This is a genomic window from Corynebacterium xerosis NBRC 16721 = ATCC 373 (assembly GCF_001552415.1).
Classification (GTDB): Bacteria; Actinomycetota; Actinomycetes; order Mycobacteriales; family Mycobacteriaceae; genus Corynebacterium; species Corynebacterium xerosis.
Genome location: NZ_BCRD01000003.1, coordinates 341082 through 383758, shown reverse-complemented (window position 1 = coordinate 383758; position 42677 = coordinate 341082). Strand labels below are relative to the sequence as shown.

At 70.0% G+C, this 42677-nt stretch carries 39 protein-coding genes and 1 rRNA gene (1 of these 40 only partly in view); 20 read left to right on the top strand and 20 right to left on the bottom strand.

The genetic code is table 11. The annotated features are described in order from the left end of the window. The first annotated feature begins 60 nt into the window (after positions 1-60). Together rrf and CX1_RS07260 are read left to right on the top strand one after the other, a co-directional pair. A 5S ribosomal RNA gene (rrf, locus tag CX1_RS07265) occupies positions 61-177 on the top strand. A 176-nt stretch (positions 178-353) separates the two neighbouring features. Beyond that, positions 354-797 carry a DUF2871 domain-containing protein gene (locus CX1_RS07260; protein WP_046649669.1) on the top strand — a complete coding sequence of 148 codons (444 nt, stop codon included), beginning with the start codon at positions 354-356 and terminating at the stop codon, positions 795-797. A gap of 165 nt (positions 798-962) precedes the next feature. On the opposite strand, the gene CX1_RS07255 is transcribed toward CX1_RS07260, so the two are convergent. The 3 genes from CX1_RS07255 to CX1_RS07245 form a co-directional block, all read right to left on the bottom strand. Then, positions 963-3647 carry an ABC transporter permease gene (locus CX1_RS07255; protein WP_046649668.1) on the bottom strand — a complete coding sequence of 895 codons (2685 nt, stop codon included), beginning with the start codon at positions 3645-3647 and terminating at the stop codon, positions 963-965. Positions 3648-3664: 17 nt separating this feature from the next. Then, on the bottom strand, positions 3665-4438 hold the full coding sequence (locus CX1_RS07250; RefSeq protein WP_046649667.1) for an ABC transporter ATP-binding protein: 774 nt from the start codon (positions 4436-4438) through the stop codon (positions 3665-3667). A gap of 65 nt (positions 4439-4503) precedes the next feature. After that, positions 4504-5547: a pseudouridine synthase gene (locus CX1_RS07245; protein ID WP_046649666.1), complete on the bottom strand. Its 1044-nt coding sequence runs from the start codon at positions 5545-5547 to the stop codon at positions 4504-4506. Between CX1_RS07245 and CX1_RS07240 the strand changes: the two genes are divergently transcribed. From CX1_RS07240 to CX1_RS07225, 4 genes are all read left to right on the top strand, one after another. Then, entirely contained in the window at positions 5546-6565 is a 1020-nt protein-coding gene (locus CX1_RS07240; protein WP_046649665.1) for an LLM class flavin-dependent oxidoreductase, read from the top strand. The genes CX1_RS07245 and CX1_RS07240 overlap by 2 nt on opposite strands. 148 nt (positions 6566-6713) lie before the next feature. Continuing rightward, positions 6714-7616: a universal stress protein gene (locus tag CX1_RS07235; RefSeq protein ID WP_046649664.1), complete on the top strand. Its 903-nt coding sequence runs from the start codon at positions 6714-6716 to the stop codon at positions 7614-7616. Positions 7617-7926: 310 nt separating this feature from the next. Continuing rightward, positions 7927-8220, top strand: a complete 294-nt coding sequence (locus CX1_RS07230) for a GlsB/YeaQ/YmgE family stress response membrane protein (protein WP_046649663.1) — start codon at positions 7927-7929, stop codon at positions 8218-8220. Positions 8221-8485: 265 nt separating this feature from the next. Further along, on the top strand, positions 8486-9115 hold the full coding sequence (locus CX1_RS07225; protein ID WP_046649662.1) for a TetR/AcrR family transcriptional regulator: 630 nt from the start codon (positions 8486-8488) through the stop codon (positions 9113-9115). Between the two features lie 30 nt (positions 9116-9145). Here the strand turns inward: CX1_RS07225 and yidC are convergent, their stop codons facing one another. The 4 genes from yidC to CX1_RS07205 all read right to left on the bottom strand — a co-directional run bounded on the left by yidC (position 9146) and on the right by CX1_RS07205 (position 13924). Next, positions 9146-10474 (bottom strand): membrane protein insertase YidC, encoded by a 1329-nt coding sequence (gene yidC / locus CX1_RS07220; RefSeq protein ID WP_052753046.1) that lies wholly within the window; start codon positions 10472-10474, stop codon positions 9146-9148. A gap of 97 nt (positions 10475-10571) precedes the next feature. Beyond that, positions 10572-10925 carry a histone-like nucleoid-structuring protein Lsr2 gene (locus CX1_RS07215; protein WP_046649661.1) on the bottom strand — a complete coding sequence of 118 codons (354 nt, stop codon included), beginning with the start codon at positions 10923-10925 and terminating at the stop codon, positions 10572-10574. Between the two features lie 406 nt (positions 10926-11331). Then, positions 11332-13038, bottom strand: a complete 1707-nt coding sequence (locus CX1_RS07210) for an alkaline phosphatase D family protein (RefSeq protein ID WP_082719201.1) — start codon at positions 13036-13038, stop codon at positions 11332-11334. 133 nt (positions 13039-13171) lie between these two features. Then, complete coding sequence (locus CX1_RS07205) at positions 13172-13924, bottom strand: DUF6474 family protein (protein ID WP_046649660.1); 753 nt, start codon at positions 13922-13924, stop codon at positions 13172-13174. A 137-nt stretch (positions 13925-14061) separates the two neighbouring features. Between CX1_RS07205 and CX1_RS07200 the strand changes: the two genes are divergently transcribed. Further along, the gene (locus tag CX1_RS07200) at positions 14062-15807 is read left to right on the top strand and encodes a TM0106 family RecB-like putative nuclease (protein ID WP_060925466.1); all 1746 of its coding nucleotides are present in this window, start codon (positions 14062-14064) and stop codon (positions 15805-15807) included. A 95-nt stretch (positions 15808-15902) separates the two neighbouring features. Continuing rightward, on the top strand, positions 15903-16823 hold the full coding sequence (locus CX1_RS07195; RefSeq protein WP_082719200.1) for a Dyp-type peroxidase: 921 nt from the start codon (positions 15903-15905) through the stop codon (positions 16821-16823). Positions 16824-16843: 20 nt separating this feature from the next. On the opposite strand, the gene CX1_RS07190 is transcribed toward CX1_RS07195, so the two are convergent. The 5 genes from CX1_RS07190 to CX1_RS07170 form a co-directional block, all read right to left on the bottom strand. Continuing rightward, complete coding sequence (locus CX1_RS07190) at positions 16844-17323, bottom strand: gluconokinase (RefSeq protein WP_046649673.1); 480 nt, start codon at positions 17321-17323, stop codon at positions 16844-16846. Between the two features lie 165 nt (positions 17324-17488). Continuing rightward, on the bottom strand, positions 17489-18490 hold the full coding sequence (locus CX1_RS07185; RefSeq protein ID WP_046649659.1) for an enolase C-terminal domain-like protein: 1002 nt from the start codon (positions 18488-18490) through the stop codon (positions 17489-17491). Between the two features lie 300 nt (positions 18491-18790). After that, complete coding sequence (locus CX1_RS07180) at positions 18791-18940, bottom strand: hypothetical protein (RefSeq protein WP_155868494.1); 150 nt, start codon at positions 18938-18940, stop codon at positions 18791-18793. Positions 18941-19051: 111 nt separating this feature from the next. After that, a complete protein-coding gene (locus CX1_RS07175) occupies positions 19052-20002 on the bottom strand; it encodes a crotonase/enoyl-CoA hydratase family protein (RefSeq protein ID WP_082719199.1) in 951 nt (316 codons plus the stop codon). Between the two features lie 626 nt (positions 20003-20628). After that, positions 20629-21231, bottom strand: a complete 603-nt coding sequence (locus CX1_RS07170) for a superoxide dismutase (RefSeq protein WP_060925465.1) — start codon at positions 21229-21231, stop codon at positions 20629-20631. Between the two features lie 237 nt (positions 21232-21468). On the opposite strand from CX1_RS07170, the gene msrA reads away from it, so the two are divergent. Continuing rightward, positions 21469-22110: a peptide-methionine (S)-S-oxide reductase MsrA gene (gene msrA, locus CX1_RS07165; RefSeq protein ID WP_052753044.1), complete on the top strand. Its 642-nt coding sequence runs from the start codon at positions 21469-21471 to the stop codon at positions 22108-22110. Positions 22111-22116: 6 nt separating this feature from the next. Here msrA and CX1_RS07160 read toward each other — a convergent pair whose 3' ends face one another. From CX1_RS07160 to CX1_RS07150, 3 genes are all read right to left on the bottom strand, one after another. Next, complete coding sequence (locus CX1_RS07160; RefSeq protein WP_046649670.1) at positions 22117-22371, bottom strand: antitoxin; 255 nt, start codon at positions 22369-22371, stop codon at positions 22117-22119. 221 nt (positions 22372-22592) lie between these two features. Continuing rightward, the gene (locus CX1_RS07155) at positions 22593-22778 is read right to left on the bottom strand and encodes an antitoxin (RefSeq protein ID WP_046649657.1); all 186 of its coding nucleotides are present in this window, start codon (positions 22776-22778) and stop codon (positions 22593-22595) included. Between the two features lie 265 nt (positions 22779-23043). Next, a complete protein-coding gene (locus tag CX1_RS07150; protein ID WP_082719198.1) occupies positions 23044-24876 on the bottom strand; it encodes an alpha/beta-hydrolase family protein in 1833 nt (610 codons plus the stop codon). A gap of 281 nt (positions 24877-25157) precedes the next feature. Here CX1_RS07150 and CX1_RS07140 point away from each other — a divergent pair, with 281 nt between their 5' ends. Next, complete coding sequence (locus CX1_RS07140; protein WP_060925464.1) at positions 25158-26114, top strand: L-lactate dehydrogenase; 957 nt, start codon at positions 25158-25160, stop codon at positions 26112-26114. 75 nt (positions 26115-26189) lie between these two features. Here the strand turns inward: CX1_RS07140 and CX1_RS12825 are convergent, their stop codons facing one another. Continuing rightward, a complete protein-coding gene (locus CX1_RS12825) occupies positions 26190-27014 on the bottom strand; it encodes a 2'-5' RNA ligase family protein (RefSeq protein ID WP_060925463.1) in 825 nt (274 codons plus the stop codon). Positions 27015-27638: 624 nt separating this feature from the next. Between CX1_RS12825 and CX1_RS07130 the strand changes: the two genes are divergently transcribed. From CX1_RS07130 to CX1_RS07120, 3 genes are all read left to right on the top strand, one after another. After that, on the top strand, positions 27639-28016 hold the full coding sequence (locus tag CX1_RS07130) for a DUF485 domain-containing protein (RefSeq protein WP_046651000.1): 378 nt from the start codon (positions 27639-27641) through the stop codon (positions 28014-28016). A gap of 3 nt (positions 28017-28019) precedes the next feature. Then, on the top strand, positions 28020-29639 hold the full coding sequence (locus CX1_RS07125; protein WP_046650999.1) for a solute symporter family protein: 1620 nt from the start codon (positions 28020-28022) through the stop codon (positions 29637-29639). Positions 29640-30002: 363 nt separating this feature from the next. Continuing rightward, a complete protein-coding gene (locus CX1_RS07120) occupies positions 30003-31976 on the top strand; it encodes a pyruvate kinase (RefSeq protein ID WP_060925462.1) in 1974 nt (657 codons plus the stop codon). 16 nt (positions 31977-31992) lie between these two features. Here the strand turns inward: CX1_RS07120 and CX1_RS12400 are convergent, their stop codons facing one another. Further along, positions 31993-32175 (bottom strand): hypothetical protein, encoded by a 183-nt coding sequence (locus tag CX1_RS12400; RefSeq protein ID WP_146780727.1) that lies wholly within the window; start codon positions 32173-32175, stop codon positions 31993-31995. 100 nt (positions 32176-32275) lie between these two features. Between CX1_RS12400 and CX1_RS07115 the strand changes: the two genes are divergently transcribed. The 3 genes from CX1_RS07115 to CX1_RS07105 all read left to right on the top strand — a co-directional run bounded on the left by CX1_RS07115 (position 32276) and on the right by CX1_RS07105 (position 35043). Then, on the top strand, positions 32276-33043 hold the full coding sequence (locus tag CX1_RS07115) for a hypothetical protein (RefSeq protein WP_060925461.1): 768 nt from the start codon (positions 32276-32278) through the stop codon (positions 33041-33043). Next, complete coding sequence (locus CX1_RS07110; protein WP_052753281.1) at positions 33043-34047, top strand: glycerophosphodiester phosphodiesterase; 1005 nt, start codon at positions 33043-33045, stop codon at positions 34045-34047. Before CX1_RS07115 ends, CX1_RS07110 begins: the two co-directional genes overlap by 1 nt. Before the next feature lie 66 nt (positions 34048-34113). After that, complete coding sequence (locus tag CX1_RS07105) at positions 34114-35043, top strand: DUF5926 family protein (RefSeq protein WP_046651008.1); 930 nt, start codon at positions 34114-34116, stop codon at positions 35041-35043. Between the two features lie 56 nt (positions 35044-35099). On the opposite strand, the gene CX1_RS07100 is transcribed toward CX1_RS07105, so the two are convergent. Next, positions 35100-36782 (bottom strand): LCP family protein, encoded by a 1683-nt coding sequence (locus CX1_RS07100; RefSeq protein WP_244465516.1) that lies wholly within the window; start codon positions 36780-36782, stop codon positions 35100-35102. Positions 36783-36869: 87 nt separating this feature from the next. On the opposite strand from CX1_RS07100, the gene CX1_RS07090 reads away from it, so the two are divergent. The 3 genes from CX1_RS07090 to CX1_RS07080 all read left to right on the top strand — a co-directional run bounded on the left by CX1_RS07090 (position 36870) and on the right by CX1_RS07080 (position 40043). Continuing rightward, complete coding sequence (locus tag CX1_RS07090; RefSeq protein WP_082719195.1) at positions 36870-37700, top strand: fructosamine kinase family protein; 831 nt, start codon at positions 36870-36872, stop codon at positions 37698-37700. A gap of 65 nt (positions 37701-37765) precedes the next feature. Then, positions 37766-39133 carry a hypothetical protein gene (locus CX1_RS07085; RefSeq protein WP_060925460.1) on the top strand — a complete coding sequence of 456 codons (1368 nt, stop codon included), beginning with the start codon at positions 37766-37768 and terminating at the stop codon, positions 39131-39133. Positions 39134-39452: 319 nt separating this feature from the next. After that, the gene (locus CX1_RS07080) at positions 39453-40043 is read left to right on the top strand and encodes a M23 family metallopeptidase (protein WP_046650995.1); all 591 of its coding nucleotides are present in this window, start codon (positions 39453-39455) and stop codon (positions 40041-40043) included. A 156-nt stretch (positions 40044-40199) separates the two neighbouring features. Here the strand turns inward: CX1_RS07080 and CX1_RS07075 are convergent, their stop codons facing one another. Then, on the bottom strand, positions 40200-40994 hold the full coding sequence (locus CX1_RS07075) for a CPBP family intramembrane glutamic endopeptidase (protein WP_046650994.1): 795 nt from the start codon (positions 40992-40994) through the stop codon (positions 40200-40202). Next, complete coding sequence (locus tag CX1_RS07070; protein WP_082719194.1) at positions 40991-42487, bottom strand: amidase family protein; 1497 nt, start codon at positions 42485-42487, stop codon at positions 40991-40993. Before CX1_RS07070 ends, CX1_RS07075 begins: the two co-directional genes overlap by 4 nt. 37 nt (positions 42488-42524) lie before the next feature. Between CX1_RS07070 and pheA the strand changes: the two genes are divergently transcribed. Then, on the top strand, positions 42525-42677 hold the 5' end (the start) of the coding sequence (gene pheA / locus CX1_RS07065) for a prephenate dehydratase (protein ID WP_060925474.1). The gene runs 783 nt beyond the window's last position; the window shows 153 of its 936 coding nt (coding positions 1-153); it begins with the start codon at positions 42525-42527; its stop codon lies beyond the right edge, outside the window.

The following is a 42677-nucleotide window of genomic DNA, read 5'->3' as shown; positions in this document are numbered from 1 at the left end:
TATCCCCGCGCAGCCTTTGGTTGTGTGTGTGGTGGGTTGCGAAGTGTCCCGTGTATACGTGTCGGTGGTTATAGCGGTGGGGTCACGCCCGGTCCCATTCCGAACCCGGAAGCTAAGCCCACCTGCGCCGATGGTACTGCACCTGGGAGGGTGTGGGAGAGTAGGTCACCGCCGGCCAATAACATGGTTTGAATGATGAGACCGTTGTTCTGATGTGGTCCCCAGTGGGGGATCGTGTCGGGGCAACGGTCTTTTCGTCGTTTCCGGGCGCCCAACCTTCGATTGACCCGGCATCGGGGTGGAAAATGGCAGGTGAGTTCGCGTTTCGGCCTCCACGGCCTAGGGTCGAGCTCATGCGAAAGATCTACTATGCCGCCGCCACGTACCTCGGACTCGGCCTCGTCGCCGGCGTCTTCTACCGGGAGTGGACCCGCTTCTTCGATGCCGTCGAACGCTCGCAGCTGAACACGCTGCACACTCATCTGCTGGTGCTGGGCACGTTCTTTTTCCTCGTGGTCCTGGCGCTGGAGAAGCTGTTCCGCCTGTCGGCCCACAAGTCCTTCAACGCCTGGTTCATCGTCCACAACATCGCGCTGGTCTGGACGATCGGATTCATGGCGGCCAACGGCATCGTTCACACCATGGGCAATGGTGACGCTTGGGGTCCCATGTGGTCCGGCATGGCGGGCCTCGGCCACATCCTTCTGACCATCGCGTTCATCATGTTCTTCAGGATCCTGGGCAAGCGCATCCGCCGCGTCGAAATCGACGATGCGAAGGCCGCCGCCGCGGTCTGACGGCCACCCCCTCGAGCAAGCGAAACAGAAACACGCGTTACGGCCAGGTGCTCATGTACGAACACAAGCATCTGGCCGTAGCGCGTGTAACTGGAGCACGGAAGTCGAGCAGGGAGAGGGGCGGGGAAACCCGGAGCCGCCTCCACTCGTAGCCCCCGGCGTCGACTAGTCTTCGGCGATCGCCGCCAACGGCGGAGTCTGCGCCGCCCGCCGTGCCGGCCACAGTGCCGCCAGTACGCCAACGATCCCGGATCCGATCAGCATGGTCGCGATCAACGTCCAGGGCACGACGATGGTGCCTATGCCCTCGTCGGCAAGCACGGTCAGAAGCGCCCACCCGAGGCCAAGCCCCAAAAGCGCGCCGACGACGGCGCCGAAGATGGAGATCTGGACTGATTCGAGGCGGACCATCCGGCGGATGTCGGCCCTCTGCATGCCCACGGCGCGGAGCATGCCGATCTCCTGGCGGCGCTCGATGATCGACAGCGCGAGCGTGTTGATGATGCCCAGGATCGAAATCACCACCGAGAGCCCCAACAGCGCGTAGACGATGCCCAGCAACGCGTCGACGGACGAGGTGGCGACGCTGCCGAACTCTTCGCGGTCCTGCACCTGCACCACCAAATACGGGGCGACGGCCTCCTCCAGCGGGGCGCGGATCGCCTCGACGGATTCGGCGTCGATGTAGTCGTTGCGGTCCTCGGGGGCGGCGCCGTCGGCGATGGCCGCGGCACGCGCGTCGGCGGCGCCGCCCTCGACGCCGATGAACACCTGCATGGGCGTCAGCATCGCCCGCGAGGCGCCCGCGCGGTCGAGGATCGACGGCGACAGCGTGATTCCGGCGTCGTTGTCGCTGGCCTCGTGGATGCCGGTGACCTCCACGGGCAGGGGCCCCATAGGCGTGACCAGCAGCAGCGGGTGCCCGAGGGTCCAGCCGCGTTCCTCGGCCATCGTCTCGGAGACGACTGCGCCGGCGTCGGGCGAGGCCAGGTCGAGCGAACCGGCCACGGCATCGGCGGAGTACCATCGGCCGTAGTCGCCGTCGAGGAAGGATCCGCCGCCCGGGCCTCCGGGTCCGCCGGAACCGCCCGGGCCGGTCGCGCCGCCGCCCATGGCGGCTTCCGCTTCCGCCGCGGCTGCCGGGTCTTTCGCGTCGACCACGGTCACCGCCCCGAGGTACACGGTGGCGGTGTCGGTGACGCCGTCGACGTCGGCGACGGCCCCGCGCACGCCGTCGGGCATGGCCACGTGGGCCATCAGCGGCGGGCTGAGCACGTAGTCGGCGGAGAAGCTCTCGTCCATGAAGTCGTCGATCACGCCCTTCATCGTCGAGCCGAGCATGCCCACGCTGGCCACCAGCGCCAGGCCGAGCGTCAGCGCGAAGGCGGTGGCTGCGGTGCGGCGCGGGTTGCGGCGGGAGTTGGTGGACGCGAGCTTTCCGACGGACTTGAACGGCGCACCGATGATGGCGCCCAGACCACCGACCAGGGGGATCGACAGTGCGGGGCCAGCCATCCAGATGGCCGCGACCGCCGCGACCGCACCGTATCCGACCAGGCGCGCGCGGGCGCCGGTGCCGCCGTCGGTCCACTGCAGCGCCCAACCGATGAGCGCCACGGCCACCAGCGCCAGAATCGCGCCGACGATGGTGCGGCCCTTGAGCTTGGGATTCGAGGCCTGGTCGCCGGAGCGCATCGCCTCGACCGGGGGAATGGCGCCCGCGCGGGCGGCGGGGGCCCAGGCGGCGAGCACGGTGATCAGCAGGCCAGCGACCAGGGGCACGATGACCGCGGACGGGGTGGCCGTCAGGCCGCTGCCCGGCATGTCGAAGCCGAACGCGCCCATGGCCAGGTACAGCACCTGGGACAGGCCGAAGCCGGCGGCGACGCCGAGCAGCGAACCCACCAGCCCGACGATGACGGCCTCCATGACCACCGAACCGGTCAGCTGGCCGCGGGACGCGCCGAGCGCGCGCAGCAGCGCGAACTCCTTGGTCCGCTGGGCGACGAGCATGGAGAAGGTGTTGGAGATGATGAACGTGCCCACCAGCAGCCCGATCAACCCGAAGGCGACCAGGAAGTAGTTGACGAAGCCGAGCGCCTGCGAGATTTGTTCGGAGTCGCGTTCGGCGAGCTCGGCGCCGGTGTCGACCTCGAGGTCGGGGAATTCGGCGGCGACGCGGTCGCGCAGCGCCTCCGGCCCGACGCCGTCCTCGGCGGCAAGGGTGACGCGGCCGACGTGCTCGCCGTCGGTGTAGAGCTCCATCCACCGGTCGGCCGTGAACAGGACGCCCATCCAGCCGGCGACGTCGCCGTCGATCTCGTAGACGCCGGAGATGGTCACGTCGGCTCGGTCGGAGCCGGTGACCACGGTGACCCGATCGCCGACGCCGACGTTGCCGCGCTCGGCGGCGGTGGAATTGACGGCGACTTCATCGGGCCCGCGCGGGGGATTGCCCTCGGTGAAGGTGGCGGGCGGGCCGACGGCCTCCGGCTCCTCGTAGAACGGCAGGCCCTGGGCGGGCGCACCGCCGGTTTGGATGGGCTTGCCGTCGGAGCCGGTCATGATGACGCTCGAGGCCCGGGCGCTGACGTTGGCGGCCCGGGCGCCCTCGACGTCGCCGAGCTGCGCGACGACGTCCCGGTTCATCCCCGGCGTCCCCGACTCCGATTCGACGACGACGTCCATGCCGTCGTAGGCGGTGGCCAGCACGCCGTCGAACGCCTTGTTCAGCGAAGCGGTGAACACGAAGGCGCCGGAGATGAACGCGGTGCCCAGCACCACCGACAGGATGGTCAGCGCGAAGCGGATCTTGTGGGCGGCGAGGCTGCGCAGGGACACCCGCCGCATGGTCGAAGAAGAAGGTTTCACAGGTTTTCCATGCGTGCCATGCGGTTGAGGATGGAATCGGCGTCCGGGTCGCGGATCTCGTCGACGACGCGGCCGTCGGCGAGGAAGATGACGCGGTCGGCGTAGCTGGCGGCCTTCGCGTCATGCGTGACTATGACCACCGTCTGCCCCAGGTCGTCGACGGCGGTGCGCAGGATCTGCAGCACCTCGCGCGACGCGTTGGAGTCGAGGTTGCCGGTCGGTTCGTCGCCGAAGATGATCTCGGGCCTGCCGACGAGGGCGCGTGCGCAGGCGACGCGCTGCTGCTGCCCGCCGGACAGTTCGGACGGCCGGTGCGTCAGGCGCCCGGTGATGCCCAGGCGCGAGGTGATGGAGTCGAACCACTCGCGGTCGACCTTCCGCCCGGCGATGTCGACGGGCAGGGTGATGTTCTCCTCGGCGGTCAGCGTGGGCACGAGGTTGAAGGACTGGAACACGAAGCCCAACCGGTCGCGGCGCAGCGCCGTGATTTCCTTGTCGGACAGCCCGGACAGGTCGGTGTCGCCGATGCGGGCGTTGCCGGACGTCGCGGAGTCGAGGCCGGCCATGCAGTGCATCAGCGTCGACTTGCCGGAGCCGGAGGGCCCCATGATGGCGGTGAACTCGCCGCGGCCGAATTCCACGTCGACCGCGTCGAGGGCGGTCACGGCGGTGTCGCCTTCGCCGTATCGCTTGGTCAGGCCGGTCGCCCGGGCTGCTGGTTCGGGGCTTCGCGGGGTGTTCGCGGCTCCGCGGTCGTCGGGTTCGGGCATCGTGGGCCTTCCGTGCGTTCGTCCGTGCCGGCGGTCGGTGGTGGGCCGCGGCTGCGTTCACCCCATTATGTCTGGTGTGGGGGCGGCGTGTCCGTCGTGCCGTCGGCGGCGGGGTCGAGCACGGATCGGCGGCTGCGGAACACGCGCCGCGCCCCCGTGACGGGATCGTCGAACGCAAGCTCGCGGCACAGCAGGTGCATGGGGTGCGCGGGGTCCTCGGCGTCGGCGGGCAGCACGTCGGGATAGAGGGGGTCGCCGAGGATGGGGAAGCCCAGTTCGTGCAGGTGCAGCCGCAGTTGGTGGGTGCGCCCCGTCAGCGGCGTGAGCTTCCACAGGGCGGCTTCGGCGGGGAGGTGGGCGTCGTCGGGCACGATGCGGTCGATTCCCTCGACGATCGTTCTCGCGTTCGGCTCGCCGGGGATGGTGCGGGCCTGCAGGATCCCGCGGATCTTCTCCTGGCGCGTGGCCAGGGTGAACGGGGGCCCGGGCAGGTCGGAGGGTTGCGGAGGGCGGGTCAGTGCCTCGTAGCGCTTGACGACGGCCCCCGGTTCGGCGAACAGATTCTGGTACGCCCCGCGCGCTTCGGGCCGCGCCACGAAAACGAGGACGCCGGCGGTCAGGCGGTCGAGTCGGTGGGCGGGGATCAGGTCGCCGTCGCGGAGCTCGCGGCGCAGGCGGACCACGGCGGTTTCGGTGATGTGGCGGCCGCGGGGCGTGGTGGCCAGGAACGGCGGCTTGTCCACGACCACGATGTTCTCGTCGCGGTGGAGGATCGGCATCGCGCCGGCGATGGCCGGTTCCGGGGCGGGGTGGCGGTAGAACCAGACGTCCGCGCCGGGCTTCAGCCGCGCATCCGGGGCCAGCGGGCGGCCGGCGGCGTCGACGACCAGGCCGGCGGCGAAACGGGCGTCGATCGCCGCGGCGCCATCGTCGGGGTGGCGGTGGGTCTGGCCCTCGACGGCGGCGACGAGCAGCTCCAGCGCGGTCACCGAGGCGTTTCCGGGCGCGGCCGGGCCCCGGACGCGGGAGGGGTTCAGGCCGTCGCGGATGGGCAGCGGGACGGGGCGGCGACGGCGGGACACGGACTGGATCGTATACAACGAAGGCATGAGCAACGCCCGCGTGCCCCTGTCCGTCCTCGACTTGGTCCCCGTGTCCTCGGGGTCGAACGCGAGGGAGGCGATCGCCGCCAGCGTCGACGCCGCCCGCGCCGCCGAAGCCTCCGGGTACCGGCGGTTCTGGGTCGCCGAGCACCACAACACCCTCAACATCGCATCCTCGGCGACGACCGTGCTGATGGGCCACCTCGCCGGGGCGACGTCGACCATCCGCATCGGCTCCGGCGGCATCATGCTGCCCAACCACGCGCCGCTGCGGGTCGCCGAGGACGTGGGCACCCTGGCGACGATCTATCCGGACCGCATCGACCTCGGGCTCGGCCGCGCGCCGGGCACCGACCCGTCGACCGCCCGAGAGCTGCGGCGCGGGGCATCCGACGTCGTCGACTTCGCCGCCGACATCCGTGACCTGATCCGCTACCTCGGGCCCGTGCGCCCGGAAGCGCGGATCGTCGCCTACCCCGGGCAGGCCACCAACGTGCCCATGTACGTCCTCGGCTCGTCGACGGCCGGCGCCTCCGTCGCCGCGATGCTGGGCATGCCCTTCGCCGCGGCCTCCCACTTCGCCCCGTTCCAGCTGGCCGAGGCCCTCGAGGTCTACCGTGACTCGTTCCGCCCCGACGCCCCGACCGCCACGATCTCCGAGCCCCACGTCATGGTCGCCGCCAACGTCCTCGTCGCCGACACCGCTGACGCCGCGCGCCGGGAGTTCTCCGTGGTTCAGCAGATGTTCCTGAACATCGGCCGCGGAGGCACCCGCCGGCCCCTGCCCGAACCCGTCGACCACCCCGAAGCCGGTGCCAGCATGATCGAGTGGCAGCGGGTGCAGGCCACCCTGCGCTGCTCGTTCCACGGCACCGCCGACGACGTCGTCGCCGGTTTGGAGAGCTTCGCCGCCGAAACCGGGGCCGATGAAATCATCACCGTCACGTACTCCCATGATCCGCGGGTGCGCATCGACTCCATTCGCGCGCTCGGCGACGCATGGAACGCGAGCGGGGTGATGTAGGGGCGGTCGGCCCGTCGTAAAGCAACCGCCCCGCGAAGCGGAAAAATCGCACGGGACTCATTCGCGTTACGGGGGTACCGTGGTAGGTGGATGTTCACAACCGGCGGCGCCCCGCAATCCGGGAGCCGCCCGAGGAGGAGGGGGCGTCATGCCCAAGCAAGACATCATCGTCTGCGCAGTAGATGGATCCGATGCGTCCAAGACCGCAGCCAAGTGGGCGGCTAACACCGCCGTCAAGCGCGGCATCCCGCTGCGGCTGGTCAGCAGCTACTCCATGCCGCAGTTCCTCTACGCGGAGGGCATGGTCCCCCCGCAGGAACTGTACGAGGACCTCGAGGCCGAGACCCTGGAGAAGATCGAGGAGGCCAAGAAGGTCGCCGTCGACTTCGTGCCCGACGTCGACGTCTCCCACCAGATCGAAGAGGGCAGCCCCATCGACATGCTGCTCGACCTGTCCGAGCAGTGCACCATGATCGTCATGGGCTCGCGCGGGCTCGGCGGGCTCTCCGGCATGGTGATGGGTTCCGTGTCCGCCGCGGTCGTGTCGCACGCGTCGTGCCCGGTCGTCGTGGTCCGCGAGGACAACCACGTCACCGAGGAGACGAAGTACGGCCCGGTCGTCGTCGGCGTCGACGGCTCCGGAGTGTCGCAGAAGGCCATCGAGAACGCCTTCAAGGAGGCCGATGCCCGCGGTGCCGAGCTGATCGCCGTGCACACCTGGATGGACATGCAGGTCCAGGCGTCGCTGGCCGGGCTGTCGGCCGCGCAGCAGCAGTGGCAGGTCGTGGAGGAGGAGCAGAATGCGCTGCTCGGACACCGCCTGGCCGGCTGGCAGGAGCGTTTCCCGGACGTGAAGGTGACCAAGGTCGTCACCCGCGACCGCCCCGTGCGCGCGCTGGCCGACGCGTCCGAGGGCGCGCAGCTGCTGGTCGTCGGCTCGCATGGCCGCGGCGGCTTCAAGGGCATGCTGCTCGGCTCGACGTCGCGTGCGCTGCTGCAGGCCGCGCCGTGCCCGATGATGGTCGTCCGCCCGGACGAGCTGCCGAAGTAGGACCTGGATAGAAGCAGACCCCGGGGTGGGGTCGGGATCGTCGGGTTTCGCGCCTGATCCCGGCCTCGCCCCGTCGTGCTCTGGGGCGCGTTTCCGGCACCGACCGTCGAACGTGAAGCCTTTTGATCGGGGGTCGGCGAAAATTTTTCCGAAAAATTCCGCGGCGCCGGAAACCAAGCGTGACCTGAGATTTTGAGTAAACGAAGTTCATAAAACGTTCCCCAAACGTTAGCGTCGTGTTGCCGTCGAGCAACCAAGTTCACCTACAATGGTGAACAACGCTTTCTTCCCCAGCGAAAGGATCTCTTTCATGACTGACACCCTGCTTCTCGCCGCCTCCTCCCCGAACCTCGGCTGGATCGGTTGGATCATCATCGGTGGTCTGGCCGGCTGGATCGGTTCGAAGATCATGGGCACCGACGCTTCGATGGGCATTCTGCTCAACATCATCGTCGGCATCATCGGCGGCTTCCTCGGTGGCTGGCTGCTCGGCATGCTCGGCTTCGACGTCGAGGGTGGCGGAATGATCTTCAGCTTCCTCACCTGCCTCCTGGGCGCCGTGATCCTTCTGTGGATCGTCGGCCTGGTGACCAAGCGCCGCTAAGCGGTAACTCACCGACTCCGGGTCGTTCCTCCTTCGGGAGGGGCGGCCCGGTTTCTTTTTGCTTTGCGATGCCCACGCGAAAGCCGTTCGCCCCGAAGTCCGAAATGGGCCGGCGACCGGAAAACGGGCGGGCCACCCCTCCCCGCCGCCGCCGTGACTGTAAACTCGGGGGAAAGCGCGATATGCACTGACCAGTCTGACCAGTCGGTGCGGTGCCGGCGCGGAATCTCGCCGGGCAGGTACGACGAAGGGACGGGAGCACGACGTGGCGGATGCGACGACCGGCAAGACGGCGCGGGGCGGCAAGGCCGCGTCGCGGCGCCGCAACCGGCCGAGTCCCCGCGACCGGCTGCTGACCTCGGCGACGGAGCTGTTCACCAACGAAGGCATCCGCGTCATCGGCATCGACCGCGTGCTCCGCGAGGCCGACGTGGCCAAGGCCAGCCTGTACTCGCTGTTCGGATCGAAGGACAAGCTGGTCATCGCGTACCTCGAGGACCTCGACGAGAAGTGGCGCGCCGCGTGGCAGGCCCGCGCCGAGGCCCTGGATACGCCGGAGGAGAAGATCCTGGCGTTCTTCGACCAGTGCATCGCCGAGCAGCCGGGCATGGATTTCCGCGGCTCGCACTTCCAGAACGCCGCCTCCGAGTACCCGAACCCGGCCACGGAGTCGGAGGAGGAGATCCGCGCGGCGGTGGTCAGCCACCGCGCCTGGGTGTGGGACCGCCTGCGCGAGCTGCTCGCCGAGAAAGAGTGCAACCAGGCGTCGCTGCACGCCAACATGCTGATGCTCTACCTCGACGGCGGCCTGGCGGGGGCGAAGATGTCCAAGGACCTCACGCCGCTGCAGACCGCCCGCGACCTCGCGCGCGACCTGGTGTACGCGCGGCACTGAGGCGAAGGGGCCCCGGCTGCTTCGGGCGCGTCAGTACCTGGGGCGCCGGAGCTTCTTCAGCCGCCTCGCCGTGGCGTTCTCGCGCTGCCGTTCCTGTCGTGCATGGGCCATGTGCACGCCGATCTGGCCGAGCTTGCCGACGAACTGGCCTTTGTCGCCGATCCCCGCGGCGTCGTCGGCGGGGGACCGTCGCCACGCTTCGTTGACGTGCGTCGTGCCGCCCAAACTGGGCAGGTCTCCTTGCGAATCGGCTCGCAGGAGCCGGGCCAGCTGCCGGACCTGGAGGACCTTCGCCCGTTTCTGCAGCTGCGCGTCGCGCACGGCCTTCGCGGCGGCTTCCCGCTCGGCGAGCATCGTCCGGTGCGCGTCCCACAGGTCGGCGCGGCGCGAGGGGTTGCGGATGGTGCCGGCCACGGCGCGCCACCGGGAAGCTCGTGCTTCACGACGATCCCGCGCACGCTTCGCACGGTCATCCCGTCGGGCATCCCGTGTCCGGTCGCGCAGCGCGCGGAACTCCGGCGTCAGGGGATGGCGCCGTTCGAGGATGATGGTGATGATGGCGTTCTGGCTCATCGTCCACAGGTTGTTGCAGACCCAGTAGACGATGATCGCCAACGGGGCGGGGCCGAGGAAGCCGAAGAACAACGGGAAGGCGACCGCGAAAAAGGTGGCCCCCACCAGGTACTTGTAGGTGCCGCGCATGAACCGTGACCCATGGTCGAGGGTGCGGCGGAGGCGATTGATGGAAATCGCCATGTTGATGCCCGTGAACGTCGCGGCCGCGAAAATCAGTGGCGCGCACACCGAGATGACTGCGGCGAAAGTCGTGCCCAGCTCGGCGAATTGGGCCTCCGGCATCGCCGGATAGGCCGGCAGCGGAACGCCCGAAAACGTGGCGGACGCGAACTCCCGCACTTCCGCGCCGCTGAGGAAACCGACCCCTTCGGCCACCTGATCGGAACCGTGGGCGCCGGCGTTGGCCATTCGCCGGAGCATCCGGAAAAGACCGATGAACACCGGTATTTGCACCAGAGGCGGCACCAGGCCCGCCCAAAAACTGATCCCGTGCTTCTCCCGCAGCTCCTGCATGGCCCACCGCTGGTATTTGGGCGCATTCGGATCGACGCTGCGGGAATACTTCGCGCGGATCGCGGCGAACTGCGGGCGCAGATTCACCGTCTTGCGGCCCATGGACAATTGCCGGTACGAAAACGGCAGCAATGCCATTCGAACGGTGATCAACAGCAAAATCACCGATGCGGTCCACGCCGCGGACACGGAAACGCCCGGCACCGCCGCAACGGCGAGGTGCCAGGCCTTCAAGATCCCCGAAATGACGAAGACCAGGGGTTCCAGCATCGAGCCCCATCCCTTTCCGGGTTCAGGGGACCCGCGAAACCGGCCTGGAAGGATCCGGGCCGGTCACGTGGGTCGAGAAGAGGTCACACCGTGACGATCAGGAGTGAGTGGCCTCGTATTCGTCGATGATGGTCTTCGGCAGCGCGCCGCGGTCCGCGACGTCCATGCCGCGGTCCTTCGCCCACTGGCGGATGATGCGGTTGCGCTCCCGCTGCTTGGTGGAATTCGGGTTGGTGCCGCGACGGGTGCGCGCGGCCGGGGCGGAGTCGTCGGCATGCGCCTTCTCCACGTAGGGGCGCAGCACCTCGTCGAACTTCGCCGCATTGTCGGCGGAAAGATCGAGGTAGTAGTTGCGGCCCTGATATCCGAAACGGACGACCTTCACGTCGTCTTCGTTCAGGGGGCTCCCATCGAGATCGTCGATGTACTGGATAACTTCCTTGCGCGCCATGGTGTGCACCTTAATCTTCGTTGACGGCGCCGGGGATCACCGGCAACCGTGGTCTGGTCGACGTCTTTGGTTCTGGCGCCCGATTTTATACCACTTCAATTGCTTAGCGGCAATTCACTTTCGAAACTTCGGCAATTCTTAGGATCTCGTTTGTTCATTCGCCCGCCATGCCGTGGTGAAAACAATTCCCGCGGCAAAATAATGCAAACACCCTCGGCGCGCGTCATGCATCCCTGGCGCAAAAAACCGCCGGTTGCGGGCATGATCCGCGATGATCCGGCCATTTCGCCCGGCCGTCGTCAAGCGAACGCGCGGACATTCGGCATGGGGCCGTGAATGGCGGAAACGAAGGAGCCCCGCAAGCGACATCGCTTGCGGGGCTTGGCATATGCGCCGAATAACGCATTTACGCAGGTGAAACGCCTTCACCTCGGCGCACGCGGTACCGCATGGCGGAGTGAAGCGGCTGGGCCGGAACGGTCTTGTCCTCGACGAAGCGGTACTCCGCCAGGATCTCGTCGGCGCGGACCTGCACGCTGACGTAACCGTGGTGGTCGAACTCGATCCACTTCAGGTGCCGGTTGGCCGCCATCAGAGCCTGCTCCGCCGTCTGCGAGATGGCGTTGCGCTGCGGCAGCTTCACGATGTCGTCAATGTTCGACGCATTGACCGAGGCGCACACGATTTCCGCGGCGGCCACGCCATCGCCCGGGTAGCGCCCCGGCGTCACTGGCACGTCGCACGCCCACGAGGAGTGGATGTCGCCGGTGAGGAACACGACGTTGTCCAGGCCCTCGTCCGCCATCATGCGGATCAGGCGGCGGCGCTCGGCGGCGTACCCGTCCCACTGGTCCGAGTTGTACGGGATGCCGTCCTGCGGCAGCCCCATCAGCTCGGCGATCGCGCCGGAGGTCTGCGGGTCCAGCGGCGGGATGAGCACCGGGGTGAACATCACCGAGTTGCCCACCAGGTTCCAGTTCGCGCTCGACGTGCTCCACCGCGAATGCAGGTAGTTCATCTGCTCCGAGCCGAGCATGGTGCGGCCCTGGTCGTCGGTGTCGCCGATGTTGACGAACTCGGGCGCCTGGTCGCGGTAGGTGCGCAGGTCCAGCATGACGATCTCGGCCAGCGTGCCGTAGCTGAACGAACGGTACAGGTGGCCGCCCTGCGAGAGCGGGGTGGCGCGGACCGGCAGCCACTCCAGGTACGCCTGGATGGCGGCGTCGCGGCGGGTTACGTAGTCGCCCTCGGTGGCGGGGTCGTGGTTCTCGGCGCCGGTGGCGTTGTTGTCGTTGGTCACCTCGTGGTCGTCCCAGGTCACCAGCCACGGTTTGGCGGCGTGGGCGGCCTGCAGGTCGGCGTCGGTGCGGTAGTGGCCGTAGCGGCGGCGGTAGTCGGCCAGCGAGATGATCTCGTGCGCCGGCTCATGGTCGCGGATGGCGCCGCTCTTTCCGGTGTATTCGCCGCGCGGGTATTCGTAGATGTAGTCGCCGACGCACATGATCACGTCGACGTCGGCGTTGTCCGCCATGTCGCGGTAGGCGGAGAAGTAGCCGGCTTCCCAGTTGGCGCAGGAGGTCAGGGCGATGCCGAGCTTGTCGGGCGCGGCTCCCGCGGTCGGGGTGGTGCGGGTGCGGCCGATCGGGGAGACCTGGCCGGCGAATTCGCCCTCGGCGACGGTGAAGCGGTAGCTGTACCAGGTGTCGGGGGCCAGGCCGGTCGCGTCGAGCTTGACGGTGTTGTCTGCGGCGGGGTCGGCGATGGCCTCGCCCGACAGGACGATGGTGCCGAAGGAATCGTCCGTGGCCACCTCGCACAGGAGCTTGACGACGGTGCCGGCGCCCGCGCCGGGAACGTCTCCCGGATGGGAGGTGGCGCGGGTCCACAAGAGGACGGAATCCGGCAGCGGGTCGCCCGAGGCGACGCCATGCTGGAACACGGCGTGCCCGCCGGCGTCGACCGCGCCCTGCGCGGCCTCCTGGGCCGAAGCGCTGAAGCGGCCGGCCAGCCCGGACGCGCCGACGAGGGCGGCACCGGCGGCGCCCGCCTTGAGCACGGTTCGGCGGGTCGGGGTCGGCGCGGCGGCCGGTGAGCGGCCCTCGAAATCAGTCATGAGACATATGACACTTGGGCGCTACCTGTATCGCCAATCGGTCGTGCCCCGAAGTCACCCCATCGCGGGGTATTTCACGGAAGATTCATCTCCGGTACACCTTCGGTTCCCCCGGACGACCCGGGGCGGGAATTCAGGCGGTGAGGCCCATCTTGGCCATGATCTCCGAATCGATGCCATCGAGCTCCGCCGAAATCGACGTGTGCGCGCGGCGGCGCTGGTCCGGAGTCATGTGCTCGGCGGTCTCCACCGCGTCGACGAGCAGATCCAGGCGGTTGTCGGCGTCCTTGACGAAGCCCGCCGTGCCCGACGCCTTCGACTTCGCCAGGCGCTCCAGCGAACCGCGGATGCCCTCGATGCGGGCGCGCAGCGGGGCGCCGTACCCGTGGAAACGGGCCACCGCGTCACCGGAGACGCCGAATCGGCGGGCCGAGGCGTCCTGGCCGCGGTTCTGCACGAACGTCATCAGCCGGTAGCCGATGGGCAGGGCCACGGGCAGCAGCAGACGGGTCGCGCCGACCCAGCCCTTCGCCTTGTCCGACGTCATGCCCTGCTTGCGCTGCTGCTCCAGGATCTTCTCCGCCATGCGGCTCTGGTGCTTGTGCTTGGCCTTCAGGGCCTTCTGCTCGTCCTTCCAGCCGGCCTTGCGGATCTTCTCCGCCCGCTTCATCGCGCGCTTGTCCAGCTTGCGCTCGAGCTTGGCCTCCTTGGCGGCGGCCTTCGAATCGCGCTTGCGCTCCACCTCGGCTGCCTTCAGCCCATCGCGGTAGGCCTTGTCCTTCAGCTTCGCCTCGTGCCTCGCGTCTTCCTTCGCCTTGGCCTTGGCGGCCTTCAGCTTCAGTTTCGTTTCGCGGCGGCGGTCGCGGTAGTCGCCCAAGAAGCTCATGGAATCCCTAATCTGCGGTCGAAGTCTGCGTTCGGTGTATTCGTGTCGATCGAATTTCTGCCGCGGCGGGGCCGCGGATCATTCGTGATGCAACCAGATTAACCCCGGTCGCGGCCGGGCGATACCCTGGTTGCATCGTGAACACCGAGGATACCGTCCCGCAGCCGGTGACCGGGCCCGATTTGGTCGGGTGCCGGTACCGGCTGGTCCGCGACCGCTCCGCCGGCGGGGTGCGGCCGGCGGACTCGGAAACGGCGCGGCGGCGGGCGGAGCTGGGGGCGCACCACCGGGCATCGGTGATCGCGGCCCTGCCGGATCCGGTGGTCGTCGAGGACGGGCCGGACGCCGATCTGGCCACGTTGGAGGCCATCGCCGCGGGCGCGGATCTGATCGTCGGCGGCGTGCTGCGCCATGAGCGCCCGCCGGGGGACCGCGCGTTTTCCGGCATCGCCGAGGAGAGCCGCCCCGACCTGCTGGTGCGCATGGGCGACGGGTATCTGCCGGTGCTCATCGCCGCCCACAAGTTGCTGGAGCAGCGCCGCCGCCGCACCGAGGCCGCCCGCATCCTGCCCGTCGCCCGCCTGGGCCGCCCCGGGGTGCTGGGCCGGTCGCTGCGCCAGGGCATCGTCGTCGACGAGTCGCTGAAGCTCCGCCACAACGCAGCCGACGCGGTGCGCCTGGGCCAGGCCGCCGCGCTGCTGCACCGGTTGGGGGCGTCCTGCGGGTTGGTCGGCGGCATCGGCGCGGACCCGACGCGGGTGGTCGTCGTCGACGAGGGCCCGCGCGTCGCGGCGTACAGGACTGCTTTGCGACGAGCACGTGCCGCCATCCATGCCGTCGAACGTGCCGAGATGGCCGGACACGAGGCGGGCGGGACGTCGTCAAGCGAAACGGCCCCGCCCCCCGCGCCGAAGGTCGACGGCCACACGTGGAAGCTGGGCGAGTGGCCGCTGGCGCCGCGCAAGATCCGCGAATGCCGCGGCTGCCGCTGGCGCGAGGCGTGCGAAGCCGAATTGCGCGCCGCCGACGACATCTCGCTGCTGCTGCCGGGCAACCGGGGCGACGAATATCGGCGGGCGGGCATCTCCACGATCCGTGAGCTGGCGCGCACCGACGCCGCCGGCGAGGACCGGTACCTGGCGCTGCTGTCCGTCACCGGCGAGCCCGCCGCACTGCGCGTGCGAGAGACCACCGCCCCCCGCGCCGACGTGGAAATCGACGTCGACCTGGAGGCCTACCCCGCCCACGGTGCGTACCTGTGGGGCGCCTGGTCGCCCGAGGACGGGTACGTGCCGCACGTGACGTGGGCGCCGCCCGGGCCGGATGGGCTCGGCGGTACGGCGGAGGCCGAGAACTTCGCCCGCTTCTGGGACTGGCTCATGGAACGCCGCGCCGCCGCCGTCGGCGCCGGGCGGACCTTCCGCGCGTACTGCTGGGCCGCCGAGGGTGAAAACCACTGGCTGCGGCACTCGGCGAAACGATTCGAGGGGATGGAATTCGTCGTCGACGGGCCGCACGGCGCCCACGTCCTGGACGTGCCCACCATCGGCGAAGTGGAGAAGTTCATCTCCTCCGACGAATGGGTGGACCTGTTCCGCGTGACCAAGAAGCAGCTGATCAGCCCCGAAGGGCTCGGCCTGAAGGTCGTCGCGCCACTGGCCGGGTTCGCGTGGCGCGACGAGGACGCCGACGGCGAAGCGTCGCTGTCCTTCTACCGCGAGGCCGTCGGCATCGTCGGCGACCCGGCGGCGGCCCGGGCGAAACTGCTGCGCTACAACGGCGACGACTGCCGTTCCACCGCCGTCGTCCGGGACTGGCTGGACTCCGGCCGCGCGGCCGAGGGCATCCCTTTCGTCGGGGACCTGGACGGCGCCGCCGACTAGAGGCTCCGGCCGTGCGCCCGCCGACTAATCCGCCCCGCCCCGCCGAATAGGTGACGGGCCCCGCCGCGGCGGGCGGACGATGAGAAGATGGGGTCATGATGCACCAGAGCGGAATCACCGGCATTGGCGTGACCGATCACGCCTACGTGGAACTCGACGTCAAGGACGGGGCGGATGCGGCGGAAGCCGTCGGAAAGCTCGCCGCGGCCATCAATCTGCCCAGCACCTCCGGCGCCAACGTCGTCGTCGGCGTGCGCCCGAGCCTGTGGGCCACCATCGCCGACGCCGCGCACGTGCCCGCCGACGTCCATGATTTCGACGAGCCGATCCGCAGCCGCGACGGGTACCGCATGCCCGCCACCCAGCACGACGTGTGGCTGTGGGTCGCGTCGTCGTCACGCTCGCAGGCATTCGACGTCGAGCACCACATCCTCGGCGAAGTCCGCGGCCTGTTCGACGTCGCCGACGCAACGGTCGGCTGGGTCTACGAGATGAACCGCGACCTCACCGGATTCGAGGACGGCACCGAAAACCCCGGGGCACTGGAGGCGCCCGGGGTCGTCGCCGTCGCGCCGGGCCAACCGGGCGCCGGAGCGTCGGTGCTGCTCTACCAGCTGTGGCGCCACCGCACCGAGAAGTGGGAAGGGCTGTCGGACGCCGACCAGGAAGACGTCATCGGCCGCACCAAGGTCGGCTCCGTCGAGCTGGACGACGACGTCAAGCCCGAGTCCTCCCACGTCGCCCGATCCGTCGTCGAGGTCGACGGCGAGGAGCTCGAGGTCTTCCGCCGCAACACCGCCTACGGCGACATGACCGACCACGGCACCGTATTCGTCGGTTTCAGCCACGACCAGTGGCGACTGGAGGAGATGCTGCGCCGCATGGCCGGCGCCGACGGCGGCCCGCGCGACCGGCTCACCGACTTCACCGACGCGTTGACGGGCTCCTGGTACGTCTGCCCGTCCGTCGAGGGGCTCCTCGCCGTCGCCGGGCCGTACCTGGAGGACGAGGACTAGGACGCCGCGCGGGGCAGGGGTCAGGCCTCGCCGCTCCGCCGCAGCCACTCTGCGGCGTGATCGGTGATGTCGCCGGGCGTCATGGACACATCGTAGACGCGGCCGGCCTCGTCGTCGCCGAGCAACTCCAACGTGGCGAACTGCGAATCCAGCAGCGACGTCGGCATGAAATGCCCCGGCCGCGCGGCCATCCGCGCCCCCATCAACTCCCGCGACCCGTGCAGATGCACGAACACGGTGTCCGGCGCCGCCTCGCGGATCCGGTCACGGTACGAACGCTTCAGCGCCGAACATGCGATGACGCCGCCGTCGTGATCCGCCAACCACCGGCCGACCAGCGTCAACCACGGCCACCGATCATCGTCGTCGAGCGGCGTGCCCGACTCCATCTTCGCGATGTTCTCCGCCGGATGAAGGTCATCGCCGTCCATGAACGGCAACCCCAGCTTCAGCGCCAGCATCTCCCCGACCGTGGACTTGCCGCAGCTGGACACGCCCATCACCACCACCCGCGGCGGGGCACCCCGGCCGGCCGAACCCCCGGCGGGAGTGGCGTCGCGGGCGGACGAAGCGTCGTAAAGCGAAGTGCCGTCAGCGGACATCTCGCGGATCCTTTCCAGCCGAAACCCCGGCGAACCGGGGCCCCGGCATCGCGTGCCCGATGGCTACCAGTTGTGGACGGTGCCGTCGGCGAGACGGTTGTACGGCAGGTACGCCTGCTCGTACGGGAACTTCTCGGCGACCTCCGGGTGGAACGTCACGCCCAGGCCCGGCGTATCCGACGGGTGCAGCATGCCGTTTTCGAAGGTCATGGTCGTCTCGAAGACCTCGAGGGTCTCCGGCGTGTGCGTCATGTACTCCTGCGCACCGTAATTGTGGATGTTGATGTCCAGGTGCAGCTCCGCCGCGAAACCGATCGGCGACACATCCGTCGGGCCGTGGAAACCGGACTTGATCTGGTACGGCTCGGCCTGCGCCATGACCTTCTTCAGCGGGGTGATGCCGCCGAAGTGCGTGGTCGCGCAGCGGACGTAGTCGATGAGCTGCTCGTTGATCAGGTCCTTGATGTCGTAGACCGTGTTGAACACCTCGCCGATGGCCAGCGGCGTCGTCGACTGCTGGCGGACGTAGCGCAGATTCTCCTGGTTCTCGCCGAGCGTGACGTCCTCCAGCCAGAACAGGTTGTACGGCTCCAGCGACTTCGCCAGCTGCGCCGCCTCGCGCGGCGTCATGCGATTGTGGCCGTCGTGGAGCAGCGGCAGCTCCGGGCCGAACTCGTTGCGCACCGCCTCGAAGACGGTCGGCAGGTGGCGCATGTAGGCGGCCGTGTCCCAGTCCTCCTCGACGGGCCAGCCGCCGCGGTTGGCCGGCTCGAAGTCGTAGCGCGCGCCGGAGGACTGCTCCTGCGCCGCGACGCCGTACAGCTTCTCGATGCCCGGCACCGACGTCTGCACGCGGATCATGGTGTAGCCGAGCTCCATCTCGTAGCGGATGGAGTCGAACAGCGACTCGAGGTCCGTGCCGGAGGCGCGGCCGTAGGCGCGGGCACCGGTGCGCGACGCGCCGCCGACGCCGATGACGCCGTCGCCGGTGGCCAGCTGCAGGATGACGAAGTTGCGGGACGGGGAGGTGACGAAGAACTCGGCCTTCACGATCTTTGCGGACATCGGCTCGTCCTTTCCGGGACGGGTCGGGTGGCGGGCGGAGGGTCCCACCGGTTTCCTTGTCTGCCTCGATTGTCGGTCGCGCCGGGCCGCGGGCAAAGGAATTGCCAGAGGTTGCAGCCGATTGCCGCGGGGTGCGGCGGGCGCGGGCCGTCGCAAAGCACTTGCATTGCTTGACGACGGCCCGCCGCCACGTTTTACGGCTCACCGCCACGTCTACCGTCACGTCCGCCGGTTTGGTCGTGCACGTAACCCCGGACGCTTCGGGCGATTCGTTGCGCGAAATCTCGGAAGCGTCCGGGGTTAGGTGGCCGGCGGTGTTTGCGGCTGTGGCTGGGCCTGTGGTGGGGCGCGGCCGGCGGTGTCTGCGGAGGTGTTGTCGGAGGCGCGGCCGACGATGATCACCACCCGTGTCGTGGCATCGCCCGTGCCGTTCTCGCCGCTGTCGGTCATGCCCCGGTGGCAACCGGAATTGGCGGGCTTCACCTGTGCTTTCGGGACGCGGGCAACTATTTCCGCTTCCCGAACGCCCAGGTCCCCCGGAGTGCGGGCGTTGGCCGGGGCCTACTTCTTCTTCGCCCCGAACGCCCACGTCCCCCGGCGGACGAAGTTCGGCGGCGTCTTCTTCATCGCGGCGGTGCGCGCCCGGGCGGCGTTTTCGCTGAGCAGCAGTTTGGCTTGCTCGAACCGCTCCGCGCGGAACGTCGCCCGCGGCGAGCGCCACGCATCGCGGAACAGGGACTTCGTCGCCGCGAGCTGGTCGGGGGAGCGGCCCATCAATTCACGGAGAATCTCCCGGGCTCGCGCGTGGGCGTCGTCAAGCGACTCGGTCGTTTCCGTGGCCAGCCCGACCTCGACGGCCTCGGCGCCCGACAACTCTCGTCCGGTCATGGTCAGCCAGCGCGCCTGCTCGGCGCCGACGTGATCGGCCAGCGTGCGCGCGCCGGACATGTCCGGGATCAGCCCCCACTTGGCCTCGAGGACGGACCAGCGGGCGTCGGCGGCCGTGACCCGGAAGTCCGCGCCCAGCGCCAACTGCACGCCGCCGCCGTAGCAATGCCCGTGCACCACCGCGATGACCGGTGCAGGCAGGCGGCGCCACTCCCAGCAGACGCGCTGGAACAGGTTCGTGCCGTCGCCGGCCAGCGGGTTCGGGGCGAAGGCCTTGACTATGTCCATGGGCTTTTTCAGCACCGACCCGAAGTCCAGGCCCGCGCAGAAGGAGTCGCCCGCGCCGGCGAAGATCACGCCGCGCAGGTCGCGGTCGCGGCGCAGCGCCTTGGCGGCGTCGTCGAGGCCGCGGAGCATCGCCATGGTCAGGCCGTTGAGCTTGGCCGGCCGGTTCAGCGACACCACGGCGATGCGGGCGCCGTCGATCTCCTCGTAGGAAATGGTCACGGGGGTGTCGGCGGCGGTCGCGGAGGGGCCGGTGGTGGAGGTGGTCGCGGTGGCGTGCTCGCGCGCGGCCGCGTCGGTGGTCGCGTCGGTGGTCGCGTCGGTGTCTCGGGAGGTCATGGCGCAACGGTATCCAGTCCGGTGGGGGTGCGGGCCGGATTCGGCGGATGCTTCGCCCGCTTGGCGACGGCCCGCCGTAACCTCCCCCGGCCGGCTCATGCACTTAACCCCGGACGCTTCGGGCGATTCGGTGCGCGAAAGCCCGGAAGCGTCCGGGGTTGAGTGCACGGCGGGGCTCGCCGGCGGGCACGGGTCGGGCGGCGGTCGAACGTTGGTGTCGAATGATCGAAGCTTTTCCGTCGATGTGTGGAAAACCGCAGGTGGTCGGGTTTGCTGCTGGGGAGCGTTGATCGTTTGGCACGAAGCCGAGTCGTAGCCGCCGTCGGTCGGCCGGATTCGGCCGGATGCAGGGCTTTTTGCTTGACGACGGCCCGCCGAAACCTCCCCTCGCCGCGGGAGTCGAGTGAACCCGGCCGCGCATATGGCAGAACCTCCCCCGGCCGGCTCATGCACTGGCCGGTTCATGCACTTGATCCCGACATGGCGAAACCCGCCCCACCGACCGCACGTGGCGGAAGGTGGAGCGGGTTAGTTCACCGGGCGGCCCGCTTCTCCAGTGGACCGCCGGGGAGCCCGTGATCGGCCCTGGGGGCCGATGCCGAGACTTAGGCCGAAGCCTTGGCGACTTAGGCCGAAGCCTTGGCGAAGCGCTCGGCGACGTCGTCCCAGTTGAAGACGTTCCAGACGGCCTTGACGTAGTCGGCCTTGACGTTCTTGTACTGGAGGTAGAAGGCGTGCTCCCACATGTCCAGCATCAGCAGCGGGGTCAGGTTCGCGGAGATGTTGCCCTGCTGGTCGGTCAGCTGCTCGACGACGAGGCGGCCGGCGACGTGGTCGTAACCGAGGACGGCCCAGCCGGAGCCCTGCAGGCCCAGCGCGGCACCGGAGAAGTGATCCTTGAACTTCTCGAAGGAACCGAAGTCGCGGTTGATGGCCTCGGCCAGCTCACCGGTCGGCTCGCCGCCACCGTTGGGGGAGAGGTTCTTCCAGAAGATGGAGTGGTTGGAGTGGCCGCCCAGGTTGAACGCGAGGTCCTTGGACAGGGCGGTGACCACGCCGGCGATGGAGCCGTCGTTGCGCGCGGCCTCCAGCTTCTCCAGGGCGGCGTTGGCGCCGTTGACGTAATTCTGGTGGTGCTTGCTGTGGTGCAGCTCCATGATCTCGGCGGCGATGTGCGGCTCGAGGGCGTCGTAGGCGTAATCCAGTTCGAGCAACTCGTAAACGGCCATGGTGAGGTCCTCCTTGAAGAATCGATTTCGCTTGTGACACCCGATGGTACCGATCCTCCGCAATTACGCAAGGTTTCGTGCGCGTAATTCGGTTGGTTCGATAGGTCCGCCACCTTCTCGCCGGGGGCTGGCCGACGGCGAGTGGTCCACGTCACCGGGCGCGTGGCCCCGACGGTACCCGCGTTCGCGGATCGGGGTCGTCCGCCCAGTTCATGCGGCCCGCGTATCCTCGCGCCCATGACTGATTCACGCGCGTTCACCCCGATCCCTGCGACCCCGGAGGCCCTGCTCGACGAGGGCGGCCACGTCGATGGCGAGCATCTGGTGCTCGGGACTCCGTACGGCGGCCCGTGGCCCGATGGTGCGGAGGCGATGGTCATCGCGGCCGGCTGTTTCTGGGGCGTCGAAAAGCTTCTGTGGAATGCGCCGGGCGTGTGGACGACCTTGCCCGGATACGCGGGCGGGGTGACGCGGTGGCCGTCCTACCGCGAGGTGTGCGGCGCGCGGACCGGGCACACGGAGTCGGTGCTGGCGGTGTTCGATCCGGCCGTCACCGATTTTGCGGCGCTGCTGCGTCTAATCCTGGAGAACCACGATCCGACGCAGGGCGATCGGCAGGGCAATGACATCGGCCCGCAGTACCGATCGGCGGTGTTCCCGCTGAACGAGGACCAGGCGCGCATCACCGCCGAGACCCTGGAGGCCTACGGGCCGAAGCTGGCGGCCGCGGGCTTCGGGCCGATCACCACGGAGGTCACGCCTCTGTCGCAGACGCCGACGGGGCGTTTCTGGGTCGCCGAGCCGTTCCACCGCGGGTACCTGGAGGCGAATCCCATGGGTTACTGCCCGGTGCACGCCACCGGCGTGACCTGCGGGTAGCTCGCTTTACGACGGCCCGCGCGCCCGTGATCGGGCGTTCGGGTCGGTCTTCGGCGCGTCGGTGCCGGGGGTGTCCGGCTCGGTGTTCGGAGTGGCGTCGCCGCCGAGGCGCTTGGCGGCTTCCTGCTGGACGCGGTCGACCTTGTCGGCGTACTTGCCGTCGGTGCGCTTGTCGATCGCGTCGCCGATCTTGTCGATGCCCTGGCGGACCTTGTCGGGGTTGTCGTTGATGAATTTCTTGGCCTTGTCGATGAGGCTCATGGTGGGCCGCCTTTCGCGAGTGCTGTCGCATGTGCCGGTGTCGGTGCCGGTGCACGTGCGCATTGAACTGGACGGTTCCATTTTTACATCGTTCGTGTGCGGGCGGCGGCCACCGTCGGCTGTTCTGCGTCGGCTGTGCCACGCGGGCCGCGCCTGATGGGCGCAACGAAAACTCCCCGCCGGCGCAATGGCCGGCGGGGAGTCGTCGAAAAGTCGGAGGTCTACTGCTGGGGCTGGTCGCCCTCGCCGCCGAAGCGCTTGCGGGCGGCGTCCTGGGCCTTGTCGACGTGCTCGGCGTGCTTGCCGCCGGTGCGCTGGTCGATGGCGTCGCCGCCCTTGTCGATGCCCTGGTTCACCTTGTCCGGGTTGTCGTCGGCGAACTGCTTGGCCTTGTCGAAGATTCCCATGTGTCGCTTCCTTTCCTGGTCGGGTGACCGCACGGGCTTCGTGTGCCCGCCCAGCCGTCTGGACGTGACCCACGTTACGCAGGTGTCGCCGATCTCGCAGGCTTCCGATGCGGGGAACGGTCGCGGAAAGCGTGCTCCGGGGCGGTGAGCTCGAATCCGGTGGCCGGGCCGCGTGTTCCGCATGCGGCCCGGTCGACCGGTCGGCGGTGGCCTTCGCCGCCGACCTTCGACGAGGCCGGCATGGGCCACGCGGCCACGCCGCCGCTCACGCTTTCGGCGGGAGATTGCGCCGGGCCCACTTCGCGATCCTCTTGAATCGCACGCCCGCCGCCCCCGCACCGTCGTCGTCAAGCTCGAAGCCCAAGATCGCCGCCCACGCAGGCAACGACTCCGCCTCATACCGGTGCCCATGCCCATCGCCGACGTCGACGCTGACCAAACCATCGATGAGCACCTGCAGGAACGTCACCACCGGGAACCACCGCACCGCCGACGACACGTCGCGGCCCAGGCTCTCGCGCAGCCAATCCGGCCGCCGCCATGCCAACGGATAATCCCACCACACGATCGGATCGGACGCGTGCTGCAAATACGCCACCCGCGGATGCTCCCACTCGCCCAACGGCTCGCCGCCGAAGGTCTCCCACAACTCCTGCGGGCGCGTGGCGAAGCGAATGTGGCGCCCACCGTCGATCACCGGCGCGATCTCCGGCGAGCCCGCGTCGCGCGTGCGGGTCAGCTCCTTCCAGATCGGCGTGAACTGCGGAGTCCCCGTCCACAGCGCGCCGTCCACCGACGCGAGCATGGCCGCCGCATCGTCGAACGCCCCATTGCCGCCGAAACCGCCCAACGACTCGCCCGCGATGATCAGCTTCGGCCGATCCCCCTCCGGCAGCCGCTCCCACTCCTCGCGGATCCGCGAAAAAAGCGCCCGCCCCGCCGCCGGCGGGGTCTCATGATCGGCCAGCCACGCCACCGGCGACGGCAGATCCGAATACTGCAGCCCCACCTGCGCGCAATTGCCCGCGGTCAAAAACTCCACCGCCATCAGCCCCCACGGCGGAATCCAGCCGGTGCCCGTGGTCACGTGCACCACCAGATGATCCCGCCGAAACGCCCCCGTGCGATGCAGCTCGCGGACGATCAGCTCCGTCTGGAACTTCAGCGACCGCCCCCGCACCTTCCCCGCGTACACGCGGATCGGCTCCATCACCTCATGTCGCCCGCGCTTGGTCACCGCCGCGATGTCGCGCGCCCGCGGCCCGTCCGCCACCACCGACCGGCCCTGCGCCCCCAGCGCATGCCACGGCTCCAGCGACCACGGGCTGCCGGACCGCTCCGGCTCCCACGGCTGCATCCGGCCCGGCATCACCCGCATGTTCACGCGGTGTGCGTTGCGGTACACCCGCTCGATGGTCCGGCGCACGAGCAGCTTGTCGACGGCCAGGCCCAGCCCACCGCCCACCACGATTCCCGCGGTCACCGGGGCCACCCCGCGCGGCACCCACGGACGCAGCACGCGGCGCAGCCGATCGAACGCGAACTCCGCCGCGAACGTCAGCCCCTGCGTGGCCAGGTACGCTCCCGACGCCATCGCCGTGCCGCCGAACTGCGCCCGCGCCGACGACAGCGCATCCATGCCCACCAGCGCGCCGACGGTCTGCTGGTGCTGGATCGACCGCCACCACACCCACGCCGTCGCCGCCGTCATGGACCCGTGCCACGACAGCGCGATGAGGCGCTCCGTGCGCACCGACGGCGCGAACCGCCCCAACTTCGTGCGGCGCAGGCGCGCATCCGCCAACCGGAAGCCGTAGCCCACCGCCACGCCCACCACATGGCCGGTGACCTGCGCGCCGAAGGACACCATCGCCGTCGACGCCCACGGCCGCGGCATCAGCGACGGGGCGAACGCCGCCCACGACGCGATCTCCGCCCCGACCAGCCCCGGATTCGACGGGATCCCCCGCCATGGCCGCGACCGCCGGGCGATGGGCAGGGTGGCGCTCGCCGCCCTGGCGACCTCCCGGGCCGCCGCCTCCCGCCGCCGCGCGACCCGCAGCCGCGTCAACGGCTTGAGCGCGCGCACGAATTCCATGCCCTCATAGTGTCAGATGAACAGGGGATCGCGCCCGGCCAACGGCGAATTTCCGCCGGTCACACCCGTGCGGCGGGGTGGCTCGCCGGGCGGGGGCGTCGTAAAGCGGTTACGGTGCGTGTGTCCAGGGTCACCGGCGCAACCACTGTCGGACCCCGTGCCCGAACGGGCATACTCGGAACCAGGTACACAACCATTGGGGCGTGAACGGGCCATCGATGGCGGCGCGACCGCCGCCGACGACACACCGCGAGGCACCACCGCCCCGGAAGGAAGAAACCATGAAGGTCTCCGCCGGAAACAAGGTCGTGCTCATCGGCGCCGGCGACGTCGGAGTCGCCTACGCATACGCCCTGGTCAACCAGGGAATCTGCGACCACCTCGCGATCATCGACATCGACGAGCGCAAAACCGAGGGCAACGTCATGGACCTCAACCACGGCGTCGTCTGGGCCCCCTCCCGCACCAAGGTCACCCGCGGCACCTACGCCGACTGCGAGGACGCCGCGCTCGTCGTCCTGTGCGCCGGCGCCGCCCAGAAGCCCGGCGAAACCCGGCTGCAGCTGGTGGACAAGAACATGAAGATCTTCAAGTCCATCGTCGACGACGTCATGGCCAACGGATTCGACGGCATCTTCCTCGTCGCCACCAACCCCGTCGACATTCTGACCTACGCCACCTGGAAGTTCTCCGGCCTGCCGGCCCACCGCGTCATCGGCTCCGGCACCGTGCTGGACACCGCCCGCTTCCGCTACATGCTCGGCGAATACTTCGAGGTGTCGCCCATGAGCGTCCACGCCTACATCGTCGGCGAGCACGGCGACTCCGAACTGCCGGTGCTGTCGTCCGCGAACATCGCCGGCGTCGGGCTGCGGCGTCGGCTGGAGAAGAACCCCGAGCTTCACGACGAACTCGAGGCCATCTTCGTCCGCACTCGCGACGCCGCCTACGAAATCATCGACGCCAAGGGATCCACGTCCTACGGCATCGGCATGGGGCTCGCGCGGATCACCCGCGCCATCTTCCAGAACCAGGAAGTCGCCCTGCCCGTGTCGGCGCTGCTGCGCGGCGAGTACGGGCACGAGGACATCTACATCGGCACGCCCGCGATCGTGAACCGCAAGGGCATCCGCCGCGTCGTCGAGCTCGAGCTGGACGACTACGAGGCCGAGCAGTTCAACAAGTCCGTCGCGACGCTGCGCGAGATCCAGGACCCGTTCTGGAAGGACGGGGAGTAGGGGAAGGGCGCAAGAGGCGCGTAGGGACTCGCGTGGGAGAGGCGCCGCGTAGGCGCGGCCACCCGCGGGGCCGGATCAGTGGCCGGGGGCGAAGGGGATGGTCGCGACCGTCTCATGGAGCGCCCCGCCCGAACGGCCCTCGCCGAGGCGTGAGCTGACCAGCTCGATCTCCGTCGCCGTCCAGGACGGGCCGGAGTAGACGCTGAGGGCGTGGACGACGTCGTGAAGCAGCGACGCACCGTCATGGCGCGCCGGTCGCGAGAGGTCCCGGCCGTAGCCGTCTGCGCCGAGGCCCGCGCGGCCGCCGGGGACGCCATGACTTCCGCCGCCGCCGTGGGCTCCGTCGCGCCGGCGGTCGCCGGCCCATGCGCTGCGCCGATGGTTGCGGCGCCCGTCCCTGCGGCCGCCCTGCTCGCGGGCCCGCAGTCGCGCCACCGTGAGATGCGCGCGGCGCCGTTCCCGCCTGCCGTCGGGAGTGCCCCCGCGGCCGCCGCGGCCGCCGTCTTCTCCATTTCCGAATCCGTCTTCGTCATCGCCGATGGCGAAGGGATCATGGGCGCAGCCGGACATCAGCTGCCGCAGCGGCCCGACGTCGCCGCCCACGCCGATCCACAGCGTGCGCCCGGAGAAACTGCCGGCCCCGCGCAGGTGCAGATCTAGGGAGGGCGAGCCCATGCCGCGGGCCGGGAATCCGGTGTTGGCCACGGCCGCCGCGACGTGCTCGGCGAGCTCGTCGACCGAACCATCGGGACGTTCGCCGTAGAAGGCGACCGTCACGTGCCACTGATCGGGATCCGGCCACCGCAGCAAGGGGCCGTGATCGTCGCGGATGGGGCGCAGCGCCGTGACGAGGTGCTCCCGAACCTCCTCCGGCGGTCGAATCGACGCGAACAGTCTCATGGCCGCCAGGGTAGCCATCACGGTTGCCGGGTGGGCTCGGCTCTGGTGCGGCGGTCGTTTCGAACCATCCGGGCGGACGGGCCGGCGAGGAGGTGACCGGCGTTGCGCATGTGAAACAAGGGGCCATGGGGGTAGTCGCCGTCACTGCGCCGCGTGATCTGGAACACGCCGGAGGGGAGGGTGTGGCGCTGCTCGTAGGCGTCGTCAAGCTGTGTTCCGGGAGACCCCTGCGAAACTTGCGGACGCGGCAACGATGGGCGGCGATTCGGATTCCCGCCATGAACCCACGCGTTCCCACATCGATGCCCACTTATTCCCACATCGCCGGCGCGGCAGCGCGTCGAAACCGGGGAAATCGGAATGCGGGCGGACCGGCCGGACTGGAAAAGCTGAGAAAATGCTCATTAATTCACGGAGGATTCAACCTCCGATAGGTTCGCGCCTGTGAAGATTGTGAACAAAAAGATCAACCGCATAAGCGCAGGTCAATCACGTGCGGGTCAAATTTCAGGATACCCCCCACGGCGGACTTCGCATTTTTAGCGGATCGGCTAACGCCTTTAGTATCAATTCGTTGGGAAAGGTACCCAAGAAGTTTTTAAGGTTCCTCCGAAAGGTCAGGACATGTCACACCCCACTCCGGCGCCGGGCCACAGCCCGACGGAGGCCGAGTTCATCGAGGTTCAGGCCTCCGAGGAATTCGCCGACCTCCGCAAGACGTTCCGCGGATTCGTGTTCCCGCTGTTCGTCGCGTTCATCGCCTGGTACGTCTTCTACATCGTCACCGCCACGTTCTTCCCGGACGCCATGGCGAAGTCCATCTACGACAACATCAACCTGGGCATGGTCCTGGGCCTGGCGCAGTTCGTCACCGCCGGCCTGGTCACCTGGGGATACGTCAAGTTCGCGGACAACAAGCTCGACCCCGCGTCCGAGCACATCCGCGCGATGATGGAAGGCCGCGCCCCGGCCACCTCCACCCAGAAGACCGAGGAGGTCTAGGCCATGAACACCGCATTCCTCGCACAGGAAGCCGTTGAGACGGGCAACCCGATCCTCAACATCTCCATCTTCATCGCGTTCATCGTGATCACCCTGACCGTCGTCGTCCGCGCCACGCGCCAGACGTCGCAGAAGGGCACCGACTTCTACACCGGCGGCGCCTCCTTCAACGGCACCCAGAACGGCCTGGCCATCGCCGGCGACTACCTGTCGGCCGCCGCGTTCCTGGGCGTCACCGGCGCCATCGCCGTGCAGGGCTACGACGGATTCCTGTACTCCGTCGGCTTCCTCATCGCGCTGCTGGTCGCCCTCGTGCTCGTCGCCGAGCCGCTGCGCAACACCGGCCGTTTCACCATGGCCGACGTGCTGTCGTTCCGACTGAACCAGAAGCCGGTCCGCACCGCGGCCGCCATCTCCACGCTGACGATTTCGCTGTTCTACCTGATCGCGCAGATGGCCGGCGCCGGTGGCCTGGTGGCCCTGCTGCTGGGCATCGACGGTGGCATGGCCCAGTACACGGTCGTCGCCATCGTCGGCGCGCTGATGATCATCTACGTCCTCGTCGGCGGCATGAAGGGCACCACCTACGTCCAGATGATCAAGGCCGTCCTGCTGGTCGGCGGTTCGATCATCATCGCGGGCCTGACCTTCTGGGCGCTCAAGGGCGGCTTCAACGAGCTGCTCGGCGCGGCCGTGGCCAACCACCCCGACGGCGAGGCCATTCTCAAGCCGGGCCTGAAGTACGGCGGCGACGTCCTGACCCAGCTGGACTTCGTGTCCCTGGGCCTGGCCCTGGTCTTCGGCACCGCCGGCCTGCCGCACGTTCTGATGCGCTTCTACACCGTCCCGACCGCCCGCGAGGCGCGTCGCTCGGTGACCTGGACCATCGGCATCGTGGCCCTGTTCTTCCTGCTCACCGTCATCATGGGCTACGGCGCCGCGGCGCTGGTGGGCAAGGACCAGATCCTCTCCGCCCCGGGCGGCGTCAACTCCGCCGTGCTGCTGCTGGCGGCCGAGGTCGGCGGCACCATCTTCATGGCCGTCATCTCCGCCATCGCCTTCGCCACGATCCTCGCGGTCGTCGCCGGCCTGGCCATCACCGCCTCCGCCTCCGTCGCGCACGACATCTACAACAACGTCATGCGCAACGGCGAGGCCACCGAGGAGGAGCAGGTCCGCGTCTCCCGCGCGACCGTGGTCATCATCGGCATCCTGGCCATCATCCTGGGCATCGGCGCCCTGGGCCAGAACATCGCCTTCCTGGTCGCCCTGGCCTTCGGCATCGCGGCCGCCGCGAACCTGCCGACGATCATCTACTCGCTGTACTGGCGCAAGTTCAACACCACCGGCGCCCTGTTCTCGATCTACGGCGGTCTGCTGACGTCGATCATCCTGATCATCTTCTCCCCGGCCGTGTCGGGCACGGAGACGTCGCTGATCTCCGGCGCCGACTTCGCGTTCTTCCCGCTGGAGAACCCGTCGATCATCGCGATCCCGGCCGGCTTCCTGCTGGGCATCATCGGCACGCTCGTGGGCAAGCCCGACAACCTGCCGGGCAAGCGCGCCGAGATGGAGGTCCGCTCCATGACCGGCATCGGCGCCGAGGCGGCCGTGGAGCACTAGGCCACGCCACGCTCCCGACCTTTTCGGTCCCACGGAAATCCGCCCCCACCGCTTCCCGCGGAGGGGGCGTTTCCGCGTTCCGGGCGATGGGTTCGGCGTCGCGGATCGCGGCGCCGAAGGGGTGCGAAAGGTGACGGTGACGGGGGCGTCGTAAAGCAAAAAGCCGTGGCGATGGCCCGAAGGTGAACACTCGGTGAAACCTTGGCGCGAACGCGGTTTGGGCTGTCGCTTTCCGCGTGGCCGGGCCATGATTGACGCATACCGATCCGCCCGACGAATCCCCGCGTCCGCCGATCGGTCGTCGGCATTGGGGCTCGTTCCCGGGCGGCGGCCGTGGAGGTGGGGGAGGAGAACCCGATACCCATGCAGCACGACGTCCGTCCCCTGATCGAGCAGCTCGACGATTTGTTGGGCCAGCTCGACCGCGTGAACGCCGAGGCGGCGGACATGCTGGCGGACGTCCACCCGGAGCACCGGGCGGGGGCCGAGAACCTGCTGCACTACGCGCATCTGCGGACCATCGACATCCGCGAGCTGCAGAACGGCCTGCACGATCTCGGCGTCACCAGCCTGACGACGGCGGAGTCCGGCGTCTACGGCCGTCTGGCCATCGCCCGCGCGGTGCTGCGGGCGCTCGTCGGCGACGAGGTGGACACCGACGTAGACGAGTACATCCGGCAGGACGACGCCGCCGACGTGGCGCTGGACGCCAACTCGGACCGCCTGTTCGGCGAGGAGCGCGAGGGCGTGCCCGCCCGCATCATGGTCACCCTGCCGTCCGAGGCCGCCGACGACGCCGAGCTGGTGCTGGGCTTCGCCGAGGCCGGGATGGACGTCGCCCGCATCAATTGCGCCCACGACGGCGCGGAGTCGTGGCGGAAGATGATCGCCAACGTCGACGCCGCCGCCGAGAAGGTGGGCCGGGACATCGAGGTGTCGCTGGACCTGGCGGGCCCGAAGATCCGCACCGGCGCCGTCGCCGACGGCCCGAAGGTCGGCCGCGCCCGCGTCACGCGCGACGACGCCGGCACGGTGCTGACGCCCGCGAAACTGTGGCTGACCCCGCGCGTGGTTGATCTCGGCGGCCCCGGTGGCCCGGAGGACCCCGACGAGGCCCGCGAGGGCGCCGTCGCCGCGTTGCCCGCGCCGGTGCCGGAGGGGCTGCCCGGCCGGCCGGCGCTGCCGCTGACGGTCGATTCCGGCTGGCTGGAGACGCTGCAGGTCGGCAGCGAGATCACGCTGCACGACAACCGCTCGGCCAAGCGCCACTTCACCGTCACGCACGTCGAGGACGGCGGGGTACTGGCCGAAGGCGACCGCAACGCGTACATCGCCGAGGGCACGCTGCTTCGCCACGACTACGAGAAGACCCGCGCCACCGGTGTCCCGGCCGTCGTCCGCAAGCTGCGGTTCGAGGTCGGCGACGAAATGATCATCACCTCCGAGGTCGTCGAGTCGGTGCCGCAGGACGAAAGCGGCGACGTGCCGCGCCTGTCGTGCACGCTCCCGGAGGCGGTCGCGGCGCTGCAGGTCGGGCAGCCGGTGCTTTTCGACGACGGCGCCATCGCCGCAGAGGTCACCGCCGTGGACGAGGTCGGGGAGGACGGCGGGGACGGCGGCGTCGTCAAGCACCACGAAGCCCGCCTGAAGGTCACCCGCGCCAAGCCCGGCGGACAGAACCTGGCCGGCCACAAGGGCATCAACCTGCCGACCACCGACCTGCCGGTGCCCGCGCTGACCGAGGAGGACGCGCGGAACCTGCGGTTCGTCGCGGAAAACGGGCACGTGGCGGCGATCAGCTTCATCCGCACGCCGGAGGACGTCGCGCAGGTCCTCGACGAGCTGGAGAAGATCGCCCGCGAGCACGAGGACGCCGGCGACGACGAACTCGCCGCGCGCACCCGGGGCCTGGGGATCGTGCTGAAGATCGAGACCATCCCCGCCTTCGAGAACCTGCCGGAGATCCTGGTCGCGGGCATGCGCCACGCCAACATGGGCATCATGATCGCCCGCGGCGACCTGGCCGTCGAACTCGGATTCCAGCGCATGGGCGAGGTCCCCGGCCAGATCCTGGCCCTGGCGCAGGCCGCCCGCGTGCCCACCATCCTGGGCACCCAGGTGCTGGAGTCGCTGGCGAAGTCCGGCCTGCCCGCTCGCGCCGAGATCACCGACGCGGCGTTCGCGCTGCGCGCCGAGTGCGTGATGCTGAACAAGGGCCCGCACATCACCGACGCCATCGGCATCCTGGACAACCTGGCCAAGAAGATGGGCCGCTCGCAGCGCAAGAACCGCATCATGCTCCGGCGCATCCGGTCCTGGGACGGTGAAACACGATGACCGCCGCACCGCACGGTCAGGGGCGCGGCGGCTGGGGCATCCCCGCGGCGCCGGCGGCTCCCACGGCTCCGCAGGCTCCGGCTGCACCGACGTCCTCGCCTGCACCGATGGCGTCTCCGGCAGCTCCGGCGTCTTCGGTGCCGACGTCTCCGAGCGCCCCGCCGGCGTTCGGCCGCAGCGGCGTCACCGCTCCGGTCACCCATGAGCCGCCGGGCGGCCACGGCGACGGTCCCCGCCGGATCGAGGGGCGGATCCAGCCGCGTGGGCACGTGCCCGGACGGCCGCCCGCGCCGATCCCGATGAGCGGCTTCAACCCGTACCAGGCGCCCCCGGCACCCGAGCCGCGGGAGGTCGTCCGCCGCCGCGCGTCGGCCGCCCGGAAGTGGGCCATCGCCACCGCGGTGCTGTTCGGCCTCGGGGCGCTGGCCACCTGGGTCAGCTACCAGTCGCTCGCCGGCAGCCCGCTGCTGTCCATCCTTTTCGGCTTCCTGTCGCCGGTGCTGTACTTCGCCGCCGTCGTGTCCAGCGGCGTGCTCGGCGCCTACGCCATTGCGACGCTGCGGTCCCTGGCCGAGCGGGCCCGACGGTGGGAGCCGCCGTTGGCGCGCAGCCACAAGACCATCACCGCGATGCACCTGTGGCCGGGGCGCAACGTTTCCGGGCCCGTCGTCATCCTCGCGGAAACCGGCGTGCGCGGCCCCGGCATGTGGGCGTGGTTCGCCTCCTGCGTGCTGTGGCCGCTGGCCCTGGCGTCGGTGTTCTGGAGCAACAACGCCGTCGGGGTGTTCCAGACCGGCGTGCTGGCCGCCATCGCCGCCGTCACGTCGGCGGTGACCGCGGCGTCGCTGACCCGGGCGATGTCCCCGCCCGACCCGCGCCGCATGGTGCCGGGTGCCGAAGGTGACGGTGACGGCGGGGCCGGCACAGGTTCCGACCCGGACTCCGACGTGGACTCCGAGCCGTTCTGGAGCCGCGGCCTGGTCACCCCGCACCGAGACCGATCCCCGAAGACGGTCATCCCCCCGATCGACGACGCGATCACGTCGCTCTACGAGGAGAATCCCTGATGCAGATCATCGCCCACCGCGGTGCCTCGGGCGCCCACCCGGAGCACACCATCGGCGCCTACGAAGCGGCGGTGGCCGAAGGGGCCGACGGCGTCGAGTGCGACATCCGCCTCACCGCCGATGGTCACCTGATCTGCATGCACGACCGAACCTTGGGTCGGACCACCGACGGCTCCGGCCCGGTCGGCGCGGCGACGCTGGCGCAGATCCGCCGCCTCAACGCCGGTACGTGGGAGCAGCCGCAGCCGGTCCTCGAGTTCGATGTCTTCCTCGAGTGGGCCGTCGCCAATCCCGGCACCGGCCTGTTCATCGAAACCAAACATCCCGTGACCACGGGCCTGCGCACCGAGCGGGTCCTGCGCGAGCGCCTCCGGCACTTTGGGCTCGACGACGATCCGCGCACGCGCATCATCAGCTTCTCCGCCCGTTCCATCAATGCCGTCGGCGCCATGCTGCCGAAGCTCGAGCGGATTCAGCTGGTCAAGACCCCCGGCGCCCGCACCGCGGTGCAGCGCTACCTCGGCGGCCCCACCGCCATGGGCGTGGACATGTACGGCGCCCGCCGCGACCCGATGGGCATGATGTCTTGGGACATGCCGCTGTACTGCTGGCTCGCGAAAACCGACGTCGACGTCACCTACGCCAAGGCCCGCGGCATCGACTGGCTGGCCACCGACTGGCCCGCCCGCGCCCGCCGGGCCCTGGAGTCCATGCCGAAGGTCGGCGGATTCGACGCCGCCTCCGCCGCCGCCATGGCCGCCGGGATGAACGAACGCGACGCCCGCGCCGCCCGGGCCGAACGTGCCCACCACGCCGCCGATCTCATCGCCTCCCAGGACGCCGTCACCGCCGAAGCGCAGGGCACCCCGCTGGGAAATCTCCCCCTGTCCGAGCGCGACACGGGGCTGCGCCCGACGGACGCCGTCGACTTCGACCGTGAATCGCTGCGGCCGGAGGACGTGACGCGGACCGTCGCAAAGCCCGGGACCGCAACCGGAAACTGACCCGGACACGCCCGCCCCGCGGCGACGCACCGCCACCGCCGGCGGGCGCCCAGTATGTTGGTGGACGTGGGAAAAAAGTCTCGTAAGAACCGTGCCGCCGCCGACGTCAACGTGCCCGAGGGGATGAGCCGCCGCCAGGCCAAGCTCGCCGCCCGCGCCGCGGAACGTGAGCGCCTCGCCGGCAACCCCCGTCCGTTCGCCGGATTCGACGCGGAAGCCGACCTCGTCGCGCTGCGCGAATTCGCGCCCTCCGCCACCGTGCCCGCCAAGATCGCCGGCGCCAAGCGCCCGATCCACCTGTGCACCGTCCTGCCCGGCGGCATCGCGGCGCTCACCCGCGCCACCGCCGAGGGCGGCGACGCCTACGTGGCCATGCAGACCCAGTCGCGCTCCAACGACGCCGCCGCCGACCTGGCCCGCGCCCTCGAATGGGCGCGCAACGCCGAGGATGGCCAGCAGCTCGACGTCGCCACCGACGGAATGGACGGCGGTTCGCTTGCCGACGTCCTGACCGGCATCGACCTCGACGCCCTCGTGGTCCACCAGGACTTCGAATGGTGGATCCCCGCCAGCGTCGAACGCACCCAGCTGGTGCAGCAGAACCTCGCCGCCGCCAACGAGTCGATCATGCCGTCGTACCGCCTGGACCTCGACGTCCCCGGCGCCGTGTGGTGGATCGACCCCGGCGAGCGCGCGCACATCCGCTGGATCCGCCGCGAGGACGAGCGACCGCTGCTCGATGCGCTGGCCCGCGTCCACGCCGCCGACCGCCTGAGCATGGGCGAGGGCACCAAGTTCGCCGGCGTGTTCCGCACCGACGGCGTGCTGGTGCCCGTGTGGGACCTGGACAACACCGTCGCCCACGACTCGTGGGGCGAGGTCATCGCCGACGCCGCCGCGCGCATCGAGGCGGCCCTGAAGTCCGACGAGCCGCTGACCGCCGACGAGCGGAAGTCGCGCGACACCATCGTGTCGCGCCAGGTCACCATCCGGTAGGAGCGGGGCTGGCGGCGCGGGGGTCGGCCCTGCTGGCGCCCGTACCCCCGCCGCGGCTACTTCAGGCCGTCGAAGAACGCCGGCGCCGCCGCCTCGTCCCACAGCAGGACGTTGCCGGCGTGGCCGGTGTCCATGGTCCCGGCGGTGGGCACGGTCTCGGACTCGGTGCCGAAGGCCATGCGGATCATCAGCATGCCCAGGTGCCACACGTGGTCGCCGGAATCGACGGTCAGCGCCTTCGCGCCGCTGGAGCCGAGGCGGTACCAGCGCCACGGGTTGAGCCAGACGGCCGGCGAGGCGACGCGGCTCATCATGGCGCCCATGAATTCGCGCTGCCGGGCGACGCGGTCGAGGTCGCCCTGGGCTGTGGCGCGGGTGCGCACGTAGCCCAGGCCGGTGGCGCCGTCGAACTTCTGGCAGCCGGCCTGGATGTCCAGCCCGGCGAGCGGGTCCTGGATCGCCTCGGCGGGGCACATTTCGATGCCGCCCATGGCGTCGACGATGGACGCGAAGCCGCCGAACCCGATCTCCATGTAGTGGTCGATGCGGATGCCGGTGTTGTGCTCGACGGTTTGCGCGAGCAGTTGCGCGCCGCCGAAAGAGTATGCGGCGTTGATTTTGTTCTGACCGTAGCCGGGGATGTCGACGTAGGAGTCGCGGGGCAGCGACACCAGGCGGCCCTTCCCGACCAGCGGGAAGTGGGCGATCATGATGGTGTCGGTGCGTTGCCCGAAGTCGCCGGCGCCGGTGGACAGGTTCGCGGCGTCTTCTTCGGTCAGGCCTGCGCGCGAGTCGGAGCCGACGAGCAGCCAGTTGGTGGCCATCGATCGGCCGGGGCGGTCGTTGCCGCCGGCGAATGCGTCGACGCGGCCGAGGTTGAAGTCGACCCACATCGCGCCCGCGCCGAAGACGAGCAGCAGGACCAGCAGGAACGCTTTGATCTTGAAGCCCACGTTGCGAGGCCGGCGGGGGCCGCGGCCGTCCCGGTCCCGGTTGCGGCGGAATCGGTCGCCGAAGGCCAGTGCTTTGCGACGCCCACGTCCCCGCCCATCGCCGTCCCCGTCACGGGCGCCGGGGACGTAGTCGGGGGAGGCTCCGGCGTAGTCGCGGTCGCCGGGGAGTCCTCCGGCGTAGTCGCGGTCGGGGTCGTAGCCGCGGGGCGGGAAGCGCGGATCGTCCTGGCCGCTGAAACGGGGGCGATCGGAGGTGCGGCGGTCTGATGCACGCCGGTCCGAAGTGCGCGGGTCGGAAGCATGCCGGTCCGCGTAGCGATCAGCGGAGCGGCGGTCGGCGCGATGGTCGGCGCGAACATCATCGGGACGGGAGAACATCTGCGTCTCGTTGGCGCGGGAGCGACGGCCTCCCGCACTGCCTGCACCGGGGCCACGGCGGGCACCGGCCGCGCCCGCAGCACCCGCAACACCTGCAGCACCTGCGGCGTCGGCCGCGCGACGACCGGCACGGGGGTCGGGCCGGGCATCGCGGCGCTGCTCCGATCGAAGTGCCGGGCGGCGTCCCTCAGCGGGTCGGTCGCCGCGTTCGCGCAGGCGGCGGAGCTTCTCCACGTCGGCGCGCGTGAAATAGCCCTCCGGCGTGCGGGGCGCGGCGCCACGGGAAGCACCCGGGCGCGGCTGAGCCGACCGCCGGTAAATCGGGCGGCCGTACCTGTCGCGCAGGGGCTTGCCGTCGCGGCCCCGGACGATGTCGCGGTCGTCGCGGGGCTGATCGCTTCCATCCATGGCTACAGACAATAGGGCAGGTCGGGGCGACGGTCTGATTCACGTGCACGCGCCAATTCGACAACACGGCGGGATTACGCTGGGGGCATGTTCGCCAAACGCTCCGAATTCGGGTGGGAACGCCCGGCCGCGAAGGCCGCCGACGCCACCCACGTCAAGGCCCGCCCCGGCGCACCCGCCGGCTTCTTCGCGCTGGAAGCTGCCGGCCTGCGCTGGCTGAAGGAACCCGAGGCCGATGGCGGGGCGCGCGTCGTCGACGTCCTCGACGTGGGGCGCGGAAAACTGGTGCTGCGCAAAATCGCGGCGGGGCAGCCGTCGTCAAGCAAAGCCCGGGCCTTCGGCGAAGCGCTCGCCCGCACGCACGACGCCGGCGCACCCGGATTCGGCGCGGCCCCCGAGGGATGGGACCGCGACGGCTGGTTCGGCCCGCTCGACGACCCTCGGACGATGAAGCTGACGCCGCGCGCGACGTTCGGCGAATTCTGGGCCCACGACCGCATCGCCCCGGCCGTGGCCGAACTGGCCCGGCGCCCCGGCACGTACGCGCCGTCGGAGCTGGCGGTGTTCGAGCGGTTGATGGAGAAGCTGCTCGACGGCGAGTTCGACGACGACGAGGCGCCCGCCCGCGTCCACGGTGACCTGTGGTGGGGCAACCTGATGTGGGACGACGAGGGCGCGATCCTCATCGACCCGGCCGCGCACGGCGGGCATCGCGAGGAGGATCTGGCGCTGCTGGGGATGTTCGGGGTGCCGCACCTCGACGACATCATCGCCGGTTACGAGTCCGTGCACCCGCTGCCCGGGCGCGAGGGGCGGGCGCCGCTGCACAGGCTCTACGCCGTGCTGATGCACGCGGTGCTCTTCGGTGGCGGGTACGCGGGGCAGGCGCTGGAGATCGCGAAGCGGTACGCGAAGTAGAGGTGGCGGCGCCGGTGGGGGCAACTCCGGGCCCGGTGCACTCTTCGTGCACGTATCTTGGTGGCATGAGCGCCCACGACGACGTCATCTACCTCGTTGCGCCGGCGGGCCACCCGAATTTCGGCGACGAGTACATCGCCGCCGCTTGGCTGCGCACCCTCGCACGCCGGCGGCCCCGGTCACGCGTGGTGCTCGATTGCCCGAACCCGGGTCTCGCCGCCGTGCTGCACGCGGACCTGCATCCGCGGTTGACCGTAACGGACACGCTGTTCCGTCTCGCCGAGGCCGCCCGCGACGGGATTCCCGAGGGGGACCGCCATTGGGTGGAGGTCGCGCGCCGGGCGGAGGCGGCGGCCACCGATAGGGACGTACTCGATGACGTCGCCCCGCGACTGGAGGCGGGGCTCGGCCTGCTGCGGCGCGCGTCGACCATTCATGCGCTGGGCGGCGGGTGGATCAACGACATCTGGCCGGACAAGTCCGTGGTGGTGGCCGCGGCGTCGGCGGTGGCGGAGCAGTCGCGGCGGGAGCGGGGAGGCCGGGCGGCGGTGCGGCTGGCGGCCACGGGGATGGGTTTGGCGCCGGCGGGACTTTACGACGAGACGATGTCCCGCATCTGGCCCCGTTTCGACGTCATCGACGTGCGGGATGAGCCGTCGGCGGCCATCGCCCGCGCCGCGGTGGGTGCGGCGGAAGGGGACGCCGCCCCCAATTCCGCAACCCGAGTGACCTGTTCCGGTGATGACGCGTGGGTGGTGCTCGGCTCCGGGGACCTGGAGGACAACGGGCTGGGCTATGGAGAGGGGACGGCCGGGTCCGATCGTCCCATCGTGCTGTGCCTGCAGGCGGATCTGCTGGCCCCCGCCGATCCCGTCGGCCGTCTCGCCGACGCGGTGATTGCCGTGCTGCGCCGCTGGGACGTCGACGGTCGCCGCGTGGCCGGGACGGATATCGCGGTGGTCGAGGCGATCCCGGCCGTCGACCAGCTGGTGTGGCGCGAGATCGCGCACCGCGCCCCGGACCTCGCCGATGGCGCGCACGTCGTGCGTTTCGCCGAGCTGTGGGATCGCGGGTTGCCCGCGCGCGCCGGGCAGCGGTGGCTGACCACGCGCTTCCATCCGCATCTCATCGCCGCGGTGCGCGGTGCGTCCGGCGTCGCGCTCGATGTGCACGTCCATTCCTATTACTCCGTCAAGCACGGGTCGGTGGTCGCCGCGGGCAGTGGCTGGCCGGTCGCGTCGCTTGACGACGCCCCGGCGTCCGCGTCCGGGCCCGGAATGGACGACGGCGACGTGGAACGCAACCGCGCGCGCAAGGCAGCCACCGTCGAAGAGGTCTATCCGCTGAGCCCCGTCGTGGAGGGGATGGTCGCCGCCGCCGTGCTGGGGAGGCGCGCCGGGCGCCGGATGGTGGGGAAGATACGCCGACAATAGGGGCTGCTGGGGCGCGTGTGACTGGTGTGTCGGGTGTCGCGACCTGCGGGATCAGGTTCGTTATCGCGCCGTTATGAATCGGCCCGGATGATCACCGTTTATCCGGGGGGGTGTGACCGTTCCGTTATTGAACGGCGTTTTGCCTTGTCGCAGTTGGCTTTTGCGGCGAACGGATTTTTCCGGGGGTAGTCGACTTTTCGCCGGTTTCGGCAATGGTTGGACTTCATCTGGGCCCATCCTTAGTCTGATCACGACTTAATAACGGGCCGGTTACGAACCGGCCATCACGACACCGTCTCCACGATCAGAAAGTCGGCCCATGGGTTACACCGGACGTCACCGCAAGACCAGCTCCCTGAAGATCGCCAAGCGCAACGTCGCGATGGTCGCCGCCTTCGCGGGCATCGCCACCACCGCCGGCGCGGGCACCGCCACCGCCGCCCCGGCGCCGGGCTTCGCCTCCATCGCCGAGGACGTCCTCGGCGGCGCGTTCCAGGGCGCCGGCCAGGCCGTCGCCCCGACCCAGTCCACCGCGCGCCCGGCCTCGGGCGAGTTCACCTCCGGCTACGGCCCGCGCTGGGGCACGCACCACAACGGCATCGACATCGCCAACGGCGTCGGCACGCCGATCTACGCCGTCCTGGGCGGCACCGTCATCGACTCCGGCCCGGCTTCCGGTTACGGCAACTGGATCCGCATCCGCCACAACGACGGCTCCGTCTCCGTCTACGGCCACATGGAGACGCTGTCCGTCGCCGTCGGCCAGACCGTCCGCGCGGGCGAGTACATCGCCGGCATGGGCAACCGCGGCCACTCCACCGGTTCCCACCTGCACTTCGAGATCCACCCCGACGGCTCCACCCCGGTGGACCCGGTGCCGTGGTTCAACGAGCGCGGCATCTACTTCTAAAGAGCCGCTCTCCGGCCGGCCGCCAACGGCGCCGCCGGTAGCCCCGGTCGCTCCGGACCCGTGGGTTCGTCCGGAACCCTCGGATCCACCGGATCACCGCAGCACATCGAAGCCCGGCCCCCGTCGTGATGGGGCCGGGCTTTCGCGTTCCCGGGATCAGGCCAGCGACTCCAGCCACGGCGCCACCAGCGGATAGCCGGTGAAGGCCACGGCATCGATGAGGAAATGCGCGATGACCAGCGGCCACACCCGCCCCGTGCGCAGGAACCACGCGGCGAAGATGACGCCCATGGCGATGTTGCCGAACCCCGCGCCGACGCCCTGGTACAGGTGGTAGGCGCCGCGCAGCAACGCCGACGCGGCGATGATGACGGCGACGGTGCGGCAGGTCAGGGCGGCGTCGTCAAGCGATCCGGCCCGCAGCTGCCGCAGGCGCGTCACCAACCAGCCGACGACGACCAGCTCCTCCGCCACCGCATTCGCCGCCGCCCAGCCGAGCAGCGGCACGACGGTGATCGCCGTGACGCCCATCGCCGCCGGATCGATCGGCCGGCCGAAACCCGCGACGATCCCGACGACGTACAACCCCAGCCCGGGGATGCCGATCAGCGCCGCGAGCCCCGCGCCCCACGCCCAATCGGCGCCGCGCATGCGGCCGGGCATGCCGCGGATGCCGTCGGCGCGCAGCAGGTACCAGACCAGGCCGCCCCACGCGAGCAGCCCGGCGATGCGGATCAGGTGCAGGGCGCCGTTGAGCCACGGGTCGTCGGACAGGGCGTCGTTGAGCGACACCGGCTGATCGCGCAGGCTGCCCTCCGCCAGCGCGCCGATCAGCCGCACGATCGCGTTGAGCGCCGAGGTGCCGAACGTCACCAGCAGCACCACCACGATTTCCGCCTTGAGGCGGCGCGCGCTCGGCGTGCGGAGATTGCTTGACGACGCCGACGTCACTTTTTCACCCCGGAAGCTTCGTGGCGGCCGGCCGCGTGGACATGGCCGTGGACATCGTCGTGGAGATCGCCATGGAGATCGGTGTGGAGACCGTCGTGGAGGTCCGCGTGGAGATCGGCCAACGGGTCGACGAGGTCGGCGGCGAGCGCCAGCAACTCGGACTCGCCGCACCGCACCGCCCCGAGGTGCACCGACGCGCCCGCGCCGCCGAAGGGCAGCGACAGCCCCGCCCAGCCGGTGAGGTTCCACAGCGACAGCCACGGCGTCCACTCGGTCTGCGCCAGGAAGTTGCGCTCCGGCGCCATGCTCGCGAAGTGGCCGATCGGCGGCGGGTCGAAAGCCAGGGTCGGCGTGATCACCGCGTCGACGTCCCAGCGTGCGCGGACGGCGTCGGCCAGCCCCAGGCGCGTGCGGTGGTGCCCGGCGGCGGCCTCGTCGGTCACGGCGGTGCCGCGCTCGCGGACCCAGCGGACCATGGGGGAGAAGTCGTCGTCGGGCAGCCGCGACGCGAAATACGCCATGACCTCGGTGAACGTGTGGAAAATGTCCGGCCCCTCGGGGGCGTACGGCGAGGGCACCTCGACGACCTCGTGCCCGGCGTCGGCAAGGCGATCGGCGGCGGCCAGTGCAGACTCCCGCCAGTGCTTTGCGACGCCCACCTCCGCATGGAACGGCCGCACCGTCACCCCGACGCGCAGCCGCCGGGCGGGCGCGGGCGCCTCCGTGGCATGCGGCGAACCCGGCTTCCCCGGCTTGCCCGCCCCGCCCGACGCCCCCGGCATGCCCGACGGGGAGGGCAGGTCGGCGAGGAGGGCGGCGTCGTCAAGCGAACGCGTGAGAAAACCCGGCGTCGCCAGCCGACCCCCGCGGATGTCATGGGCCGGCTTGAGGCCGACGAGCCCGCACGCCGCAGCCGGCACGCGGATCGAACCGCCGCCGTCGGAGCCCAGCGCCGCCGCCACCGCCCCCGACGCCACCGCCACCGCCGAACCACCCGACGAACCGCCCGGCGTGCGGCCGGGGCGCAGCGGATTGTCCGGCGCGGGCAGGCCCGTCGGCTCCGTGTAGGCGGTGGCGCCCATCTCCGATGTCGCGGTCGTGGCCGGAATCGTCGCCCCGCGCGCGAGCAGGCGGGCGACGGGATCGGCGGTGTGGTCGGCCACCCGCGCCAACCGCGACGAACCGAACGTGCAGGTCACCCCATTGATCGTGTACAGATCCTTCACGGCGACGGGCAAACCGGTGAGGAGGCGGGCGTCGTCAAGCGAAAAAGGCCCGGCAGCGTGCGGCGCGGAAGAACCCGCCAACCCGCGGTCGACGTCTGCGGCCGAGGACTCCGCGAGACCGGGCGTCAACGTGGCCACGCCCGTGTCCTCCGGGCGGCCCGCCAACGCGTCGACCGCCGCCGCCGCGACCTCGGCGGCCGACGCCTCCCGGGCCGCGACGGCGGCGACGATCGAACCGGCGCTGCGGACGGGGCGTTGCGAGGTCATGGCGCAAAAGTCTATCCGGACACTTAGGCTGGTGGGCATGACCACCGTGACCTACCTGGGCCCCGCCGGAACGTTCACCGAAGCGGCCCTGCTGGCCATGGCCCGCCGCGGCGAGATCGACCCCGCCGGCGCGGAAGCCGTGGAGACCGTGCCCGTCGACAGCCCCGGCGCGGCACTGGCCGCGGTGCGC

What these genes read in the sequence shown, in the direction of transcription:
- CX1_RS07260 (WP_046649669.1), top strand. Translation starts at nt 354, where the DNA reads ATGCGAAAGATCTACTATGCCGCCGCCACGTACCTCGGACTCGGCCTC.
- CX1_RS07255 (WP_046649668.1), bottom strand. Translation starts at nt 3,647, where the DNA reads ATGCGGCGGGTGTCCCTGCGCAGCCTCGCCGCCCACAAGATCCGCTTC.
- CX1_RS07250 (WP_046649667.1), bottom strand. Translation starts at nt 4,438, where the DNA reads ATGCCCGAACCCGACGACCGCGGAGCCGCGAACACCCCGCGAAGCCCC.
- CX1_RS07240 (WP_046649665.1), top strand. Translation starts at nt 5,546, where the DNA reads ATGAGCAACGCCCGCGTGCCCCTGTCCGTCCTCGACTTGGTCCCCGTG.
- CX1_RS07245 (WP_046649666.1), bottom strand. Translation starts at nt 5,547, where the DNA reads ATGCCTTCGTTGTATACGATCCAGTCCGTGTCCCGCCGTCGCCGCCCC.
- CX1_RS07235 (WP_046649664.1), top strand. Translation starts at nt 6,714, where the DNA reads ATGCCCAAGCAAGACATCATCGTCTGCGCAGTAGATGGATCCGATGCG.
- CX1_RS07230 (WP_046649663.1), top strand. Translation starts at nt 7,927, where the DNA reads ATGACTGACACCCTGCTTCTCGCCGCCTCCTCCCCGAACCTCGGCTGG.
- yidC (WP_052753046.1), bottom strand. Translation starts at nt 10,474, where the DNA reads ATGCTGGAACCCCTGGTCTTCGTCATTTCGGGGATCTTGAAGGCCTGG.
- CX1_RS07215 (WP_046649661.1), bottom strand. Translation starts at nt 10,925, where the DNA reads ATGGCGCGCAAGGAAGTTATCCAGTACATCGACGATCTCGATGGGAGC.
- CX1_RS07210 (WP_082719201.1), bottom strand. Translation starts at nt 13,038, where the DNA reads ATGACTGATTTCGAGGGCCGCTCACCGGCCGCCGCGCCGACCCCGACC.
- CX1_RS07205 (WP_046649660.1), bottom strand. Translation starts at nt 13,924, where the DNA reads ATGAGCTTCTTGGGCGACTACCGCGACCGCCGCCGCGAAACGAAACTG.
- CX1_RS07195 (WP_082719200.1), top strand. Translation starts at nt 15,903, where the DNA reads ATGATGCACCAGAGCGGAATCACCGGCATTGGCGTGACCGATCACGCC.
- CX1_RS07190 (WP_046649673.1), bottom strand. Translation starts at nt 17,323, where the DNA reads ATGGGCGTGTCCAGCTGCGGCAAGTCCACGGTCGGGGAGATGCTGGCG.
- CX1_RS07185 (WP_046649659.1), bottom strand. Translation starts at nt 18,490, where the DNA reads ATGTCCGCAAAGATCGTGAAGGCCGAGTTCTTCGTCACCTCCCCGTCC.
- CX1_RS07180 (WP_155868494.1), bottom strand. Translation starts at nt 18,940, where the DNA reads ATGACCGACAGCGGCGAGAACGGCACGGGCGATGCCACGACACGGGTG.
- CX1_RS07175 (WP_082719199.1), bottom strand. Translation starts at nt 20,002, where the DNA reads ATGACCTCCCGAGACACCGACGCGACCACCGACGCGACCACCGACGCG.
- CX1_RS07170 (WP_060925465.1), bottom strand. Translation starts at nt 21,231, where the DNA reads ATGGCCGTTTACGAGTTGCTCGAACTGGATTACGCCTACGACGCCCTC.
- msrA (WP_052753044.1), top strand. Translation starts at nt 21,469, where the DNA reads ATGACTGATTCACGCGCGTTCACCCCGATCCCTGCGACCCCGGAGGCC.
- CX1_RS07160 (WP_046649670.1), bottom strand. Translation starts at nt 22,371, where the DNA reads ATGAGCCTCATCGACAAGGCCAAGAAATTCATCAACGACAACCCCGAC.
- CX1_RS07155 (WP_046649657.1), bottom strand. Translation starts at nt 22,778, where the DNA reads ATGGGAATCTTCGACAAGGCCAAGCAGTTCGCCGACGACAACCCGGAC.
- CX1_RS07150 (WP_082719198.1), bottom strand. Translation starts at nt 24,876, where the DNA reads ATGGAATTCGTGCGCGCGCTCAAGCCGTTGACGCGGCTGCGGGTCGCG.
- CX1_RS07140 (WP_060925464.1), top strand. Translation starts at nt 25,158, where the DNA reads ATGAAGGTCTCCGCCGGAAACAAGGTCGTGCTCATCGGCGCCGGCGAC.
- CX1_RS12825 (WP_060925463.1), bottom strand. Translation starts at nt 27,014, where the DNA reads ATGAGACTGTTCGCGTCGATTCGACCGCCGGAGGAGGTTCGGGAGCAC.
- CX1_RS07130 (WP_046651000.1), top strand. Translation starts at nt 27,639, where the DNA reads ATGTCACACCCCACTCCGGCGCCGGGCCACAGCCCGACGGAGGCCGAG.
- CX1_RS07125 (WP_046650999.1), top strand. Translation starts at nt 28,020, where the DNA reads ATGAACACCGCATTCCTCGCACAGGAAGCCGTTGAGACGGGCAACCCG.
- CX1_RS07120 (WP_060925462.1), top strand. Translation starts at nt 30,003, where the DNA reads ATGCAGCACGACGTCCGTCCCCTGATCGAGCAGCTCGACGATTTGTTG.
- CX1_RS07115 (WP_060925461.1), top strand. Translation starts at nt 32,276, where the DNA reads ATGAGCGGCTTCAACCCGTACCAGGCGCCCCCGGCACCCGAGCCGCGG.
- CX1_RS07110 (WP_052753281.1), top strand. Translation starts at nt 33,043, where the DNA reads ATGCAGATCATCGCCCACCGCGGTGCCTCGGGCGCCCACCCGGAGCAC.
- CX1_RS07100 (WP_244465516.1), bottom strand. Translation starts at nt 36,782, where the DNA reads ATGGATGGAAGCGATCAGCCCCGCGACGACCGCGACATCGTCCGGGGC.
- CX1_RS07090 (WP_082719195.1), top strand. Translation starts at nt 36,870, where the DNA reads ATGTTCGCCAAACGCTCCGAATTCGGGTGGGAACGCCCGGCCGCGAAG.
- CX1_RS07085 (WP_060925460.1), top strand. Translation starts at nt 37,766, where the DNA reads ATGAGCGCCCACGACGACGTCATCTACCTCGTTGCGCCGGCGGGCCAC.
- CX1_RS07080 (WP_046650995.1), top strand. Translation starts at nt 39,453, where the DNA reads ATGGGTTACACCGGACGTCACCGCAAGACCAGCTCCCTGAAGATCGCC.
- CX1_RS07070 (WP_082719194.1), bottom strand. Translation starts at nt 42,487, where the DNA reads ATGACCTCGCAACGCCCCGTCCGCAGCGCCGGTTCGATCGTCGCCGCC.